The sequence below is a fragment of the Kitasatospora albolonga genome (genome assembly GCA_002082585.1).
GTDB classification, from domain to species: Bacteria; Actinomycetota; Actinomycetes; order Streptomycetales; family Streptomycetaceae; genus Streptomyces; species Streptomyces stephensoniae.
Map to the genome: position 1 here is coordinate 7175215 of CP020563.1, position 57671 is coordinate 7232885.

General features: G+C 72.8%; 51 protein-coding genes (2 of these 51 only partly in view). 26 read left to right on the forward strand and 25 right to left on the reverse strand.

The window, feature by feature from the left end; translation table 11 throughout:
• The 3 genes in view from B7C62_31540 to B7C62_31550 are tightly spaced (each overlapping or abutting the next) and all read right to left on the reverse strand, a layout consistent with a single transcriptional unit that may run on beyond the window.
• On the reverse strand, positions 1–1438 hold the 5' portion of the coding sequence (locus B7C62_31540; protein ID ARF76311.1) for a hypothetical protein. Its footprint begins 917 nt before the window's first position; 1438 of the gene's 2355 nt are visible here — the first part of the coding sequence; it begins with the start codon at positions 1436–1438; its stop codon lies beyond the left edge, outside the window.
• Positions 1431–3020: a methionine--tRNA ligase gene (locus B7C62_31545; GenBank protein ID ARF76312.1), complete on the reverse strand. Its 1590-nt coding sequence runs from the start codon at positions 3018–3020 to the stop codon at positions 1431–1433. The genes B7C62_31540 and B7C62_31545 overlap by 8 nt, the downstream gene beginning before the upstream one ends.
• A complete protein-coding gene (locus tag B7C62_31550; protein ID ARF76313.1) occupies positions 3017–3388 on the reverse strand; it encodes a hypothetical protein in 372 nt (123 codons plus the stop codon). Before B7C62_31550 ends, B7C62_31545 begins: the two co-directional genes overlap by 4 nt.
• Positions 3389–3738: 350 nt before the next feature.
• On the opposite strand from B7C62_31550, the gene B7C62_31555 reads away from it, so the two are divergent.
• From B7C62_31555 to B7C62_31605, 11 genes are all read left to right on the forward strand, one after another.
• The gene (locus B7C62_31555) at positions 3739–5094 is read left to right on the forward strand and encodes an L-lysine 6-monooxygenase (GenBank protein ARF76314.1); all 1356 of its coding nucleotides are present in this window, start codon (positions 3739–3741) and stop codon (positions 5092–5094) included.
• A complete protein-coding gene (locus B7C62_31560; GenBank protein ID ARF76315.1) occupies positions 5087–6148 on the forward strand; it encodes a hypothetical protein in 1062 nt (353 codons plus the stop codon). Before B7C62_31555 ends, B7C62_31560 begins: the two co-directional genes overlap by 8 nt.
• Positions 6149–6311: 163 nt before the next feature.
• On the forward strand, positions 6312–7229 hold the full coding sequence (locus tag B7C62_31565) for a dihydrodipicolinate synthase family protein (protein ID ARF76316.1): 918 nt from the start codon (positions 6312–6314) through the stop codon (positions 7227–7229).
• Positions 7226–7612 carry a hypothetical protein gene (locus B7C62_31570; protein ID ARF76317.1) on the forward strand — a complete coding sequence of 129 codons (387 nt, stop codon included), beginning with the start codon at positions 7226–7228 and terminating at the stop codon, positions 7610–7612. Before B7C62_31565 ends, B7C62_31570 begins: the two co-directional genes overlap by 4 nt.
• Complete coding sequence (locus B7C62_31575; GenBank protein ARF76318.1) at positions 7474–8649, forward strand: hypothetical protein; 1176 nt, start codon at positions 7474–7476, stop codon at positions 8647–8649. Before B7C62_31570 ends, B7C62_31575 begins: the two co-directional genes overlap by 139 nt.
• Positions 8636–9397 (forward strand): hypothetical protein, encoded by a 762-nt coding sequence (locus tag B7C62_31580; protein ARF76319.1) that lies wholly within the window; start codon positions 8636–8638, stop codon positions 9395–9397. The genes B7C62_31575 and B7C62_31580 overlap by 14 nt, the downstream gene beginning before the upstream one ends.
• Positions 9394–10134 (forward strand): hypothetical protein, encoded by a 741-nt coding sequence (locus B7C62_31585; protein ID ARF76320.1) that lies wholly within the window; start codon positions 9394–9396, stop codon positions 10132–10134. The genes B7C62_31580 and B7C62_31585 overlap by 4 nt, the downstream gene beginning before the upstream one ends.
• 119 nt (positions 10135–10253) lie before the next feature.
• Positions 10254–11051: a short-chain dehydrogenase gene (locus B7C62_31590; protein ID ARF76321.1), complete on the forward strand. Its 798-nt coding sequence runs from the start codon at positions 10254–10256 to the stop codon at positions 11049–11051.
• A complete protein-coding gene (locus B7C62_31595; protein ID ARF76322.1) occupies positions 11048–11950 on the forward strand; it encodes a hypothetical protein in 903 nt (300 codons plus the stop codon). Before B7C62_31590 ends, B7C62_31595 begins: the two co-directional genes overlap by 4 nt.
• A 210-nt stretch (positions 11951–12160) precedes the next feature.
• Complete coding sequence (locus B7C62_31600) at positions 12161–13018, forward strand: amidinotransferase (protein ID ARF76323.1); 858 nt, start codon at positions 12161–12163, stop codon at positions 13016–13018.
• Positions 13019–13112: 94 nt separating this feature from the next.
• Complete coding sequence (locus B7C62_31605) at positions 13113–14600, forward strand: aspartate aminotransferase family protein (GenBank protein ID ARF76324.1); 1488 nt, start codon at positions 13113–13115, stop codon at positions 14598–14600.
• 59 nt (positions 14601–14659) lie between these two features.
• On the opposite strand, the gene B7C62_31610 is transcribed toward B7C62_31605, so the two are convergent.
• Positions 14660–15460 carry a hypothetical protein gene (locus B7C62_31610; GenBank protein ID ARF76325.1) on the reverse strand — a complete coding sequence of 267 codons (801 nt, stop codon included), beginning with the start codon at positions 15458–15460 and terminating at the stop codon, positions 14660–14662.
• A gap of 355 nt (positions 15461–15815) precedes the next feature.
• Between B7C62_31610 and B7C62_31615 the strand changes: the two genes are divergently transcribed.
• Both B7C62_31615 and B7C62_31620 read left to right on the forward strand, forming a co-directional pair.
• Positions 15816–16454 carry a hypothetical protein gene (locus B7C62_31615; protein ID ARF76326.1) on the forward strand — a complete coding sequence of 213 codons (639 nt, stop codon included), beginning with the start codon at positions 15816–15818 and terminating at the stop codon, positions 16452–16454.
• Complete coding sequence (locus B7C62_31620; GenBank protein ARF76327.1) at positions 16451–17506, forward strand: hypothetical protein; 1056 nt, start codon at positions 16451–16453, stop codon at positions 17504–17506. Before B7C62_31615 ends, B7C62_31620 begins: the two co-directional genes overlap by 4 nt.
• A 7-nt stretch (positions 17507–17513) precedes the next feature.
• Here B7C62_31620 and B7C62_31625 read toward each other — a convergent pair whose 3' ends face one another.
• The 13 genes from B7C62_31625 to B7C62_31685 all read right to left on the reverse strand — a co-directional run bounded on the left by B7C62_31625 (position 17514) and on the right by B7C62_31685 (position 33460).
• On the reverse strand, positions 17514–18116 hold the full coding sequence (locus tag B7C62_31625) for a flavin-nucleotide-binding protein (GenBank protein ID ARF76328.1): 603 nt from the start codon (positions 18114–18116) through the stop codon (positions 17514–17516).
• 234 nt (positions 18117–18350) lie between these two features.
• A complete protein-coding gene (locus B7C62_31630; protein ID ARF76329.1) occupies positions 18351–20528 on the reverse strand; it encodes a serine/threonine protein kinase in 2178 nt (725 codons plus the stop codon).
• A gap of 73 nt (positions 20529–20601) precedes the next feature.
• Positions 20602–21450, reverse strand: a complete 849-nt coding sequence (locus B7C62_31635; GenBank protein ARF76330.1) for a hypothetical protein — start codon at positions 21448–21450, stop codon at positions 20602–20604.
• A 268-nt stretch (positions 21451–21718) separates the two neighbouring features.
• Entirely contained in the window at positions 21719–22582 is an 864-nt protein-coding gene (locus B7C62_31640) for a CDP-diacylglycerol--serine O-phosphatidyltransferase (GenBank protein ARF76331.1), read from the reverse strand.
• Entirely contained in the window at positions 22569–23213 is a 645-nt protein-coding gene (locus B7C62_31645) for a phosphatidylserine decarboxylase (protein ID ARF76332.1), read from the reverse strand. The genes B7C62_31640 and B7C62_31645 overlap by 14 nt, the downstream gene beginning before the upstream one ends.
• Positions 23214–23393: 180 nt before the next feature.
• The gene (locus B7C62_31650; GenBank protein ARF76333.1) at positions 23394–24599 is read right to left on the reverse strand and encodes an acyl-CoA dehydrogenase; all 1206 of its coding nucleotides are present in this window, start codon (positions 24597–24599) and stop codon (positions 23394–23396) included.
• A 50-nt stretch (positions 24600–24649) separates the two neighbouring features.
• Positions 24650–25153, reverse strand: coding sequence for a dehydratase (locus tag B7C62_31655; protein ARF76334.1), 504 nt, complete (start codon positions 25151–25153; stop codon positions 24650–24652).
• 2 nt (positions 25154–25155) lie between these two features.
• Positions 25156–26127 (reverse strand): CoA ester lyase, encoded by a 972-nt coding sequence (locus tag B7C62_31660; protein ARF76335.1) that lies wholly within the window; start codon positions 26125–26127, stop codon positions 25156–25158.
• Positions 26124–28136, reverse strand: coding sequence for a protein meaA (locus B7C62_31665; protein ID ARF76336.1), 2013 nt, complete (start codon positions 28134–28136; stop codon positions 26124–26126). Before B7C62_31665 ends, B7C62_31660 begins: the two co-directional genes overlap by 4 nt.
• Positions 28137–28145: 9 nt before the next feature.
• Positions 28146–29483, reverse strand: coding sequence for a crotonyl-CoA carboxylase/reductase (locus B7C62_31670; protein ID ARF76337.1), 1338 nt, complete (start codon positions 29481–29483; stop codon positions 28146–28148).
• A gap of 357 nt (positions 29484–29840) precedes the next feature.
• On the reverse strand, positions 29841–30647 hold the full coding sequence (locus B7C62_31675; protein ID ARF76338.1) for a GNAT family N-acetyltransferase: 807 nt from the start codon (positions 30645–30647) through the stop codon (positions 29841–29843).
• Between the two features lie 124 nt (positions 30648–30771).
• Positions 30772–31587 carry a TetR family transcriptional regulator gene (locus B7C62_31680; GenBank protein ARF76339.1) on the reverse strand — a complete coding sequence of 272 codons (816 nt, stop codon included), beginning with the start codon at positions 31585–31587 and terminating at the stop codon, positions 30772–30774.
• Between the two features lie 91 nt (positions 31588–31678).
• Positions 31679–33460, reverse strand: coding sequence for a 3-hydroxybutyryl-CoA dehydrogenase (locus B7C62_31685; protein ARF76340.1), 1782 nt, complete (start codon positions 33458–33460; stop codon positions 31679–31681).
• Between the two features lie 362 nt (positions 33461–33822).
• Here B7C62_31685 and B7C62_31690 point away from each other — a divergent pair, with 362 nt between their 5' ends.
• A complete protein-coding gene (locus B7C62_31690) occupies positions 33823–34413 on the forward strand; it encodes an adenylosuccinate lyase (GenBank protein ARF76341.1) in 591 nt (196 codons plus the stop codon).
• Positions 34414–34434: 21 nt separating this feature from the next.
• On the opposite strand, the gene B7C62_31695 is transcribed toward B7C62_31690, so the two are convergent.
• Positions 34435–36027: a peptidase gene (locus tag B7C62_31695; protein ID ARF76342.1), complete on the reverse strand. Its 1593-nt coding sequence runs from the start codon at positions 36025–36027 to the stop codon at positions 34435–34437.
• A gap of 177 nt (positions 36028–36204) precedes the next feature.
• Entirely contained in the window at positions 36205–37239 is a 1035-nt protein-coding gene (locus B7C62_31700; GenBank protein ID ARF76343.1) for a radical SAM protein, read from the reverse strand.
• Positions 37240–37387: 148 nt separating this feature from the next.
• Here B7C62_31700 and B7C62_31705 point away from each other — a divergent pair, with 148 nt between their 5' ends.
• Both B7C62_31705 and B7C62_31710 read left to right on the forward strand, forming a co-directional pair.
• Positions 37388–37831: a polyketide cyclase gene (locus B7C62_31705; GenBank protein ID ARF76344.1), complete on the forward strand. Its 444-nt coding sequence runs from the start codon at positions 37388–37390 to the stop codon at positions 37829–37831.
• Positions 37832–38051: 220 nt separating this feature from the next.
• Positions 38052–40451 (forward strand): MFS transporter, encoded by a 2400-nt coding sequence (locus tag B7C62_31710; protein ID ARF76345.1) that lies wholly within the window; start codon positions 38052–38054, stop codon positions 40449–40451.
• A 122-nt stretch (positions 40452–40573) separates the two neighbouring features.
• On the opposite strand, the gene B7C62_31715 is transcribed toward B7C62_31710, so the two are convergent.
• A complete protein-coding gene (locus B7C62_31715; GenBank protein ID ARF76346.1) occupies positions 40574–41521 on the reverse strand; it encodes a LysR family transcriptional regulator in 948 nt (315 codons plus the stop codon).
• A gap of 112 nt (positions 41522–41633) precedes the next feature.
• Here B7C62_31715 and B7C62_31720 point away from each other — a divergent pair, with 112 nt between their 5' ends.
• The 9 genes from B7C62_31720 to B7C62_31760 all read left to right on the forward strand — a co-directional run bounded on the left by B7C62_31720 (position 41634) and on the right by B7C62_31760 (position 51957).
• On the forward strand, positions 41634–42635 hold the full coding sequence (locus tag B7C62_31720; protein ARF76347.1) for an L-glyceraldehyde 3-phosphate reductase: 1002 nt from the start codon (positions 41634–41636) through the stop codon (positions 42633–42635).
• 114 nt (positions 42636–42749) lie between these two features.
• Positions 42750–43583 (forward strand): peptide ABC transporter substrate-binding protein, encoded by an 834-nt coding sequence (locus B7C62_31725; GenBank protein ID ARF76348.1) that lies wholly within the window; start codon positions 42750–42752, stop codon positions 43581–43583.
• Complete coding sequence (locus tag B7C62_31730) at positions 43576–44919, forward strand: hypothetical protein (protein ARF76349.1); 1344 nt, start codon at positions 43576–43578, stop codon at positions 44917–44919. The genes B7C62_31725 and B7C62_31730 overlap by 8 nt, the downstream gene beginning before the upstream one ends.
• A gap of 111 nt (positions 44920–45030) precedes the next feature.
• Positions 45031–47046: an acyl-peptide hydrolase gene (locus B7C62_31735; GenBank protein ID ARF76350.1), complete on the forward strand. Its 2016-nt coding sequence runs from the start codon at positions 45031–45033 to the stop codon at positions 47044–47046.
• Complete coding sequence (locus B7C62_31740) at positions 47043–48002, forward strand: LD-carboxypeptidase (protein ID ARF76351.1); 960 nt, start codon at positions 47043–47045, stop codon at positions 48000–48002. The genes B7C62_31735 and B7C62_31740 overlap by 4 nt, the downstream gene beginning before the upstream one ends.
• 175 nt (positions 48003–48177) lie before the next feature.
• Positions 48178–49935, forward strand: coding sequence for a peptidase S15 (locus tag B7C62_31745; GenBank protein ID ARF76352.1), 1758 nt, complete (start codon positions 48178–48180; stop codon positions 49933–49935).
• A gap of 107 nt (positions 49936–50042) precedes the next feature.
• On the forward strand, positions 50043–50282 hold the full coding sequence (locus B7C62_31750) for a DUF1049 domain-containing protein (protein ARF76353.1): 240 nt from the start codon (positions 50043–50045) through the stop codon (positions 50280–50282).
• Positions 50283–50433: 151 nt separating this feature from the next.
• Positions 50434–51018 (forward strand): GNAT family N-acetyltransferase, encoded by a 585-nt coding sequence (locus B7C62_31755; GenBank protein ARF77458.1) that lies wholly within the window; start codon positions 50434–50436, stop codon positions 51016–51018.
• A 42-nt stretch (positions 51019–51060) separates the two neighbouring features.
• The gene (locus B7C62_31760; protein ARF76354.1) at positions 51061–51957 is read left to right on the forward strand and encodes an arginase; all 897 of its coding nucleotides are present in this window, start codon (positions 51061–51063) and stop codon (positions 51955–51957) included.
• 18 nt (positions 51958–51975) lie between these two features.
• Here the strand turns inward: B7C62_31760 and B7C62_31765 are convergent, their stop codons facing one another.
• The 3 genes from B7C62_31765 to B7C62_31775 all read right to left on the reverse strand — a co-directional run bounded on the left by B7C62_31765 (position 51976) and on the right by B7C62_31775 (position 54823).
• Positions 51976–52329 carry a glyoxalase gene (locus B7C62_31765; GenBank protein ID ARF76355.1) on the reverse strand — a complete coding sequence of 118 codons (354 nt, stop codon included), beginning with the start codon at positions 52327–52329 and terminating at the stop codon, positions 51976–51978.
• A 67-nt stretch (positions 52330–52396) separates the two neighbouring features.
• Positions 52397–53206, reverse strand: a complete 810-nt coding sequence (locus tag B7C62_31770) for an SAM-dependent methyltransferase (GenBank protein ID ARF77459.1) — start codon at positions 53204–53206, stop codon at positions 52397–52399.
• A gap of 111 nt (positions 53207–53317) precedes the next feature.
• On the reverse strand, positions 53318–54823 hold the full coding sequence (locus B7C62_31775; GenBank protein ARF76356.1) for a phosphoesterase: 1506 nt from the start codon (positions 54821–54823) through the stop codon (positions 53318–53320).
• A 224-nt stretch (positions 54824–55047) separates the two neighbouring features.
• On the opposite strand from B7C62_31775, the gene B7C62_31780 reads away from it, so the two are divergent.
• Complete coding sequence (locus B7C62_31780; protein ARF77460.1) at positions 55048–56253, forward strand: aminopeptidase; 1206 nt, start codon at positions 55048–55050, stop codon at positions 56251–56253.
• A 57-nt stretch (positions 56254–56310) separates the two neighbouring features.
• On the opposite strand, the gene B7C62_31785 is transcribed toward B7C62_31780, so the two are convergent.
• Positions 56311–56961, reverse strand: a complete 651-nt coding sequence (locus tag B7C62_31785) for a hypothetical protein (protein ARF76357.1) — start codon at positions 56959–56961, stop codon at positions 56311–56313.
• A protein-coding gene (locus B7C62_31790; protein ARF77461.1) for a hypothetical protein crosses the window boundary here: on the reverse strand, positions 56958–57671 show its 3' portion. The gene runs 63 nt beyond the window's last position; 714 of the gene's 777 nt are visible here — the last part of the coding sequence; its start codon lies beyond the right edge, outside the window; it ends in the stop codon at positions 56958–56960. The genes B7C62_31785 and B7C62_31790 overlap by 4 nt, the downstream gene beginning before the upstream one ends.

A 57671-nucleotide genomic window follows, 5' to 3' on the forward strand; every position in this document is an offset into this window, starting at 1 on the left:
GTGCCTCGGCGTCCGGTTCATAGGCCCGGACCAGGCCGCCGGAGTACCGGGTGGCCGAGGGGCCGCCCGCTTCGGGCTCGGTGGTCGCCACCGCCGCCCCGGCCTCGGCCAGCAGCGCCGCCACGGCCGCCCCGACCGCCCCGCAGCCGACCACCACGGCGTCCAGGTCGCAGGTGCCGGGGTGGGTGGAGAGCGTGCGGCCGTACAGCGGTGGCGCGGTGCCCGGGGCGACGGAGGAGCCCACGGCCGGTGCGGCGTGGCGACCGGCCGGTACGGGGGTGGGTGCGGCCGGGGTGGTGGGGTGACCGCCCGGTACGGGGGTGGGTCCGGCCGGTACGGCGTGGCGACCGGCCGCTGCCGTGGGGTGACCGCCCGTCGTCGGGGCGGGCTCGGCTGGAGCGGGTGCGGCCGGGGTGGCATGGTGACCGGTCCCCGCCGGGGTGAGGACGGCCACCGGGACGGTCTCCCAGCCGCCCCCCGGACCCAGGCCGTCCGGTTCGCCGCCGGGGGTGAAGCGCCGGGCGGTGCGGTCCCGTACGGCGGCCAGCAGCTCCCGGCCCCGTACGTCCGGCCGGTCCGCCAGCGCCGCGCCCAGCGCGCGGAAGGAGTCCTGGACCAGGGCGGCCGGGCCCCCGGCCAGCCGGGCGACCAGCGCCCGACCGGCCGCCGGGCCGAGCAGCTCGGCGAACTCCCCGATGGCGCAGTCGTCCGGGAACAGCAGCGGCCCGGTCCGCCCGGCCGCGACGGCCTGCCGGGCGGTGCGCGCGGCGCCCACATGGGTGCCGCAGACCAGGAGCGCGATGCTCCCGGCCGAGGGGCCCGGCGTCCGGACCACGGCGAGCCCGTCGTCCGGCAGCCCGGTCACGGTGTCGGCGAGGCGCCGCCCGTAATCACTGCCGTCGTCGGTGACGTCCAGCACGGTCCGCCCGGTGGCCAGTACCGCCGCCCGGAGCGCCACCAGCTGGCCGAGGTCGTCCGGGCACCAGCGCAGCGCCCAGCCGTCCGAACCGTCCAGCAGCCCGGGCCTGGTGGACAGCGGGAGGACCGCAGGCAGCCGGGCGTCCCGGTAGCCGGGCAGGGTGTGATACGCCCCCAGGCTGTTGAAGTGGCCGATGACGGCGGCGAGTTCCGGGTCCCGGGCGAGGCGCAGGCCCACCTCGCGGGCGACGGCCGCGTCCCCCCGGTCGTCGTGGAACTCCCAGGCGACCGGGGGAGCAGCGGCCGACGGGGTGACCGGTAAAGCACCCGGCGATGTGCCCGACGAAGCGCCCGGCGACGCACCCGGCGATGCGCCCGACGCACCCGGCGGGGCGAGCGACGAGGCGACCGGTGGCGCGAGCGCTCCCGCCACACCCTCCCGCAGCAACTCGCCCCAGGCCGCGCGCGGTCCGCTGAACGGGCCGACGACGGCGACCCGCGCCCGGCCCTGCTCAGCCACCGAAGACCGGTCCCGGCAGCGGGCCGAGCGGGGCCCCGGCGGGCAGCGGACGCAGCGCGTCGGCGTCCACCGGGCGCCCCTCCGGCAGACCGAGGGCCGCCGACAGCACCGCCGCCGCGTGCGGCATCACGGGGGCGGCCCAGGCCGACAGGGCCGCCGCCGCCGCGAGCTGGGCCGCCAGGGCGGCGCGGTGGGCGTCGCCCTCGTTCGGACGGTCCCGCTCATGGGCGTGGACATGGCCGAAGTCGTCCGCGCACCCGACCACTTCGTCCAGCAGGGCGGTCGCCCGGCGCGGGTCGAAGCCCGCCACACCGAGCGCCTCGCGCAGATCGGTGGCGGTCCGGGTGAGCCGGTCGCGCAGCAGCTCCCAGGCCGGTCCGGCGGGCGGCTGGTCGGGCACCCTACCGTCGCAGTCCTTGCCGATCTGCTCGAACAGCCGCGCCAGCCAGCCGTCCCACCGGTCGGACAGATGCCGCCGCGTCCGTCCCAGGGCCTCCGTGCTGAAGCTCGTCTGGCGGCCGTCGGGCCGGTCGGCCAGCACATGGAAGCGCAGGACGTCGGCGGGGGTGCGCTCCAGCTCCTCGTGCGCCCAGATGGCGTGCCGTCTGCTGGTGGAGAACTTCAGCCCCTCCAGCCGGTAGAACTCGTTGACCACGAACGCCTCGGGCAGCGGCGGCCGGGACGAGTGGGCGAGGAACTGCGCGGGGAACAGCAGCGCGTGGAAGTAGCCGTTGTCGAAGCCGAAGAACTGGACCAGGCCGCCGCCGGGGTGGTCGGCGGGGGCGCCGTACTGCCACAGATACCCCGGCCCCATCTCGAACCAGACGTAGATCCGCTGCTCCTCGAAGCCGGGGACCGTGGTGCGCAGCCCCCAGTCGCCGGGGTGGCTGACGGCGATCTCGGGCAGCCCGGCCGCGAGCATGGTCTCGCACAGGACGCGCAGGTGCGGGGGCATGGCCACCCGCCCCCAGAAGGCGGCGAGGCGGTCGGCGAAGGGGGCGAGCGGGAAGTAGAGCCGCTCGCAGTCGCGGAGCCGGGGCGTCGCCCCGCAGGGGACGCAGACCGGGTCGGAGAGGTCGGCGCAGTCGTTGGGGCGCCCGCAGGGCTCGCAGGCGTTGCCGTTGGAGGACGAGCCGCAGTGCGGGCAGCCGCCCGCCACGTACGCCTCGTACAGCCAGCGCTCGCAGGAGTCGCACCAGGGCAGCGGACGGGTCCGGGCGACGATGTGGCCCTGCTCGTACAGCTCCCGTACGAACCCCTGGACGTACGCGTCGTATCCGGCGTCCTGCCGGGGCAGGCTCAGCGTGTCGAAGTCCACCCCGGCGCGGCGCCAGACGCCGGTGATGGAGGCGCCGTAGCCGTCGGCGACCTCCTCGCCGGTGCGCCCGCCGTCCTTGAGGCCCCGCACCGGGACGTAGCTCTGGTGGTCGTCCAGCCCCGAGGTATAGCGGACGGGGACGCCATCGGCGGCCAGGAAACGGCGCAGCACGTCCCCGGCGATGTAGGGACCGGCCATATGACCCAGGTGCAGATCGCCGTTGGGGGTGGGCGGGGTGGCGGTGATCCAGGTCGCGGCGCTCATGCCCGTACCTCCGTGGTGTCGCCGGGGCGGGGCTCGCGCAGGGGCCAGTAGAAGGAGACCCAGGTGCACGGCCCGTCGAGCGGGTTGCGCACCACGTGTTCCTTGTTGCGGGGCAGGACGATCATCTCTCCGGCCCCGAACTCCGCCGTCTCGCCGTCGAGTTCGATGGTCCCCCCGCCGGAGAGCACGATCATGATCTCGTCCTGGTCATGGAGGTCGGGGTCGGAGGCGGCCCCGGCGGGCAGGAAGCAGGCCATCGCGCCGACCGGGGGCTCGGGCTGGTCGCCGGCCCACGGGATCAGGCGCTGGCAGGCCATGCCGAACTCCGGGACCGCGCTTGCCTCTTCGATGCGGAATTTCGTAATCATGATTCCTCGTTCGCGAGGGGCGGCGGAAAATGCCGTACGGGGCCGGGAACCGGGTTCCGCCGACGTATTCTCGCCGGAATGTGACGGCGGTCTCCCGGAAGGCCGGCCGGACCGTTTTTCGGTCGGTCCGCCGAATCGTAGGCAAGTTCCCCCGTCATTTCCCAGGGGTCTCGGAAGGTTGTCCACCGGGGGTGACACAAGGGCGTCGGACGTCTCCCCGGGGCGACATCCGGATGTCCTCCGTCGTAGGTAGTCGCGGCGCCGCGGCGCTGCCTATGTTTGCCGCACCGTTCCACAGCGAGTAGGCCGCAGTGGTTACGTTCCCGCACGTCATGGAGGGTGCACCGACTATGTCCCAGACTCAGGACGTTCCGTCGCCGCTGTACGACGTGGTCGGCATCGGCTTCGGGCCGGCCAACCTGGCGCTGGCCGCGGCACTCATGGAGCAGGGCGAGCGCCACGGCCCCGGGAGCACGCCCCGCGCGCTGTTCCTGGAACGCAAGGAGAGTTTCGGCTGGCACCGCGGAATGCTGCTGGACGACGCCACCATGCAGGTTTCCTTCCTCAAGGATCTGGTGACCCTGAGGAATCCCACGAGCCGTCTGAGCTTCGTCTCGTATTTGCATGCCCGGGAACGCCTGGTGGATTTCATCAACCACAAGGTGCTCTATCCGAGCCGTGCCGAGTTCCATGACTACCTGGAATGGTGCGCGGCCCAGGTCGAGGACCTGGTGCGCTACGGGACCGAGGTCACCGAGGTCCGTCCGGTCACCGTGGACGGGGTGACCGAGCTCCTCGAGATCGTCGGACACGCCCCGGGGACCGGCGGGGAGACGGTGCTGTGCCGCACCCGGAACCTGGTCGTCGCGACCGGGCTCCGGCCGCAGCTGCCGGAGGGCGTCACCCTCTCCGACCGTGTGTGGCACAGCAGTTCACTGCTCCCGAGCCTGGAGGCCCTGCCCGGCCCTGCACCGGAGCGGTTCGTCGTGGTCGGAGCAGGGCAGAGCGCCGCCGAGGCCACCGACCATCTGCACCGCACCTATCCGCGGGCCGAGGTCTGCTCGGTCTTCAACCGCTACGGCTACAGCCCCGCCGACGACAGCCCCTACGCCAACCGGATCTTCGACCCGGCGGCCGTCGACCACTACTACGGTGCCGCGCAGGACGTCCGGAAACGGCTGATGGACTACCACCGCAACACCAACTACGCCGTCGTGGACATCGACCTCATCGACGAGCTGTACCGCCGCGCCTACCAGGAGAAGGTGCACGGCACGGTACGGCTGCGCATGATGGCCGCCTCCCGCGTCACCCGTCTCGACGGGGCGCAGGGCGCCGACGGCCGGGTCACCGTGGAGGTGCTGAACCAGCTCGACGGCACCCGGGAGGAACTCCGCGCCGACGGCGTGGTGTTCGCCACCGGCTACACCGCTCCCGACGCCGGTCCGCTGCTCGGCAAGGCCGAACCGTACTGCGCCCGGGACGCCGAGGGCCGCCTGCGGATCACCCGGGACTACCGGGTGGTGACCGACGATTCGCTGACCGCCGGTATCTACCTCCAGGGCGGCACCGAGCACACCCACGGCATCACCTCCTCCCTGCTGTCGATGGCCGCGGTGCGCGCCGGAGAGATCCTCGACTCGCTGCTGGCCCGCCACCGCACGGGCGGCGTCCCGGCCGTCAGCGGCGGGGACCGCCATGCCTGAGACCGTCATCGTCGGCGGCGGGGTCGTCGGCGCCGCGGCCTTCCACGCACTGGCCGCCCGGGGCGAACGGGTGACGCTCCTGGAGCGGCACCGCCCCGGCCTCGGCGCCACCGCCTGGAGCGGCGGCATCGTCCGGGTCTTCCACCGCGAGCCCGAACTCGGCGACCGGGCCCTGGAAGGCTGGGAGTACTACCGCGAGTTCGCCCGCCGCACCGGGGAGCCCGCCCCCTTCACCCCCAGCGGCTTCCTCTCCCTGGTCGGCCCGGAACAGGCCGACGACGCCCGCAAGGAGACCGCCCGCATCGCGGACCGCACCCCCGCCCGCTGGCTGGACCCCGGGGAGCTGGCCGAGCGGTTCGGCGCGATCCTCGCGGACACCACCGGCGGCGGGGTCTGGGAGCCGCAGGCCGGGTACCTCGACCCCTCGGACGTCGTACGCGGCTGGGTCCGGGCCGGACAGCGGGCGGGCGGAACCCTCCTCGCGGGCACCCCGGTGCACGGACTCTCCCGTACGGCGGGCCGCGTCACCGGCGTCCACACCGCCCGCGGCGAACTGGCCGCCGACACCGTGGTGCTGGCCACCGGACCGGCCACCCCCGCCCTGCTGACAGGCTGGGGCATCGAGCACCGGCTCTGGCTCCAGACCATCCAGGTCGACCTGCGCCGCCCCGCCGCGCCGGTCCCCGGCCACCCCGCCTTCACCGACCACCTGTACGAGACCAACGGCCGCCCCGACCCCGACTCCGGGGGCATCTTCACCGGCCACCCGACGGGCCAGCGGCCAGGCGGCGAGCACACGGGAGAGCTCGACCCGGAGTGCACGCGCCGCGCCGGGGAGGCCGCCGCACGGCGCCTCGCCTGGGTCGCGGACAGCAGACCCGAAGGCGGCCTGCGGGCCGCCGAATGCCACGCGCCCGGCGAACTGGGCGCGGTCGGACCGCTGCCCGGCGGACCGGACGGCCTGCTGCTCGCCACCGGCTTCAACGGCGGCGGCTTCAAGATGGCGCCCTGGGCGGCCGGTGAGATCGTCCGCCGGATCACCGGCTCCCGCTGAACCGGAGCCCGCGCCACGCCACTTGGGAAACCGGCCGCACGTTCCCGCGAAGCCGCTCGGGACCGACCGCATGCTCCCGCCCAGTCACCCGGGACACCGGCCGCGCGGTCCCGCCGCTCCCGTCACCACCACCGCACACGAACCCAGCACAGATGGGATCTCCATGAGCAAGCAGATCCGGGGAGTCCTCCCGGTCATCCTGATGCCCTACGCGGACACCGGGGAACTCGACGAGGAGGACTTCCTCTCCCAGGCCGACCACATCTTCGACTCGGGCTGCGACGGCCTGGTCGTCGGCCAGATGTCCGAACTCCTGCGGCTGACCCACGCCGAACGGCTGCGCGTGGCCGAGCTGTGCGCCAAATCCGTCCAGGGGCGCGGGATCTCGGTGATGAGCACCGGGGCCGAGACCGCCGAGGCGGCCGTCGAGTACTCCCGGCACGCCGAAGCGGCGGGGGTGGACGCCCTGCTGGTCATGCACCCGGCGACCCTGCCCCTGGACGACGACGGGATGGTCGAGTACTACAGCCGGATCGTCGAGTCCGTCACCATCCCCATCATCGTCCACCACGCCAAGAGCCTGGCCAAGATCCCGCTCTCCATCGACGCCCAGGCCCGGCTGCTGCGCCAGTACGGCGAGGACCGGGTGATGTTCAAGCCCGAGGCCCAGCCCACCCCGCCCCGCGTCAGCCAGCTGCGGGACGCCACCGACGGCCGCGCCCGGATCTTCGAGGGCGACGGCGGCATGATGCTGCTCGACTGCCACCGCAGGGGCCTGGCGGGCACCATCCCCGCCACCGAGACCGCCGAGATCGTCGGCACGCTCTGGCGGCTGCTGGAGTCCGGCGACCGGGAGAACGCGGAGCGGATCGGCTACCCGCTCTCGTACCTCATGTGCCACATGATGAACAGCACCGACTACTACCTCTCGATCGCCAAGCGCTTCCTGAAGGAGCGCGGGATCGTCAAGAACACCCTCGTCCGCGGCCCGAGCAGGCATGTGCTGGACGAGGAGTCCTGGTCGGAGGTCGACCGCCTCTACACCCACCTCCTCACCCTCTCCAAGGAGCTCTCCCGATGAAGAACCACGCCTTCACCATCCGTCTCAAGGACGAAGCCGCCGCCGAGAAGTACATCGCCCTGCACCGCGAGGTCTGGCCGGAGATCGTCGGCCCCGGCGGTGCGCTCGACACCATCGGCGTACGCAAGCTCCAGATCTTCTACATCGACCCGCTCACCCTCTTCATGTACGTCGAGGCCGAGGACCACTTCGAGCCCGTCCGGGACTTCCTGCGCGCCAACGACCTGCACCCCAAGGTCCAGGAGTGGGACGACATCATGCACACCGACGGCGGCCTGCTGCAGCGCCACCCGGGCAACGACGGCAAGCTCAACTGGGCCCCGATGCGCCGCATCCACCACGTCGACTTCACCGGCACGCTGCCCGACCTGGAGGACAAGTGACGACCGGGGCGGCACCGGCCGCGGAGCGCGTCGTACTCGACTGCACCCTGCGCGACGGCGGTTACTACACCAACTGGGAGTTCGACACCGCACTGGTCCGCGACTACCTGGCCCTCTGTCCCCGACTGGGCGTCAATGTCGTCGAGTTGGGCTACGTACGGTTCCACGAGGGCAACTGGGGCCCGTACGGCGACCTGCCGGGCGCGCTCACCCAGGAGCTGGCCGGCGCGCTCCCCGACGGCCACGGCCTGCGCTTCGCCGTGATGGTCGACGCCGCCGACTTCGCGGGGCTGCCGCCCGGCAAGGTCGGCCAGCTGCTCGCCGACAAGCTGGTGGACTCCGCGATCCCCGTGGACCTGGTCCGGGTCGCGGTCCGCTACAACCGGGTGGCGGGCTGCGTTGAGGCCGTCCAGTCGCTGCGCGAGGCGGGCTTCGGCGTCTGCCTCAACCTGATGCAGATCGACCTGGCGAGCGAGGAGGAGACGGACGCCTGCGTCGGAGCGGCCCAGCGCATGGGCCCGCTGGAGGCGCTCTACCTCGCCGACTCGCTCGGCTCGCTGCGCCCCGCGCGCACCGCCCGGCTGGTCCGCCGCCTCGCCACCGGGGTGGGCGCCCCGGTGGGCATCCACGCCCACGAGAACCAGGGCTTCGCGCTGCACAACACCCTGGTGGCGCAGGCCGAGGGCGCGACCTGGCTGGACGGCACCGTGCACGGCATGGGGCGCGGCGCGGGCAACACCCGCACCGAGGAGCTGCTGGCCGCGCTCGGCGCGGAGGCGGACACGCTCCAGCCCCTCCAGGAGCTGATCGTGCGTCACTTCCTCCCGCTGATGGAGCGCTACCGCTGGGGCGCGGGCGGACTGTACGGGCTGGCCGGGCTGCACCATGTGCACCCCACCTACGTACAGCGCCTGGAGGAGAGCCTCGGCCAGGACCAGGAGGCCAAGATCCGCGCCATGGACTTCCTGGCCAAGGTCCCCTCCGCGTCGTTCACCGCCGCACTCCTGGAGAGCGCGGAGGACCATGCCCGGGGCTGAGCGGCTGCTCGAACTCCTCATCCGCCACCGAGTCGTCGTCTTCGACCTGGACGGGGTGCTGGTCGACTCGAACGAACTCAAGGCCGAGTGCATGGGAGAGGCCCTCTCCCCGCTGGGAACGGCGCGGGTGACGCCCTTCCTGGAGGAGTTCCGCGCCACGTTCGGCCGGTCCAGGCGCGAGCACTTCGCGGCGTTCCACCGCGACTACCTGGGCCGGCCGGACGAGGGCGAGGAGTTCGAGACCTTCTACGAGCGGTACGCGGGGGCGTACGCGGCACTGCTGCGCGACCGCTACCCGAACGCACCCCTGTGCGCCCACGCCGACCTGCTGGTCAAGGAACTGGTCACCCGGGGCCTTCCGCTGTACGTGGCCACCGGCACGCTCACCGGCGAGGCACGCCGCGTACTGGAGGGCCACGGACTGCTGGACTCCTTCCGGGGCGTCCTCGGCGGCGAGCGGCCCAAGTGGCAGCGGCTGGGGGAGATCCTGGCGGACGTCGGCCTGCCGCCGTCGGCGGCGGTGCTCGTCGGCGACTCGCGGCAGGATCTGCTGGCCGCGCACCGGGCCGGCACCTCCTTCCAACTGGTCACCCGGTACGGCTTCTTCGGGCATGATCGAGTACTGACCGGGGCGGAGGCACAGGGCTCGCGCTGGGCGGTCGACCTCCTCCCCGACGGCCCCGTCTCCGCTCCGGTCACCGACCTGTCGGCACGCTCCATCGACCAGAAGGCACCGGACGGACCATGAACGACATCGCTGACCTGCCGCCCGTGGTGATCTCCGGGGCGACCCGGGGCATGGGGCGGGCCCTGGCCCTGCGCTTCGCGGCGCTGGGCCACCCGGTGGCAGGCTGCGGCCGCGACCCCGGGGCCGTAAGGCGGCTCGCCGCCGAGCTCGGCCCCGGGCACCTGGTCCAGGCGGTGGACGTGGGCCGCCCGGACGAGGTGCTCCGGTGGGCGGAAGCGGCGCGGACCGGGCTGGGCACCCCCGGCCTGGTCGTCGCCAACGCCGGGGTGGTGCACGCCCAGCGGCCCGTCTGGGAGGTCCCGCCCGCCGAGTTCGAGGAGACCCTGCGCACCAACGTGGGCGGGGTGTACGCGATGTGCCGGGCGCTGCTGCCCCAACTGGCGGAGCGCGGCGGCACGTTCGTCGCGGTGTCGTCGGGCTGGGGCCGGTCGCCCCGGCACCACCTCGCCGCGTACACCGCGTCGAAGTTCGCCGTCGAGGGGCTCGTCCGGGCGGTGGCCGACGAGGTGCCCGCCGGGGTGAAGGTGCTGGCGGTGGCGCCCGGCAGCGCGGTGGACACCGACGGACTGGCCACCTGCCTGCCCGAGGAGCACACCGGCTACCCGGCGCCCGAGCGGTGGGCGGTCCCGGCGGTGGACTTCCTGCTCCACGGCCTGGCCGACATCCCCGGCGGCACGACCGGCCTCAGCTTTCCCGAACCCGAGCCCGAACCTGAGCTCGAACGAACCTGGGCGTGAACGCGAACCCGAGCGTGAACGCGAACCCGGGCCCGACCCCCGGGTGCGAGCCTGACCCCGCCCCGGGCCCCCGATCCACCGCAGTCCAGCAGACCGAACAGTGAGGACCGACCATCCCCATGTCCCAGCCCGCACAGCCCACCCGCAGCACCGCCCCGCTCGACGGACGCCGGGTGGTGATCACCGGCGCCTCCCGCGACTTCGGGCGGACCCTGGCCATCCGCTTCGCCCAGCAGGGCGCCGAGGTGTACCTGTCGGCCCGTACGCGGAAGGCGGCCGAGGCGGTCGCGCAGGAGATCCGGGACCTCGGCCTCGGCCCGGCGCACTCCTTCGCCTGCGACCTCACCGACCCCGCCGCCGTCCGCGCCTTCGCCGAGGGCGTCGGTGAGCTGACCCCGGCCGTCGACATCCTCGTCCACAACGGCGCCCGCTGGCTGGAGGGCACCGACCTGCTCTCCGTCGAGGACGACGACGTGGTCGACACCATCGCCTCGGGCGCCACCGGCACGGCCCTGGTGACCAAGAGCTTCCTGCCGCTGCTGCTCGCCTCCGAGCAGCCCGACATCGTCGGCATGGTCTCGGTGTGCGGAGTGCCCGGCAACCACCGCTCCGAGGCGCACGCCGCCTTCTACGCGGCCAAGAGCGCGCAGGCCGGTTTCCTGGACGTCCTCTCCGCCCGGTTGCGGCCGCAGGGCGTGCGCGTCATCGGCCTCTACCCGCCGGACTTCGACAACCACGACCCGCTCTCCGCCGACTGGGAGAGCGCCGAGCGCACCGCCTCCTCGCAGCTGACCGCCCAGTCGCTCAGCGAGTGCGTGCTGTTCGCGGTGGGCCAGCCGAGGGACTGCTTCATCCGCTCGTTCCACTTCGAGCAGGTGCGGGAGCCCGGGCCCGCCCCGGAAGAGGGCACCGGATGACCGTCACGGACCCGGCGGACGGCCGGGACTGGTCCGGCAAGGCGGCGCAGGCCGAGGCGGTGGCCGCCGCCGACCCGTCCCTCGCGCTCGGCGTGCGCGTGTACGACGACCCGGAGGAACTGGCCGTACGGCTGGGGGAGTCGAGGCTCACCACGGTGCTGCGCCCGGAGTTCACCGAGGACATGGGCTCGGCGGTCTTCCATCGGCCGGACACCGTGCTCGCCCCGGCCGTCACCGAGGAGCTGTGGGCGGCCGGCCGGGTGGTGGCCCACACCTTCCGCCCCGGAGTGCCGCACTTCGCCAACGGGACCGTACGGGACGGGCTGTTCGTCCTCACCGACTGCTGGCGCTGCTTCACCCTGCCCGAGCGCGAGCACTGGGCGCTGACCAGCGTCATCAACCCGGCGCCCGACTCGGCGACCACCGGTCTGCTCGCCCGGCGGCTGCGCCAACTGCCGGGGGCGATCGGCCTCCCCGACGGCCCGCTCCACCTGGAGGTCGTGGTGGACGCCGACGAGGTCGCGGTCGTCAAGTTCCTTCCCCGGGTGGCCGCTTACCCCTTGCCCGAACTGTGCGCCCTGCTCGGTGTCGAGGGCCAGGCGTCGGACCGCCCCTACGACTCCTACCGGGACATCGGCTTCGCCGGGGACTACTCCTTCCGCGTCCCGCACCCCGGGCGGCTGACCGGGATCGAGGACCTGCCCGGGCTGCGGGAACGGCCGTCCTTCGCGGCGGACGAGCTGATCCCGGAGCCGGGCGAGTGGCTGGAGCCGGGCGCCAACGAGAGCGCCCAGATGACCTTCCTGCTGCGCCACTCCGACGAGTTCACCATCCACGCGGATGTCGAGCACTACCAGCACCGGCACCGCCAGGGAGTCTTCCGGCTCGCCACCTCCTGAACCGCGCTCCCCGAACCGCTTTTCCTGACCGGCACTTCCCGAACCGCGCTCCCTGAACGGCGCTTCCTGAACGGCGCCTTCTGACCGGCGCCTCCTGATCCGCTCCGCCGGGCCGGCCCATCCCGTCGGCCCGGCGGCCACCCGACGTGCGGAGCCCCGGCCACGAGCCCCGCTCCCAGCCCGCCCACCCCGCCCAGACAAGGAGCCGACATGCCTTCCGGCGAACCCCAGCAGACGTCCTCCCCCGACCGGCCCGCTCGGACCGCCCGCCCCCGCGAGCTGCTGATGTGCCGCCCCGCCCACTACGACGTCACCTACTCGATCAACCCCTGGATGCACCCCGAGAAACCGGTCGACACGGCCCTCGCCCTCGCCCAGTGGGAACAGCTGCGCTCCCTGTACGAGGACGCGGGCCACACCGTGCACACCATCGAGCCCGAACAGGGCCTGCCGGACATGGTGTTCGCCGCCAACGGGGCCACCGTGGTGGACGGCAAGGTCCTGGCCGCCCGGTTCCGGCACGTCGAGCGCACCGCCGAAGGACCCGCCTACCTCCAGTGGTTCCTGAACAACGGCTGGGCCGACACCCTGTGGCCCGAGCACATCAACGAGGGCGAGGGCGACTACCTGCTGGCCGGCCGCCGTCTGCTGGCGGGCACCGGCTTCCGCACCGACGCGCGCTCGCACGCCGAGGCCCAGGAGTTCTTCGGCGTCCCGGTCACCGGCCTCACCCTGGTCGACCCCCGCTTCTACCACCTGGACACCGCGCTGTCGGTGCTCTCCGACGACGAGATCATGTACTACCCGGACGCGTTCAGCCCCGGCAGCCGGGCCGTGCTGCGCGAGCTCTACCCGGATGCGCTCCTCGCCTCCCACGCGGACGCCGACGTCTTCGGGCTCAACGCGTTCAGCGACGGGCTCCACGTCTTCCTGCCGCAGGCCGCGACCGGACTCGCGGCCCAGCTCGCCGAGCGCGGCTTCGAACCGGTCGGCACCGACCTGTCCGAACTCCTCAAGGCGGGCGGCAGCACCAAGTGCTGCACGCTGGAGCTGCGCCGCCCCGCCTGACCGGACGAGCGCCCGCCGCGACCCCTCCGGTCCCTCTTCGCGGCGGCCGTGCCCGTGCCCGGCCGCCGCCCCCGCCAGAGAAGGAAGCAGAACCATGAGCCCCACACCCACCGGAGAAGCCGCGCCGCCCACCGCCGAGGGGCTGCCGGCCGCCCTGCCCGACGACAGCGCCGCCGTCCTCGAACTGGCCGGAAAGGCCGCCGCGGAGTACGTCGCCGCGCTCACCGACGAGCCGGCGGCCCCCCGGCGGCAGCACGAGGACGACTGGCAGGACGCCCTGGCCCGGTTCACCGGCCCGCTGCCCGACCAGGGCATGGGCGCGGCGGCGGCCGTACGCGAACTGGCCGAGCACGCCCTGCCGCAGGCCGTCCGCTCCTCGGGCCCCCGCTACTTCCACTTCGTCACCGGCGGCACCACCCCCGCCGCACTCGGCGCGGACTGGCTGGCCGCCACCATCGACCAGAACGCCGCCGCCTGGGTCTGCTCCCCGCTCGCCACCCAGCTGGAGACGGTCGCGCTGGGCTGGCTGAAGGAGCTGTTCGGGCTCCCGGCACCGTGGGGCGCGGTCACCACCACCGGCGGCACCATGGCCAACTTCACCGGTCTGGCCGCCGCCCGCCGCTGGTGGGCCCGGCGGCACGGTGTGGACGTGGACGTCCAGGGGCTGGCCGGGCTGCCCGTGATGCCGGTGTTCGGCAGCGGGTTCGCGCACGCGAGCATCGCCAAGTCGCTCGGGATGCTGGGGCTCGGCCGCTCCGCCCTGCGCCGGTTCCCCGCCGACGGCACCGGCCGCCTCGACCTGGACGCGCTGCGTACCGCGCTGAGGGAACTGGACGGCGCACCGGCCGTCCTGGTGGCCACGGCCGGTGAACCGGACGCGGGACGGTTCGACCCCGTGGCCGAACTCGCCGACCTGGCGGCAGAGTTCGACGTATGGCTCCATGTGGACGGGGCGTTCGGGCTGTTCGCGGCGCTGGACGGACGCACCGCCCATCTGGTCGAGGGCGTCGAGCGCGCCCACTCGGTCGCCGCCGACGGGCACAAGTGGCTCAACGTCCCCTTCGACACCGGCTTCAGCTTCGTCCGCGACCCGGCGCTGCTCGGTTCGGTCTTCACCAACCAGGCGGCCTACCTGGTGGACGTGGACGACCCGCACATCAACTACGCCAACCTCGGCCCGGACAACTCCCGGCGGGCCCGCAGCCTCGCGGTCTGGGCCACCCTCGCCGCCTACGGGCGCGACGGCTACCGGCAGTTGGTGTCGCGGCACCTCGCGGTGGCGACGGGCTTCGCCGAGCAGGTGCGGCAGGACCCGGATCTGGAACTGCTCGCCCCGGTGGTGCTGAACGCGGTCTGCTTCCGGGTCCGCCCGAGGGGTGTGCCGGAAGGCGAACTGGACGCCCTCAACCGGAGGCTGGCCGAACAGCTGCTGCTGGACGGCCGGGTCCACCTGGGCGCCACCACCTTCGACGGCCGCGCGGCCCTGCGTCCCGTCTTCGCCAACTGGCGTACGTCACCGCAGGACGCCGGGCTGATCCTGGAGGTGCTGCGGGAACTACTGGACCGGGAGACCGCCGCCTAGAGACGCACTGCCGATGGTGCCGGGCCCGTATCCGCCCGGCACCGCACCGCACGCCCCGTTCACGGGGAAGGGGGCGGAACCTGGCCCGCCGCGGAGAGCCCGACCGCGGCGGGCATCCGGGTACGGGAGGTCTTCGCGCGCGGCATCCGGGAGAGGGAGGCGCGCTCGGAGCGGGCGGGGACGGGCTCCGTCCCGCGCCGGTACCGTACGGCGAGGAGAGCGAGCTGCACCCGGTCGCGGGCCCCGAGTTTGGTCATGATCCTGCTCACGTAGGTCTTGGCGGTGAGCGGGCTCAGAGTGAGGCGTTCGGCGATCTCGTGGTTGGTGCGCCCCTCGCCGACCAGCGCCAGGACCTCGTGCTCACGCTCGCTGAGCCGCCCGGCGGCCTCCCCCTCGACGGGCGGCTGCGGTGGCCCCGCCTCCGACCGCAGGCGGGTGATGCGGCGGTACTCCTCCGTCAGCCTGCGGGTGTGCCTCGGCCCGAGCCAGGACCCGCCCGCCGCGACCGCCCGTACGGCACAGAGCAGATCGTGCGGGTCGGTGTCGGCGGAGAGGAAGCCGCGGGCTCCGGCGGCCAGCGCCCCGAAGAGGTGGGCGTCATGGTCGTTGAGGGTGATCAGTACGGGGCCGCAGCCGAGTTCGGAGACGATCCGGCTCACAACTGCCGTGTCCAGGACGTCGGTTCCGGGTTGCCGCGCGTCCATGACCACGACGTCGAGCCGTAGCCCGGGGGCCTTGGCGAGCAGGCTCTCGGCCGTGGCGAAGGTGTCGAGGACACACACGTCCGGTGCGGATTCCAGGATCATGCGCAGTCCGGAGCGGGCCGGTGCGTGCGCGTCGGCCACGGCGACGCGGATCATCACGAAGTGCTCCTGTGGGGACGAGGCGAGCGGTGCTTGCGGGTTGACCGGGCGGTGCTTGCTGTACGGCGAGCGATCGGACGGTGCGACACCGGGGTTACCGGCTTTCCGCCCTATCGCGAAGTCCCGAGGACAAGAGGCCGACATCTTCCGCCCACGCTTTGCGGCGCTGTCGCGGTGTCATACCGGTTTCCCCCATTAGTGCGTCTTATCCTCCGGCTGCGGTACTGCTTCCTGCCATTTGAGGAGGTGATCCTTTCGATTAATAGTGATACTTTTCTCGCCATGCGGCGTACGACCGAAGGAGGATTCGAGCCTCCTACTTGAAGCCGCCGGTACGCTCGGGGGGCGCCTGATGGTCCGTGTCCTTGTGATAGACGACGAGGCACTGGTGCGGGAGGCCCTGCGGCTGCTGGTGTCCTCCTTCCCGGGCTTCGAGGTCTCGGTCAGCCATCCCGTCGGGGCCGTGGACCAAGCCCGCAGGTCACAGGCCGACGTCGTCCTGCTGGACCTGCTGATGCCGGGCCACGACTGGCTGGAGCTGCTCGCGGGTCTGCGTGCGCTGGAGCCGGCCCCGGCGGTCGCCGTGCTCACCGCCTCCGAGATCCCGGGGGCGGTCGGGGCCGCCCTGCGCGCAGGCGCTTGCGGCTTTCTCCTCAAGGACATGCACCCGGAATTCCTGGAGCATTCCCTGCGTGCTCTCGCGGCCGGTGGTGTGATATGTGTTCCGCCCGCGAGTGCCGAGGCTGTCGCCGCGGAACTTATGCCCGTCGGCGTGATCGAGGAGCCCGCCCTTTCCCTCGATAATGTCACGGAGCGTGAGCGGGAGGTCCTCATGCTTCTCGCGCTGGGTCTCCAGAACGCCGAAATCGCCCGCCAGCTCAATATCGGCGTTACCACCGTGAAGACTCATGTGGGTGTACTCAAAAGCAAACTGGGAGTTCCCAACAGGGTGGTGCTCGCCTCCGTCGCACAAAAGGCGGGATTGGCATGAGCATTTCCAAAAAGCATTTCCTGGCCGAGGCCGCCGTCGTCTCCCTGGCCCTGGTGGAGATCGGCGCCACCCGTACGCTCGGCCCGGCCTGGGTGCTGCCCTGGGCGGTGGTCGCCGCGCTCGCCCTGCCGTTCCGCAACCGCTTCCCCCAGGCGGTCCTGGCGGCCTCGATGCCCGCCCTCGCCAGCAGCTACCTATGGTTACCGGCCATCTTCCCGCTGTATGCCCTCGCCCGCGGCGGAGCCTCGCGCGCCCGGGTGTGGATCTGGGCCGGTTCGGTCGGCCTGGTGATGGCCTTTCCCTGGCCGCACTCGCTGCCCACCGCATGGTCCTGGGAACAGGCCATCCTGCACGCGCTGGCCGCCGCTCTGCTGGTGATCGCCCCGGTCGGCCTCGGTTCGGTGACCGCTGCGCATCGCGAACTGACGGACAAGGCGTGCGAATTGGTACGCAGTCGTGAACGGGAACGTACGCTTTCGGCAATCGGAGCGGTGATAGCTGAGCGTGAGCGCATCGCTCGCGACATGCACGACAGCCTGGCCTACCACCTGAGCCTGATCGTCCTCAAACTCCCGGCCGACGACCCCGTCCGGCAGCACGCCGTCGAGGCGCTGGGCGAGGTCCGCCGTACGGTCGGCGCCCTGGAGACACCGGGGCTCGCCGAACTCCCCGCCCTGGTGGAGGCCGTGGGCCCGCACGCGAGCCTGAGCTACCTCGGTACCACCTCCCGGGCCCGCTGCCCCCTGCCCGTCCAGCAGGCCGCCTACCGCGTCGCCCAGGAGGCGCTGGCCAACGCCTGCCGCCACGCGCCGCTGGCCGCTGTCCGCGTCGTCGTCGACCAGGGCCCGGACGTGCTCGCCCTCACCGTCCACAGCGCGGGCCCGCCGACCGACCCGCTCCCGGGCATCGCCCCCGGCGGCCACGGACTGGCCGGGCTCCGCCGCCGGGTCTCCGATCTGCACGGCACGCTCCACGCGGGCCCGGCCCCCGGCGGCGGCTTCCGGGTCCGGGCCGTGCTGCCCTACTCGTACGCGGAACCGTTCCTGGGCTGAACCGCCCTCAGAACCGCAGCAGATGGGCGGGCGGCGCGATGGAGTCCGGGAGGGCCGGGTCGGGCACCGGGGCGCCGCGTACGGTGGTCAGCGGCAGCACCCCGGCCCACAGGCCGAGCGCGGCGTCCAGGCTGTCGGCGTCGTCCGGCGGCCCGGTCCGCACCTTCACCGACGCCTCGTCCAGCCCCAGCGCCAGCAGCGAAGTGGCCGCCAGCTCCTTGCGGTTGGGGCGCCGCGCGTACTCCCACTGGCCCGGCGCCGCCTGCTCGGTCACCACCCGCAGCCCCGCCAGCTTCTCGTCCTCGTCGGTCACCGGCCGGGGCGTCCCGTAGACCATGGCGCTGCGGTAGTTGACGCTGTGCTCGAACAGCGAACGGGCCACCACCACGCCGTCCACATGCGTGACCGTGACGCAGACCTCGGCGTGCGGCGCCCGGACCAGGCTGGGGGTGGCGACCGAGCCGTGGAAGTACAGGGTGTCGGCGGTCGCGCCGTACACCGTGGGCACGACCCTCGGCGTACCGTCCACGACGACGCCCAGATGGCAGACGAACCCGGCCGCCAGGACCGCGTCCAGGTCGGCCCGCGCGGTGCGCGCCTTCTCCTTCATACGACGCAGACGCGTCCGGTCGGTACCGGCGAGCTCATCGCCGGGGACGGGGGACTGCGGGGTGCTCACCGTGTGACCTCTGGGTGCTCTGGGAACATGGGGCGGGACGCTGCGGACACCTCGCCCGGCCTCCGGAGGAAGCTCCGGCAGCCCGCCCGATCATATCGCCGCCGGGTGAACACCTGGCTGCCGCACCGCACTTGGGAGCCGGGGCCGGGAGATGCGGGACCCGGCTCAGACCGTGCGGCCGTCCATCCCGGCGTACCGGAAACGCCCCCGCTCCACCCGGTAGACGAAGACCCCGTCCCCGGCGTACATCCCGTTGGCGGGTTCGAACGCGTAGCTCTTGGAGACGCCCTTGTACCGCGTCGACCGCAGCACGGGCAGCATGTCCTGCCGCGTCACCGTCTTCCGCCCCGTCCCCTCCGCACACGCCGCGATCAGCCCGACCGCGTCGTACGCCTCGGCGGCCAGCAGCGGCGGCGCGCTGTCGAAGCGCCCCCGGTAGGCGGCGGCGAAGGCACGTACCGAGGGTACGGAGACAGGGTCGGCGGCCGTCGACACGACCAGCCACCCCGCCGCGTCCTCACCCGCCTCCGCCAGGAACCGGGGGTCGTGCACGGCCTGGGTTCCGATCCTCGGCCCCCGGAACCCCGCCCCCGCCAGCGCCCGCGCGAACCGGCCCGCGTCCCGCCACCCGCCCCCGTACACCACCGCCCCCGGCTTCCTCGCCACGATCCGCTCCGCCTCGGCGTCCAGATCCCCGGCGCCCTCCCGCACCGTCTCCGCCAGGACCGTGCGGCCGTTGCCCCGCAGCCCCGTGCTCAGGAAGCGCGTCGTCTGGTGGCCGTACTCGGTCCCGTCGTCCACCAGTGCCACGGTGCTGATCTCCCGCGCCCCCAGGAACTGCGCCACCGGCAGCATCTGCATGTCGTTGCGCGGCCGGGCGCAGAGGAAGATCCGGTTCAGGTTCCTGGTGTCCCCGTCCACCACACTGAGCAGCGGCAGCGCCACCTCGTCGTAGGCGACCAGCGCCTCGCGCGCCGCGTCCGCGCCGGTCGCCCCGATGGCCGCCACCAGCAGCGGGTCCTCGGCGAACCGCCGCACCGCCGCCTGCGCCCGCGCCGCGTCACCGCCGTCGTCGGCCGTGACCAGCCGCAGCGTGAACGGCGCGTCCGCGCGGGCGTTGTGCTCCTCGACCGCCAGGAGCGCCGCCCGCTCCTGGCCCCGGCCGACCGCCGCCGACGGCCCGCTGAGGTCGGCCTGGAGCCCGATCCGGAGCTCGGGCCGCGCGGTCGGCGCCCTCCCGTCCTCCTCGCCCCGGCCGCCCGGGTCCTTCCCGTCCTTCAGCCCGGCCAGCCAGGCGGTGGTCCCGCCCGCCGCCGCGAGGACCGCGCCGCCGGTGACGTACGCGAGGAACCGTCGGCGCCGGGGGGAGCGCGGCACGGTGGTGGTGTCCCGGCTCCCGGCACCGATCGCGGGCGTGGCCCCGGTCTCTCCCGCGGACCCGGCGTCCAGGCTGGTCGCCTCGATATCGGGCAGGGCGAGCATCCGGGCCGAGCGCTCGGCGATCAGATGGGTCACCGGACCGGGCAGCCAGCTGCCCCCCGCCGCGTCCTCGGCGAAGGCCCGCCGGATCTCCCCGGCGGTCGGCCGCCCCTCCGGCCCCTTCGACAGGCACGCCTCCACGACCGGCCGCAGCCCCGGCGGCAGCGCGCCCAGATCCGCCGCATCGTGCACCGTACGGAAGAGCATCGCCTCCACCGGCCCGCTGCCGAACGGCCGCCCGCCGGTCGCCGCGTACACCAGGACGCAGCCCAGCGAGAAGATGTCGCTCGGCGGGCCGATCCGCCGCCCCTGCGCCTGCTCGGGCGAGAGGAAGCCAGGGGAGCCGACGATCGCGTCCGTCGCCGTGAGGACCGTGTCGTCCAGGGCCCGCGCGATCCCGAAGTCGATCAGCCGGGGCCCGTCCAGACCCAGCAGAACGTTGCCGGGCTTCACGTCCCGGTGGACGAGCCCCGCCCCGTGGACGGCCTCCAGCGCCTCCGCCAGCATCGCCCCGAGCGCCCGCACACTGCGCTCCGGCAGCGGCGCCCCGCCCCCCACCGCCTCGCTCAGCGGCGGCCCCGGCACGAACTCGGTGGCCAGCCACGGCGCCGCCGCCTCGGTGTCGGCGTCCACGACCGGCACCGCCCACCGGTTGCGCACCTGCCGGGCGATCGCCACCTCACGCCGGAACCGGGTGCGGAACCCGGCGTCGTCCGCGTACTCGGCCCGGATCAGCTTGATGGCCACCAGCGCGCCACCGGCCGACCGGCCCAGCAGCACCACGCCCATGCCCCCGGCACCGAGCCGGCCGAGGATGCGGTACCCGGCGATCCGCGCCGGGTCCGTGGAACGGAGCGGTTCCATCAGTTGTTACGTCTCCGAATCGTGTCGCGCGTACCTGAAGGCATCTGGTCGTCCAACAGGACCCGGCCGTACGTCACTTCAGCTCCAGCTCGACGTTGTAGAGCACCTTGGCACCGCCCTCGGCGGCGATCCGCATCAGGTCGACGGTCTGGTAGCCCTTGGCGCCCTTGACCGAGACGGCCGTCGTCACGGGCCCGATCCGGGACTTGCTCCAGACGTAGTCCTGGAGGCCGCCCGAACCGGGTCCGGAGTACTTCCCCGCCTCGAAGAGCGAGGCGTCCGCGTTGCGTACGTCCTTCGGGTCGTACTGGAGGGACATCAGCCCGCTCAGCCGCTGCCCGCCGCCCAGCTCCTGCGCCGGGCAGCGGAAGCTCTCCTGGACGGTGTCCTTGATCTCCCGGTCCGCGCCCGCCTCGGTCCTGTGCACCGTCACGGTCACCGCCCCCTGGACCCGCCCCTTGCCGCCCTGCGCCGGGATGTCGAGCCGCCGGGTGAACCGGTCCAGCACCCCGTCGGGCAGCGCGGTCCGGCTCCAGACGCAGGAATCGGCCAGAACCGGCCAGGACCCGGCGCTCTCGTACGGCGTGGCCTTCACCATCCCCGCCGACCAGTCGGACTCCCCGAGAGCCGCGTTGCGCGTCAGCCTGCGGGCCTCGGCCGCGGTCTTCGGGACGCGGGCCGGGTCGGGGGTGAAGTCGTACGCGCTGGGCAGCGCACCCGGCTCCGTGGACTTCCCCGGCTTCTTCGGACCGGGCGTCCCGGACGGCTCCGCCGACTCCCCGGCCTGCCGTACCGAGGCGGACGGCTTCGGGTCCGGGTCCTCCCCGGCCTTCGTCCCCGAGCCGCCGCAGCCGGCCAGCACCATCCCCGCAGCCGCGACCGCCACCACGCGCGCCCCACCGTGCCTGTACCTCGTCATCATGGGCCCCCATTCCCCGCGCTCCGCGCCCCGCCCGAGTGGTCGGGGCGTCGGGTGCGAGGCGATTCTAGGAGGGCGGCGCGCCGTGTTGACGGCGAACGCGTACTCATCCTCCTGCCGGAACTTCTCAGCCACCGGGGAGGGGTTCGTCTCTGGTGGGCGGGCGCGGTCCGTGGTAAGGACGGTGGCTGGTCCGTAACGCACGAGGGCCCGGATGCCGGGGAGCATCCGGGCCCTCGCCCTGTTCTGCGTAGCTCTGCGTGCGCACCCGCTACGGGAGCTGTGCCGCCCGCGCCTCGCGCCGGTTGTCACGGAACGTGTTGACCCGTCGCGCCGTGGCGAAGAGCGGGATCACCGCGCCCAGGACCACCTGGAGCGCACAGCCGGTCTGGAGCAGCAGCTGACCGCCCGGCGCGTCGAACGCCCACGCGGCGAGCAGCCCCATCGCGCCGACGATCCAGCTGAGCATCGCCACCGCGAGGATGCCCCGCGGCTTGGGGTACTCGACCCGGCTCACCATCAGCCACGCCACCCCGATGATCGCGAGCAGCGTCGGGACGAAGGGCAGCTCCAGGAGCACGATCGAGACGACCGTCAGCGCTCCGAAGGGGCTCGGCATGCCCTGGAACATGCCGTCCTTCAAGGTCACACAGGAGAATCTGGCCAGTCTGAGCACCACGGCCAGCAGCACCACGATCGCCGCCAGGGCCGAGACCCGCTGGTGGGCGTCGTCCGCGACCATCCCGTACACGAGGACGAAGTAGGCCGGGGCGAGCCCGAAGCTGATGAGGTCGGAGAGGTTGTCCAGCTCCGCACCCATCGGCGAGGACCGCAGCTTGCGCGCCACGAGCCCGTCGAAGAGGTCGAAGATCGCCGCCATCAGCATGAGGATCACGGCGGTGGCCGCCGAGTGGCGGGCCATGCCCGTCTCCTCGCTGCCCGTGAGGTGCGGGATGAGAATCCCGGTGGTGGTGAAGTACACCGCCATGAAACCGCACGTGGCGTTACCGAGGGTGAGCGTGTCCGCTATCGACAGCCGCATGGACAGCGGCATGTCCTCCGCGCTGTCCGTGTCGCTCTCCTCTTCGGCCTCCGGTACCCAGCCGACCTTGGTATCCGGATCAACTACGGTCAATTCGAGTCACCCCCGCGGTGGTGGTCTGGCCGACCTCGACCGCGACATCGATACCTTCCGGAAGGTAGATGTCGACCCGCGAGCCGAAGCGGATCAGGCCGATGCGCTCGCCCTGCTCCACCTTCGTGCCCTGCGGGATGTACGGCACGATCCGACGGGCGACCGCTCCCGCGATCTGCACCATCTCGATGTCGCCGAGCTCGGTGTCGAAGTGCCAGACAACGCGCTCGTTGTTCTCGCTCTCCTTGTTGAACGCCGGGACGAACCCGCCCGGGACGTGCTCGACCGACGTCACGGTGCCCGCCAGCGGCGCGCGGTTGACGTGGACGTTGAGCGGGCTCATGAAGATGGCGACCCGGGTGCGCCCGTCCTTCCACGGCATGATGCTCTGCACCACACCGTCGGCCGGGGAGATGACCCGGCCGTCAGTGATCTCGCGCTCGGGGTCGCGGAAGAACCAGAGCATGCCCGCCGCGAGCGCGGTGGTGGGCACGGCCACGGCCGCCCAGCGCCCGGACTTGCGGGCACGGGCGAGGCTGAGGGCTGCGGTGGCGACGGTCGGCAGGAGCCACGGCGATGCTCCGCGTGCGATGCGGACCCCGCCGCGGGCGGAGATAGGGCTGTCGGGCATGGATGACCTTCGTAGCGGATGATGCCGCGCTGGCAACGGGGGACGGCGGCTTTCCGTCGATGCTATCGGGTGCCGGGCGCAACTGGGCAAGCCAGCAGCCGAGTCGAACAGCTGAAAGGCACCCGACGAGCGTGACTCGGTGTGATCTTCTTCGCCACCAAACCACCTCGAAAGGGACGATCAGCCCTGGAATCGGTACTCCTCCAGGAGGCGCCGGCCAATGATCATTTTCTGGATCTCGGCGGTACCTTCGCCGATCAGCAGCATCGGGGCCTCGCGGTAGAGGCGCTCGATCTCGTACTCCTTGGAGAAGCCGTAACCGCCGTGGATACGGAAGGCGTCCTCGACGACTTCCTTGCAGTACTCGGAGGCGAGGTACTTCGCCATCCCTGCCTCCAGGTCGTTCCGTTCCCCGGAGTCCTTTTTGCGTGCCGCATTCACCATCATCGCATGAGCGGCCTCGACCTTGGTGGCCATTTCGGCCAATTTGAACTGGATCGCCTGGTGCTGCGCGATCGGTTTGCCGAAGGTGTGGCGCTGCTGGGCGTACGAAACGCCCAACTCGAATGCACGCTGTGCGACTCCGCAACCACGCGCGGCGACATTCACCCGGCCGACTTCGACACCGTCCATCATTTGGTAAAACCCTCGGCCGGTCGTGCCGCCCAGGACCCGATTGGCTGGAATGCGCAGGTCGTCCATGATGAGCTCGGTCGTGTCGACGCCCTTGTAACCCATCTTGTCGATCTTCCCGGGGATGGTCAGGCCGGGCCGGACCTCTCCGAAGCCGGGCTCCTTCTCGACGAGGAACGTCGTCATCGACTTGTGGGGCGCGGTTCCCTCAGGGTGGCCTTCGTCACTTCGGGCCAGCACGGCCACCAGCGTCGACGTCCCGCCGTTGGTCAGCCACATCTTCTGGCCGTTGAGAACGTACTCGTCGCCCTCCCTGACGCCCTTGGAGGAGATCGCTGAGACATCGGAGCCGAGCGCCGGCTCCGACATCGAGAACGCGCCCCGCACCTCGCCCAGCGCCATGCGCGGCAGGAATGTGTCCTTCTGCTCCTGGGTGCCGTGCTGCTTGAGCATGTAGGCCACGATGAAATGCGTGTTGATGATCCCCGACACGCTCATCCAGCCGCGGGCGATCTCCTCCACGCACAGCGCGTAGGTGAGCAGCGACTCACCCAGACCCCCGTACTCCTCGGGGATCATCAGCCCGAACAGACCGAGCTCCTTGAGTCCCTCGACGATTTCGGTCGGGTACTCGTCCCGGTGCTCCAGCTGGGTCGCGACCGGAATGATCTCCTTGTCGACGAAATCCCGGACCGTGGCGAGGATTTCCCGCTGGATGTCGTTCAGACCGGCGGTCTGGGCGAGTCGCGTCATGGCTGCTTCTCCTGTGGCTTCACGCGGACGGGCCTGACGGCCCTCAACGGCTAGTTGGACGGCGTCGGGCGGCCCGGCTGCTCGCCGCCCCGCTCCTTGATGTACGTCTCGGTGGGGACCATCACCTTGCGCCGGAAGACACAGACGACCGTGCCGTCCTGCTTGTAGCCCTTGGTCTCCACGTAGACGATCCCGCGGTCGTTCTTCGACTTCGACGGGGTCTTGTCCAGCACCGTCGTCTCGCCGTAGATCGTGTCGCCGTGGAAGGTCGGCGCGATGTGCCTGAGCGACTCGACCTCCAGGTTGGCGATGGCCTTGCCGGAGACGTCCGGCACCGACATGCCGAGCAGCAGCGAGTAGATGTAGTTGCCGACGACGACGTTCTTCCCGAAGTCGGTCGTCCTCTCCGCGTAGTTGCTGTCCATGTGCAGCGGGTGGTGGTTCATGGTCAGCAGGCAGAAGAGGTGGTCGTCGTACTCCGTGACCGTCTTTCCGGGCCAGTGCTTGTAGACCGCGCCGACCTCGAACTCCTCGAAGGTGCGTCCGAACTGCATGATCAGACCTCCGGGGCTTCGAACTTGGAGGTGCGCTGCATTCCGGCGGCCCGGCCCTTGCCCGCGATGACGAGTGCCATCTTGCGGCTGGCCTCGTCGATCATCTCGTCGCCGAGCATCGCCGAGCCCTTCTTGCCGCCCTCCTCGGAGGTGCACCAGTCGTAGGCGTCGAGGATCAGCTCGGCGTGGTCGTAGTCCTCCTGCGAGGGCGAGAACACCTCGTTGGCCGCGTCGACCTGGCCGGGGTGGAGCACCCACTTGCCGTCGAAGCCGAGGGCGGCGGCGCGGCCGGCCACCTCGCGGTAGGCGTCCACGTCGCGGATCTGGAGGAACGGGCCGTCGATCGCCTGGAGGTCGTGCGTGCGGGCCGCCATCAGGATGCGCATCAGGATGTAGTGGTACGCGTCCGCAGGGTAGCCGGGCGGCTGCTGGCCCACGACCAGGGTCTTCATGTTGATCGAGGCCATGAAGTCGGCCGGGCCGAAGATCAGCGTCTCCAGCCGGGGCGAGGCGGCGCCGATCTCGTCGATGTTCACCAGGCCCTTGGCGTTCTCGATCTGCGCCTCGATGCCGATCTTCCCGACCTCGAAGCCCATCGTCTTCTCGATCTGGGTCAGCAGCAGGTCCAGCGCCACGACCTGCTGGGCGTCCTGGACCTTCGGCAGCATGATGCAGTCCAGGTTGGGGCCCGCGCCCTCGACGACCGTGATGACGTCCCGGTACGTCCAGTGCGTCGTCCAGTCGTTGACCCGCACGACCCGGGTCTTGCCGCTCCAGTCACCGTTGTTCAGCGCGTCCACGATGTGGTGGCGGGCGCCCTCCTTGGCCAGCGGCGCGCAGGCGTCCTCCAGGTCCAGGAAGACCTGGTCGGCCGGGAGGCCCTGGGCCTTCTCCAGGAAGCGCGGGTTGGAGCCCGGTACGGCCAGACACGAGCGGCGGGGCCGCAGCCGGTTCACGGGGGTGGGCGTGGTCATGCGGAGACCTCCAGAGGGTCGAGCTTGTTCGCTTTCCGGATCTCGTCGACGATACGGCCGATGATCTCCGTGATGCCGAAGTCCTTCGGGGTGAAGACGGCGGCCACACCGGCTTCGATGAGCGCGGCGGCGTCCGCCGGAGGGATGATGCCGCCCGCGATCACGGGGATGTCCGGCGCCCCGGCCTCGCGCAGCCGGTGCAGCACGTCGGGCACCAGCTCCGCGTGCGAGCCGGAGAGGATGGAGAGCCCCACGCAGTGCACGTCCTCGGCGAGCGCCGCGTCGGTGATCTGCTCGGGGGTCAGCCGGATGCCCTGGTAGACCACCTCGAAACCGGCGTCACGGGCCCGTACGGCGATCTGCTCGGCCCCGTTGGAGTGCCCGTCCAGACCCGGCTTGCCGACCAGCAGGCGCAGCCGTCCCACGCCCAGGTCGGCGGCGGTACGGGTGACCTTCTCGCGGACCAGCGAGAGCGTGCTGCCCGGCTCGGCGGCCACCGCGACCGGGGCCGAGGAGACCCCGGTGGGCGCGCGGAACTCGCCGAAGACGTCCCGCAGCGCCCAGGACCACTCGCCGGTGGTGACGCCCGCGCGGGCGCACTCGACGGTGGCTTCCATCATGTTCTCGGTGCCCGCGGCGGCCTTCTTCAGCGCGGCCAGCGCCTCCGTCGCACGGGCCTCGTCGCGGTTGTCCCGCCACTCGTGGAGGGCGGCGACGACCCGGGCCTCGTTCGCCGGGTCGACGGTCATGATCGCGCCGTCCAGGTCGGAGGTGAGCGGGTTGGGCTCGGTCGTCTCGTAGATGTTGACGCCGACGATCTTCTCCTGGCCGCCCTCGATCCGGGCCCGCCGCGCCGCGTGCGAGGAGACCAGCTCCGACTTCAGGTAGCCGGACTCGACGGCCGCCATCGCGCCGCCCATCTGCTGGATGCGGTCGATCTCCGCGAGCGACTCCTCGACCAGGGCGTCCACCTTGGCCTCGATGACGTGCGAACCGGCGAAGATGTCCTCGTACTCCAGCAGATCGCTCTCGTGGGCCAGCACCTGCTGGATACGGAGCGACCACTGCTGGTCCCAGGGGCGCGGCAGCCCCAGCGCCTCGTTCCAGGCCGGGAGCTGCACCGCGCGGGCGCGGGCGTCCTTGGAGAGGGTGACGGCCAGCATCTCCAGGACGATGCGCTGGACGTTGTTCTCCGGCTGCGCCTCGGTCAGGCCGAGGGAGTTGACCTGGACGCCGTAGCGGAAGCGGCGCTGCTTGGCGTCGGTGATGCCGTACCGCTCGCGGGTGACGCGGTCCCAGATACGGCCGAAGGCGCGCATCTTGCACATCTCCTCGATGAAGCGGACGCCCGCGTTCACGAAGAACGAGATCCGGGCGACCACATCACCGAACTTCTCCTCCGGGACCTGGCCCGAGTCGCGGACCGCGTCGAGCACCGCGATGGCGGTCGACATGGCGTACGCGATCTCCTGGACCGGGGTCGCCCCCGCCTCCTGGAGGTGGTAGCTGCAGATGTTGATCGGGTTCCACTTGGGGATGCGGTTGACCGTGTACGTGATCATGTCGGTGGTCAGCCGCAGCGAGGGCACCGGCGGGAAGACGTGCGTCCCGCGCGAGAGGTACTCCTTCACGATGTCGTTCTGCGTGGTCCCCTGGAGCTTGCCGGGGTCGGCCCCCTGCTCCTCCGCGACCACCTGGTAGAGCGCCAGCAGCCACATGGCGGTCGCGTTGATCGTCATCGAGGTGTTCATCTGCTCCAGGGGGATGTCCTGGAACAGCCGGCGCATGTCACCGAGGTGCGAGACGGGCACACCGACACGGCCCACCTCGCCGCGGGCGAGAATGTGGTCCGGGTCGTATCCGGTCTGCGTCGGCAGATCGAAGGCGACCGAGAGACCCGTCTGGCCCTTGGCGAGGTTGCGGCGGTACAGCTCGTTGGACGCCTCGGCGGTCGAGTGACCGGCGTACGTCCGCATGAGCCAGGGCCGGTCCTTCTGACGTTCGGTCATGGGAGAACCTCAGACGTTGCGGAAGCGGTTGATGGCGTCGATGTGCTGCTCGCGCATTTCCTGGTCGCGCACGCCCAGGCCCTCGCGCGGGGCCAGTGCCAGGACGCCGACCTTGCCCTGGTGGACGTTGCGGTGGACGTCGTGGGCGGCCTGGCCGGTCTCCTCCAGCGTGTACGTCCTGGAGAGCGTCGGGTGGATCTTGCCCTTGGCGATCAGGCGGTTGGCCTCCCACGCCTCGCGGTAGTTGGCGAAGTGGGAGCCGATGATGCGCTTGAGGGACATCCACAGGTAGCGGTTGTCGTACTCGTGCATGTAGCCCGAGGTGGAGGCGCAGGTGGTGATCGTGCCGCCCTTGCGGGTGACGTAGACCGAGGCGCCGAAGGTCTCGCGGCCCGGGTGCTCGAAGACGATGTCGATGTCCTCGCCGCCGGTGAACTCGCGGATGCGCTTGCCGAAGCGCTTCCACTCCCTGGGGTCCTGGGTGCGCTCGTCCTTCCAGAACCGGTAGCCCTCGGCGTTGCGGTCGATGACCGCCTCGGCGCCCATCGCCCGGCAGATGTCGGCCTTCTCCGGGGAGGAGACGACACAGATCGGGTTGGCGCCGCCTGCCAGCGCGAACTGCGTGGCGTAGGAGCCGAGTCCGCCGCTGGCGCCCCAGATCAGCACGTTGTCGCCCTGCTTCATGCCCGCGCCGTTGCGCGAGACGAGCTGGCGGTACGCGGTCGAGTTGACCAGGCCCGGCGCCGCGGCCTCCTCCCAGCTGAGGTGCTTGGGCTTCGGCATCAGCTGGTTGGACTTGACGAGCGCGATCTCCGCCAGGCCGCCGAAGTTGGTCTCGAAGCCCCAGATGCGCTGCTCGGGGTCGAGCATCGTGTCGTTGTGGCCGTCGGAGGACTCCAGCTCGACGGAGAGGCAGTGCGCGACGACCTCGTCGCCCGGGTTCCAGGCGTTCACGCCGGGGCCGGTGCGCAGGACGACGCCCGCCAGGTCCGAGCCGATGACGTGGTACGGCAGGTCGTGGCGCTTGGTGAGCTCGCTGAGCCGTCCGTACCGCTCCAGGAAGCCGAAGGTGGAGACCGGCTCGAAGATCGAGGTCCAGACGGAGTTGTAGTTCACCGAACTGGCCATCACGGCGACGAGGGCCTCGCCGGGGCCGAGCTCGGGGACCGGGACCTCGTCCAGGTGGAGCGACTTGCGGGGGTCCTTGTCGCGGGACTCGAGCCCCGCGAACATCTCCGCCTCGTCCTTGTGCACGGTGATCGCGCGGTAGGACTCGGGGAGGGACAGGGCCGCGAAGTCCGCGGCCGTGCTGTCCTGCGACTGGATGGCGTCCAGGATTTCCTTCACGGTGTTGCCTCCGGTGATGCGGCGTCGAGGGAACGCTTGAGGGGCCCTGCTGGCAGGGGAGCGGTGCGGTGTGGAGGTGTATTGCCGTCGGTTCGGCGAGTGGGGCTTCGGCTGTGCTCGGGTGGGAGCGAAGGGTGCCTGTGACGCAGGCGTCCGGGCGCGCAGCACGGTGGTTGCGGGGACAGCCGGCGTACGTGAGATCCCAGCACGCCGGCCGCCCGGACACCTTCAACGTATGGCACTCCGTGACACCTGACAAGGCACCCAGTGCCAACAATTTCTCTCACTTGTCATCTCGTAGGCACGCATGAGCAACACGATGGGCGTTACGAGACGTTCTGTCCTGCTGGCAGGCGGTTACCGGCCGGGTCGGTACACATACGGCGTCGTCGTCCCCAGCTCCAGGAAGCCCAGCCGCCGCAGGATCGGGGCCGACAGGGCGGTCGCGTCGACCTGGAGATACCGGTAGCCCCGCTCCACGGCGATCCGCGCCCGGTACGCCACCAGCGCCCGGTAGACGCCCCTCCCGCGCCACGCGGCCACCGTCCCGCCGCCCCAGAGCCCCGCGAACCCCGTGCCCGGGTACAGCTCCATCCGCCCGGAGCAGACCGGCTCCCCGTCGGCGTCCACCGCCAGCACCGCGACGAAGTCCTCGGGCGCCTCCTCCAGCCGCCGCACCACCTGGTGGAGCAGACGGCTCCCGTCGGTGCCGAAGGCCCGCTCATGGGCCCGGGCCATCAGCTCAGCCCCCGCCGCGTCGGTCACCGGCCGCAGGCTCACCCCCTCGGGCAGCCCGACCGCCCCGGCCGACGGCCCCGCCGGGGCCACCAGCAGGGCCTCCGGCTCCTCCGGTACGAACCCGGCGGCCCGCAGCCGTTCCCCCAGGTCGGCGGGGCGGTCGTGGGCGTACAGCTTCCACTCGAACTCCGGCAGCCCGAGGGACGTGCAGTGCGCGATCTGCGCGGCGACGGCGGCATCGGCCCCCCGGGCGTCCAGCCCCGGGTCCGACCACACCACCCCGTTCCAGTCGTCCGGGCCGCCGACCTGGCGTACGACGGGCCCGGCGCGTTCGACCCGTACGCCGGGGCCGTCGGGGCGGGCGTGCTCCCGTATCCCGCGGTCGAAGAGGCGGCGGATCTCGTCGGCGTTCTCAGGTGATCGCATCCGCGCACCCCAGCACAGCGGCGATCGGTGAGCCAGCGGATTTCGGCCGCCGCCGGGCCGCGCCGCCGCGACGGCTCCGGCGCAAGCGGTACGGGCCGGACCGCCCACGCCGAGGAGTCCGGGCTCAGCGCTCCTTGAGGGCCTGCTGGATCGTCCGCATGACCTCGTCCAGCGGGGCGTCCGTACGGGCCACCGCGACCAGCACCTCGCCCTCGGTCGCCACCGTCGCCGCCGGGGCCCGGAGGGGCTCGGTCTGGGCGGTCCGGCCCGCCCCGATGCCGGTGCCGAAGGTGTCCCGCACGATGGCGAAGGCCCGGTCGAGCTGGGCCTCCACATCGCCCTGGCCGCCCGCCCGCAGCCAGCGGCGCAGTACGTGGTTGTGCGCGGTGACCACGGCGGACGCGGCCACCTCCGCCAGCAGCGGGTCGTTGTTGCCCACGTGGTGGTCGCGCTCGTCGAAGTGGCCCAGCAGATAGCGGGTGAACAGCCGCTCGTAGCGGGCCACCGACGCGATCTCGGCCTCCCGGAGGGTGGGCACCTCACGGGTCAGTTTGTAACGGGCCACGGAGACGGCGGGCTTGGCCGCGTACATCTTCATGACCTCCTTGATGCCGCGGCACACGGTGTCGAGCGGATGCTCGTGCGCGGGGGCGGCGTTGAGGACGGCCTCGGCCCTGACGAGGGTGTCGTCGTGGTCCGGGAAGATGGCCTCTTCCTTGGAGCGGAAGTGGCGGAAGAAGGTCCGGCGGGCGACGCCCGCGGCGCCCGCGATCTCGTCGACGGTCGTCGCCTCGTAGCCTTTCGTGGCGAAGAGTTCCATCGCGGCTGCGGCCAGTTCGCGGCGCATCTTGAGCCGTTGGGCGGCGGCGCGCGATCCCGCGGCGGTCTCCGGGGCGTCGGGCGCGGCGGTGGCACGGGGTGACTTGGCGGGCTGGGACATGGCATGAACGTAACGCATCGGTGCAGGAGAGCGCGCCTTCGGGGGCGGGCCGCCGGAGGGTCCCAGCAGCCCGCCCCACCCGGCTCCCGGGTCAGCGACGGGCATATTCGCGGAAGCCGCGGCCCGTCTTGCGGCCGAGGCAGCCCGCGGCCACCAGGTGCTCCAGCAGCGGCGCCGGGGCGAGCCCCGGGTCACGGAACTCGCGGTGCAGCACCTTCTCGATCGCGAGGGAGACATCGAGCCCGACGACGTCCAGCAGTTCGAACGGGCCCATCGGGTACCCGCCGCCCAGCTTCATCGCCGCGTCGATGTCGTCCAGCGAGGCGTAGTGCTCCTCGACCATCTTGATCGCGTTGTTGAGGTACGGGAACAGCAGCGCGTTCACGATGAACCCGGCCCGGTCCCCGCAGTCCACCGGGTGCTTGCGGATCTTCGCGCAGACCGCGCGGACCGTGGCGTGGACGTCGTCGGCGGTCAGGACCGTACGGACGACCTCGACCAGCTTCATCGCGGGCGCCGGGTTGAAGAAGTGCATCCCGATGACGTCCTCGGGCCGCGCGGTCGCCCGGGCGACGGCGATGACCGGCAGCGACGAGGTGGTGGTGGCGAGGACCGCGCCCGGCCGGCAGACCTTGTCCAGGGTCGCGAAGAGCTGCTGCTTGATCTCCAGGTCCTCGGCGACGGCCTCCACGGCGAGGTCGACCTCCGCGAAGGCGTCCAGCGAACCGGCCGCCGTGATCCGCCCCAGCGTCTCGTCGCGGGCCTCGGCCGTCAGCCGCCCCTTGCTGACCGAGCGCTCCAGCGACTTGGCGATCCGGCCCTTGGCGACGTCGGCCTTCTCCTGGCTGCGGGCCGCGAGGACGACGGTGTACCCGGCCTTGGCGAAGACCTCCGCGATCCCGGACGCCATCGTTCCGGAGCCCGCGACCCCGACGGAGCCGACCGGACGCCCCTCACCGGCCGCCGCCTCCGGGGACGGGGTCAGCGCGTCGGGCACCACGGTCTGGCTGCCCGGAGCCTCGTACGTGTAGAAGCCGCGCCCCGCCTTGCGCCCGGTCAGCCCCGCCTCGCTCAGCTGGCCGAGGACGGGGGCGGGGGCGTGGAGGCGGTCGTGGGAGGCGGCGTACATGGCCTCCAGGACCGTCCGGGCGGTGTCGATGCCGATCAGGTCCAGCAGGGCGAGCGGGCCCATGGGCAGCCCGCAGCCCAGCTTCATCGCCGCGTCGATGTCCTCGCGGGACGCGTAGTTCGCCTCGTACATCGCGGCGGCCTGGTTGAGGTAGCCGAAGAGCAGCCCGTCCGCGACGAACCCGGGCCGGTCCCCGACCGCGACCGGCTCCTTGCCGAGCTCCCGGGCCAGCTGGGTGACGGCCTCGACGGCGGGCGGCGCGGTCAGCACCGAGGAGACCACCTCGACCAGCTTCATCGCGGGCGCCGGGTTGAAGAAGTGCAGACCGAGCACGCGCTCGGGGCGCTGCGACTCGGCGGCCAGCCGGGTCACCGACAGGGCGTTCGTGCCGGTGGCGAGGATCGCGGCGGGGGAGACGATCGCGTCCAGCTCCCGGAACACCTGCTGCTTGATCTCGTACGTCTCCGGCACGACCTCGATGACCAGCTCGGCCCCGGCGGCGGCCCGGAGCGTGTCGGAGGTACGGAACCGGGCGAGCGCGGCGGCCCGCTCCTGCTCGGTGATCCGCCCGCGCGCGACGGCCCGCGCGGTGGACGCTTCGAGGGAGGTGACGGCCTGCCGGGCGGCCGCCTCGCTGATGTCGATACCGATGACCTCGCGGCCCGCGAGGGCCAGCACCTCGGCGATACCGGTGCCCATGGTGCCGAGGCCGACGACGGCAATGGTGGAGAGCGGGGTGTCCATCACGGGACTCCAGGGTGAGTGACGACTGTGGGAGCACGGCGCGCGCGGCGATGAGGGAGCGGCGCGAGGCATGCGGGGCGCGTGGCCGCGTTGGCGTACGGCGCGATGCGTGTCGTGGAGCGTGGGGCCGGGAGCGCGGGGAGCACGCCCGGCCGTGAGGGGTGACGGACTCTGTCCCGGAGTCGCGTCGCACGGAACTGCCGAACCGACAAGCACTCCGGGTGGCTGCGTCACCAGGCCACCGGAGTCGCGGGGAGTGTGTTCCCGCTCAGATGAGATTAACCGGCGAGTAACGAGCGCGCCACCCCTGGCCCTTTGTGCGCTGGACCACATCAACTCCGCCCCCGGCGCCCGCACGGAGCGTGTTCATGGATACGCTGAGCGTCATGGACGAGGAACTCCGTTCGCTCATGGACCGGTTACGCGACGAGGCGGCCGGGTCGGCCGCGTACGACCTGCTCGTGACGACCGACGACAACGAGGCGCTGGCCCGGGTCCTGGTGGAGCCCGGACGTCCGCTCTGGGCCCGGGAGATCGCCGCCTTCCGGCTCGGCTGCGCGGGTGACCGGCGGGCCTTCGAGGCGCTGGTGCTCCTGCTCAACCACCGCGACCCCGAACGCTGCGTCTCCGCCTGCCACGCCCTGGCCGAGCTGAACGACCCCCGCACGCCCCGGGCCGCCGCCGCGCTCGCGACCAACACCCTGCGCACCGCGTACGCCGTGCACCCGGTGCGCCTGCTCACCATCCTGCGGGCCCCGGAGGCGGTGCCCGCCCTGGTCGCCACCCTCCACCGTCTGCTGGCCCCCGGGGAGCCGCACTGGCAGGTGGCGCTGGCCTGCGTGGAGGGCCTCGGCCAGCTCGGCGACCGGCGGGCCCGCCCGGTCCTCACGGCGGCCCTCCCGCACCCGCGCCTGGGGACGGCGGCGGCGCGGGCGCTGGGACGGCTGCGGTAGGGGCGGGCCCCCGGGAGGCTCTCAGTGCCGCGGCCCCAGCAGCCCGTGCAGACGGCTGCCCGCGCTGTTGTCCACCGACTGGGCCGCCGCCTTCGCCGCCGGCAGCGGCTTCGGGTCCGGGAGGGCCGCGCAGACCGCGTCCGCCTCGCCCTCGCCCCGGCCGCGCGGGACGGTCCCGTCGGTCAGATAGGCCGTCAGGTGCTGGTCCAGGCAGGCGTTGCCGCTCAGCGTGATGCCGTGGTTGCCGCCGCCCTCCTCCACCACCAGGCTGGAGCCCCTGAGCTTGCGGTGCATGCTCACCGCGCCCGCGTACGGGGTCGCCGCGTCCCCGGTGGCCTGGAGGATCAGCGCCGCCGGGAGGCGGTCGTTGACCACCCGGACCGGGTGGAGCGGCTCCACCGGCCAGTCCGCGCACGGCGCGTTGTACCAGGTGTTGTTCCAGGTCATGAAGGGCGCCTTGTCGTGGATGCGCCGGGTGTCGTTGCGCCAGGTGGACCAGTGCCGGGGCCACCCGGCGTCCCGGCACTGGACGGCGAGGTAAACGGAGTAGCTGTTGTCGCCGCCCGTGCCGGTGGCGCCGAAGTTCTCGTACGCCGTCACCAGCGCCTCGGTGTCCTTCTCGTTCACGTACGCGGCGAACGCCTCGGCGAGGTAGGGCCAGTAGCCGTTGTAGTACCCGCCGGGCAGGAACGTGTCCTCCAGCTCGCTCGCCCCGACCCTGCCGCCCGCGGGCTCGGCCGCGACGGCCGCCCGCATCCGGTACCAGGCGGCCTCCACCCCGGCCGGGTCCGTGCCGAGCCCGTACGTCGCGTCGTGCTTCGCCACCCAGGCCGCGAACGCCTTGTGGCGGTCGTCGAAGGCGTAGTCCTGGTTCAGGTTGCCCTGGTACCAGACGTCGTCCGGGTCGACGACCGAGTCCAGCACCAGGCGCCGCACCCGCTCCGGGTGCAGCTTCGCGTAGACCGCGCCCAGATACGTACCGTACGAGTAACCGAAGTAGTTGAGCTGCTCCGCGCCCAGCGCCCGGCGGATCACGTCGAGGTCCTTGGCGGCGCTGACGGTGTCCATGTACGGCAGCACATCGCCGTGCTTCTCCCCGCAGGCGCGGGCGAAGGCCGCCGCCCGGTCGCGGTTGACCCGCTCCTCCCGGTAGGAGGCGGGCACTGAGTCGGGGCGTACGGGATCGGAGTGGCCGGGCAGGCAGTTCAGCGCCGGGGTGCTCTTCCCCACCCCGCGCGGGGCGAACCCGATCACGTCGTACTGGGCGGCCACCTTTTCCGGCAGCGCCGACGCCACGAACCCGGCCATCGACAGCCCGCTGCCGCCCGGCCCGCCCGGGTTGACCAGCAGCGGGCCCTGGAAGGTCTTCGCGGTGTGCGGGACCCGGGACAGGGCGAGGGTGATCTGCCGGCCGGCGGGGTCGTCGTGGTCCAGCGGGGCGCTGACCTTCGCGCACTGGAGCGTCGGATGGTTCTCCGTCGGACAGTCGGTCCACGTGAGCTCCGGGGCGGGCGGCGCGCCCGTCCCGGAGGCGGCGGCCGGGGCCGGAGCGGCGGCCAGCAGACCGGCGACCGTGGCACCGGCGGCGATCAGAATTCCTGCACGTTTCGTCATGGGGCCTCCCGAGGTGGAGGGGACGCGGCGGCGGATGACCGGTCCCCGCCGCATGCTCTCCGAGAACCACGGGCCGGGGGCCGATTCCGCGCGGAGTTGACCCGTACGGTCATGCCATCGGCCCTGCGGGAGGCGTTACGGGCCCTGCTCAGGGCGTCACGACGAGCGGCACAGGTGTCACAGAAGCGTCAGCTGCGTCGGTCCCGGCTCCGGCTCGTCCGGCGTCCGCGCGGGCGCGATCCGGCGCGCTCCGCCCCGGTGCGCCGGGCCGATCCCGAACTCGTCCGCCAGCTCGTGGACCTGACGCGTGATCCGGCGCTGGTACCAGGTGGGGGCGTACGCCCCGTCCCCGTACATCCGCTCGTACCGCTCCACCAGGTGCGGGTGGTGCTGCCCGAGCCACTGGAAGTACCACTCGCGCGCGCCGGGGCGCAGATGCAGCACCAGCGGGGTCACGGAGACCGCCCCGGCCGCCGCGATGGCCGAGACCGTGGCGCGCAGCTGCTCGGGGCGGTCGCCCAGGAAGGGGACGACCGGCGCCATCAGGACCGAACAGCCGATCCCGCTCTCCGTGAGGGCGCGCACCGCGTCGAGACGGCGGCCGGGGGAGGGGGTGCCGGGTTCGACCGTGCGCCACAGCCCGCGGTCGGTGAAGCCGACGGAGACCGAGACACCGACCTCGGTGACCTCGGCGGCCTGCCGCAGCAGCTCCAGGTCCCGCAGGATCAGGGTGCCCTTCGTCAGGATCGAGAAGGGGTTCGCCCGGTCGCGCAGGGCGGTGATGATGCCCGGCATGAGCCGGTAGCGCCCCTCCGCCCGCTGGTAGCAGTCGACATTCGTCCCCATCGCGACGTGCTCGCCCCGCCAGTGCCGGGAGGCCAGCTCCCGCTGGAGCAGTTCGGCGGCGTTGGTCTTGACGACGATCTGCGAGTCGAAGCCGATGCCGGTGTCCAGGTCCAGATAGCTGTGGGTCTTGCGGGCGAAGCAGTACACACAGGCGTGCGAGCAGCCCCGGTAGGGGTTCACCGTCCATTCGAACGGCATCCGCGAGGCCCCGGGCACCCGGTTCAGGATCGAACGGGCCCGGATCTCGTGGAACGTGATGCCCCGGAATTCCGGGGTGTCGAAGGTGCGCGTGGTCACCGCGTCCGCGGCGAAGAGCGCGCTGTTGCCGGTCATGGAGCTGTTTTCGACCAGATTGTCCCAGCGCATGGACGCCTCCTCGGTAGCACTGACCAAAGAATAGAACATGTGTTCCCATGATCGTGCGAACCGGCTTGCCGGGCCCGATTTTGAACGGCGCACCCGAGGTGGTTGGCTCAGCTCACCCCCCGAACTACGGACTGCTGGAGGAACAGCCATGGCGCAGGTCGAGGCCACCACGGAGCGGATCATCGCGGCGGACGCGGAGACGGTGTTCGACGCGCTGGCCGACTACAAGGACGTCCGCGGCAAGGTGCTTCCCCCGCACTTCAGCGAGTACGAGGTCCGGGAGGGCGGCGACGGCGAGGGCACCCTCGTCCACTGGAAGCTCCAGGCCACCAGCAAGCGGGTCCGCGACTGCCTGCTGGAGGTCACCGAGCCGACCGACGGGCAGCTCGTCGAGAAGGACCGCAACTCCTCCATGGTCACCACCTGGACCGTCACCCCGGCCGGTGAGGGGAAGTCCAGGGCCGTCGTCACGACCGTCTGGGACGGCGCGGGCGGCATCGGCGGCTTCTTCGAGCGCACCTTCGCCCCCAAGGGCCTCGGCCGGATCTACGACGAGCTGCTCCAGAACCTCGCCACCGAGGTCGAGAAGTAGGACACGCGGGTGGGGCCGGGCCGTTCGACGGCCCGGCCCCACCCGTCGGCCGCCCTCACCGGAACGAGTGGTTTTCCGGGGCGGCCGGTGGTGCGCCGTAGTGGCTCCGACCGGCGCATAAGCCCTCCGTACGCGCCCTGCGCGCCCCTCAGCACCGTTTGCCCCGGATCGTCATGCGGTGCGAGAAATGGGCGGCGCAGAGGCGACGAGGGGAGCGTACGTGGTGGGCGGTATCACGCTGGTGAAGGACGGGCCGGAGGGCACGGCCGCTTTTCCGGGCGGGCCACCGCCGCCGGACCCCGGCCCGGCCCCGGCTGCCGGCGCGATCAGCCCCCGCCGGGTCCGCATGGTCTTCCTCGGGCTGATGCTCACCCTGCTCCTCGCGGCGCTCGACCAGATGATCGTCGCCACCGCCCTGCCGAAGATCGTCGGTGAGCTGCACGGCCTGGAGAAGATGTCCTGGGCGGTCACCGCCTACCTCCTCGCCTCCACCATCGTCCTGCCGCTCTACGGAAAGCTCGGCGACCTCTTCGGCCGCAAGGGTGTCTTCCAGTTCGCGATCGTCGTCTTCGTCATCGGCTCCGCGCTGGCGGGCTGGTCGCGGACCATGGACGAGCTGATCGCCTTCCGCGCCCTCCAGGGCATCGGCGGCGGCGGACTCATGATCGGCGTCCAGGCGATCATCGCGGACATCGTGCCGCCCCGGGAGCGCGGCCGCTACATGGGCCTCATCGGCGCGGTCTTCGGCCTCGCCTCCGTGGCCGGACCGCTGCTCGGCGGCTTCTTCACCGACCACGCCTCCTGGCGCTGGTGCTTCTTCATCAACGTGCCGTTCGGGCTGGTCACGTTCGCCGTGATCGCGGTCGTGCTGAAGCTCCCGAAGCCCGCCGTACGGCCCCGACTCGACGTGCTGGGCGCGGTGTTGCTGGCCGCCGCCTCCACCTGCCTGGTCCTGGTGACCAGTTGGGGCGGGACGGAGTACGCCTGGGGCTCGCGCACGATCCTCGGTCTGGCGGCGGGGGCCGTCGTCACGACGCTGCTCTTCGTCGCCGTCGAGCACCGCGCCGCCGAACCCATCATCCCGCTGCGGCTGTTCCGCGACTCGATCTTCAACGTCACCGGTCTGATCGGCGCCGTCATCGGCATCGCGCTCTTCGGCGCCGCCAGCTATCTGCCGACCTACCTCCAGATGGTCGACGGGGCCAGCGCCACCGAGTCCGGGCTCCTGATGCTCCCGATGATGCTCGGCATCGTGGGCGGCTCGATCGTCTCCGGCCAGCTCATCACCCGTACCGGCCGCTACCGGATCTACCCCATCGTCGGCGGCGCCGTCTCCGTCGTCGGCATGTGGCTGCTCTCGGGGCTGGAGGCGGGCACCTCCCGCCTGGAGTACAGCCTCTGGCAGGCCGTCCTCGGCACCGGCATCGGCCTGGTCATGTCGGTCCTCGTGCTCGCCGTGCAGAACTCCGTGCGCCCCGCCGACCTCGGCACCGCCACCAGTGCCAACAACTACTTCCGGCAGATCGGCGGCAGCGTCGGCGCCGCGGTCTTCGGCACGCTCTTCGCCGGGCGGCTCTCCGACTCCCTCGGGGTCCGCCTGCCCACGGGCGTGGAGCTGCCCCCGCCCGAGTCGATCACCCCGCAGCTCGTCCACGCGATGGAACCGGCGCTCCGCGACGCCTACATCCAGGCGTACGTCGACGCGATGCCGCGCATCTTCCTCCACCTCGTGCCGGTGCTCGTCCTCGGCCTGGTCCTCGCCTTCTTCCTCAAGGAGAAACCGCTGGTGTCCCACCACAGCCCCGAAGCCGCCACCGGGCCCGCGCAGATCCCCGCCGCCCGCACCGAACCGGCCCGGCTCTCCGGTGTGCCCGTCCGCGGCAGCGTCCAGCACCCGGACGGCACGCGGGTGGACGGGGCCGCCCTCACCCTCGTCGACGTCCAGGGGCAGCAGGTCGGGCGCGGGTCCGGCGGCGAGGACGGGCGGTACGCGCTGACCGCCCCGGCCGCCGGAAGCTATGTCCTCATCGCGGCGGCGGGCGGCCACCAGCCGCAGGCCGTCAGCGTCACCGTGGGCGACCGTCCCGTGGAACTCGACGTGGTCCTCGGCGGTGCCGGACGGCTCGCCGGGTCCGTCCTGTCGGCGGACGGGGCGCCAATCCCGGACGCGGCCGTCACCCTCACCGACGTACGCGGCGAGGTCGTCGCCTCCACCCGCAGCGGGCGCGAGGGCGGTTACGTCATCACCGAGCTCGTCGCGGGCGAGTACACCCTCGCCGCCGCTGCCCCCGGCTTCCGCCCCGCCGCCCTCCCGGTCAGCGTCCAGGCGGCCCGCGAGACCCGGCAGGACATCGAACTCGCGGGCGGGGCCGTGCTGCGCGGCATCGTCCGGGCCACCGGCGGCCGGCCCGTGGAGGACGCCCGGGTCACCCTGCTGGACGCGGCGGGCAATGTGGTGGACACCCTGACCACCGGGCCCGACGGGTCGTTCCGCTTCGTGGACCTGTCCTCCGGCGAGTACACGGTGATCGCCGCCGGATACCCGCCGGTCGCGACCGTGCTCCAGGTGCCGGGCGGCAGCCGCGCGGAACGGGACCTCCAGCTGGGCCACGAGGACTGAGGCGTACGGGGGCGGGGGCGCCGACCCCGTACAGCAGAGGCCCGCGAGGAAGCGGCGGCGCGCGGGCAGAGCAGAGGCCCAGGAGGACCCCGAGGCCCACGAGGCCCGGGAGGCCCCGAGGCTCAGGGCGCCCCCGCGTCCTCCCGCGCCCCCCTGCCCTCCCGCACCCCCGCCTCCCGTACCGCGTCCTCCCGCACCAGCCGCATCAGCGCCCGCGCCCCCGGGCTCAGGCTCCCCGCCGCCGGAAGCACCACCACGCTCTCGTACACCGCCCGCTCCCCGCCCACGGGCTCCACCTCCACCGCGACCAGCCGGGCCGCCTCCGGCTTGCGGGAGAAGTGGTGCGGCACCACCGCGATCCCCAGCCCCTCCTGCACCAGCTCCAGCAGGCTGTGCACGTCGTTGACCTCCAGGCCCACCGTCCGCCGGACCCCCGCCGCCGCGAACGCCGCGTCCGCCGCCCGCCGGGGCCCCCAGTCCGGGTGGAAGTCGATGAACGACTCACCCGGCAGCTCCTCCCACGCCACCTTGCCCCGCCCGGCGAACCGGTGGCCCGCCGCGCACAGCACCACCATCTCCTCGCGCGCCAGCCCCATCAGCTCCCCGCGCCACTCCGCCGCGCCGACCGTGGCGGCGAACGCGAGATCGAGGCGCCCCCCGGCCACCCCGTCCAGCAGACTGCTCGTCCCCTCCTGGCGCAGCCGCAGCTCCATCTGCGGGTGGTCCCGGTGGAACGCGGCCAGCAGCCGGGCCGGGCTCACCCCCGCCACGCACTGCTCGACCCCCACCGTCAGCGTCCCGCGCAGCAGCCCCCGTACGGCATCGACCGCGTCCCGCGCCGCCCGCGCCCCCGCGAGCGTGCGCTCCGCCTCCACCAGCAGCGCCCGGCCCGCCTCGGTGAGCCGGACCGTCCGTGTGGTGCGGCTGAACAGCGGGGTCCGCAGCTCCTGCTCCAGTGCCCGTACGGAGGCGGAGAGCCCGGACTGCGAGACGGCGAGGCGCTCGGCGGCGCGGGTGAAGTGCCGCTCCTCGGCGACGGCGACGAAGTGCTCCAGTTGACGCAGTTCCATGATTGAGGACTGTAGGCGATGAATCCGAGCGGAATCTCCTGTTGGACTGCTGGATCGATCTGCGGAAGCCTGGACTCCGTCCCCCCCGGCCCTCTCCCCGCGGAGCCCTCGTATGTACCTGCCGTCCGCCGACCGCTACTCCGCCATGCCCTACCGGCGCACCGGCCGCAGCGGTCTCCTGCTGCCCGCGCTCTCCCTCGGCCTCTGGCACAACTTCGGAGGCGACCGCACCCCCGACGAGCAGGGCCGCATCCTGCGCCGCGCCTTCGACCTGGGCATCACCCACTTCGACCTGGCCAACAACTACGGCCCGCCGCCCGGCTCGGCCGAACTCACCCTGGGCCGCGCGCTCGCCGGTGACTTCGCGAAGCTGCGCGACGAGATCGTCATCTCCACCAAGGCCGGATACCACATGTGGGACGGGCCGTACGGGGAGTGGGGCTCGCGGAAGTATCTGCGCGCCTCCCTGGACCAGAGCCTGAAGCGCCTGGGCGTGGAGTACGTCGACATCTTCTACTCCCACCGGCCCGACCCCGACACCCCGCTCGAAGAGACCATGGGTGCGCTCGACACCGCCGTACGCCAGGGCAAGGCCCTCTACGTCGGCCTCTCCAACTACGGTGCCGACGAGACCCGCGAGGCCGCCGCGATCCTCCGAGACCTCGGCACGCCCCTGCTCATCCACCAGCCCCGCTACTCGATGCTCGACCGCCGCCCCGAGGACGGGCTGCTCACCGCGCTCGACGAGCTGGGCGTCGGCTCCATTGCGTACTCCCCGCTGGAGCAGGGCATCCTCACCGACCGCTACCTCCACGGCATCCCGGCAGGCTCCCGGGCGGCGGGCGACAGCCCGTTCCTGACGGCCGACGCGGTCACGCCCGCGCTGGTGGAGCGGCTGCGCGCCCTGGACGCCCTGGCGAAGGAGCGCGGCCAGTCCCTCGCCCAGCTGGCCCTGGCGTGGGTGCTGCGCGGCGGCCGTCTCACCTCGGCCGTCGTCGGCGCGAGCAGCGTCGGCCAGCTGGAGAACAGCGTGGAGGCCGTCCGGAACCTGGAGTTCGGCGGCGAGGAGCTGGCCCGGATCGAGGAGCTGCTGGCCGGGCCCGGGAGCGCCTGACCCCGGAGAAGCAGCCGGGAGAGGAGGCCACTGGAGGGACCTTCGCCGGGCCGGGGCGGTGACAGGGGCACCCTCCCTGGCCCGGCCCGCCGCCGGGGCGTACGGTGTGGCGGCATGAAGATCCTCATCAGCGCCGACATGGAGGGCGCCACCGGAGTGACCTGGCCGGCCGACGTGCTGCCGGGCACCCCGCAGTGGGAGCGCTGCCGGCCGATGTTCACCTCCGACGTGAACGCCGCCGCCCTCGGGTTCCTCGACGGCGGCGCGGACGAGGTCCTCATCAACGAGGCCCACTGGTCGATGCGGAACCTGCTGCTGGAGCGGATGGACGAACGCGTCCAGATGCTCACCGGCAAGCACAAGTCGCTCTCCATGGTGGAGGGCATCCAGCACGGGGACGTGGACGGCGTCGCCTTCGTCGGCTACCACACCGGAGCCGGTACGGAGGGCGTCCTCGCCCACACCTATCTCGCCAACTCCATCACCGGCGTCTGGCTCAACGGCGCCCGCGCGAGCGAGGGACTGCTCAACGCGCATGTGGCCGCCGAGTACGGCGTGCCCGTCGTCCTGGTCACCGGCGACGACCTGACCTGCGTGGACGCCGAGGGATACGCCCCGGACGCCCGCAAGGTCGCCGTGAAGGACTACGTGTCGCGGTACGCGGCGGTGTGCCGCACCCCTGCCCGTACGGCGGCGGACATCCGGAGCGCCGCCCGGGACGCCACCGCGCTCGCCGTCCGCCGGGCCCCCGTCACCGGCGGGACGTACACCGTGGAGCTGGAGTTCGACGCCGAGCATCTGGCCGCCGCCGCGACCGTGGTGCCCGGGGTGGCGCCGAGCGGTGAGAGGCGCGTCGCCTACACCAGCGGGACGATGTACGAAGGTATCCGCACGTTCAAGGCGGTGACGACGATCGTGTCGGCCGCAGTGGAGGAACAGTATGGCTGAGGCCACCGACCCGCTCGGCCCCGTGGACCGGCAGGCGCTCGACGAGGTGGTGACCTTCACCTCCGAGCTGATCCGGATCGACACCACCAACCGGGGCGGCGGCGACTGCCGGGAGCGCCCGGCCGCCGAGTACGCCGCCGAGCGGCTGGCCGGTGCCGGTCTGGAACCGGTGCTGCTGGAGCGCACCCCCGGCCGGACCAACGTCGTCGCCCGCATCCCCGGCACCGACCCGGCCGCCGACGCGCTGCTCGTCCACGGCCATCTGGACGTGGTGCCCGCCGAGCCCGCCGACTGGTCCGTCCCCCCGTTCTCCGGCGAGGTCCGCGACGGGGTGGTGTGGGGACGCGGGGCCGTCGACATGAAGAACATGGACGCGATGATCCTCGCGGTCGTACGGGGGTGGGCCCGCGAAGGGTTCCGGCCGCCGCGCGACATCGTCATCGCCTTCACCGCCGACGAGGAGGACAGCGCCGTCGACGGCTCCGGCTTCCTCGCCGACCGGCACGCGGAGCTCTTCGAGGGGTGTACGGAGGGGATCAGCGAGTCCGGCGCGTTCACGTTCCACGCCGGGCACGGGCTCTCCCTCTACCCGATCGCGGCGGGCGAGCGCGGCACCGGCTGGCTGAAGCTGACCGCCGAGGGCCGGGCGGGGCACGGCTCCAAGGTCAACCGGGAGAACGCGGTGACCGCCGTGGCCGCCGCTGTCGCCCGGATCGGTGAGCACGAGTGGCCCCTCCGCCTCACCCCGACCGTCCGCGCCGCCATCACCGAGATCGCCGCCCTGCACGGCATCACCGTCGACCTGGACGACCCCGGGTTCGACGTCCCCCAGCTCCTCGCCAAGCTCGGCCCGGCCGCCACGCTCGTCCAGAACACCGTCCGCAACAGCAGCAACCCGACCATGCTCGGGGCCGGTTACAAGGTCAACGTCATCCCTGGCCACGCCACCGCCTTCATCGACGGACGGTTCGTCCCCGGCGGCGAGGACGAGTTCCACGAGACCCTGGACCGGCTCACCGGCCCCCTCGTCTCCTGGGAGTTCTACCACCGCGAGCAGGCCCTCCTGGCCCCGGTCGACTCACCGACGTACGCCAAACTCCGCGCCGCCGTCGAGAAGTTCGACCCGGGCGCGCACACCGTGCCGTACTGCATGTCCGGGGGCACCGACGCCAAGCAGTTCGCCAAGCTCGGCATCACCGGCTACGGCTTCTCGCCGCTCAAGCTGCCCCCGGGGATCGACTACCAGGCGCTCTTCCACGGCGTCGACGAGCGTGTCCCCGTCGACGCCCTCCACTTCGGCGTCCGCGTCCTCGACCACTACCTGCGCACCGCCTGACCGGAAACCGCCTGACCGGCACCGGCCGACCCGTACTGTCTCGACCCGTACCGTCCGTACAGCACCGCCTGACCAGCACCGCTCGACCGGCTCCCAGGGGGGACCTCCACCGTGACCACCGCGCCCGAAGCCCCGTACGGTTCCTGGCCCTCACCCATCGACGCCGCGCTCGCCGCCTCGCACGACGGCCGCCCCGACCACCTCTCCACCGTCGGCGACGAGGTGTGGTGGACCGAGCCGCGCCCGGCCGAGGGCGGTCGCCGCACGCTGATGCGCCGCCGCGCGGACGGCACCACCGAGTCCGTGCTGCCGGCGCCGTGGAACCCGCGCAGCCGGGTGATCGAGTACGGCGGACAGCCCTGGGCGGGGACGGTGCGCGCGGAGGGCGGGCCGCTCGTCGTGTTCGTCCACTTCGCCGACCAGCGGCTGTACGCGTACGCCCCCGACGGCCCGGACGCGCCCCGGCCCCTCACCCCGGTCTCGGAGATCGGCGGCGGACTGCGGTGGGTGGACCCGCAGGTGCGGCCGGACCAGGGTGCGGACGGTGAAGTGTGGTGCGTGCTGGAGGAGTTCACCGGCCCCGGGCCGACCGACGTACGCCGGGTGGTCGCCGCCGTACCGCTGGACGGCTCGGCCGCCGAGGACCGCGCGGCCGTACGCGAACTCTCCGGCGACCAGGACCGGTTCGTCACCGGACCCCGGGTCTCCCACGACGGGCGGCGGGCCGCCTGGATCACCTGGAACCACCCCGGGATGCCGTGGGACGGCACAGTCGTGCTGCTCGCGGACATCACGGAGACCGGTGAATTCACCGGCGTACGGCCCCTGGTGGGCGATGAGCGCGAGTCGGTCTGCCAGATCGAGTGGGACCGCGACGGCACCCTCCTGTTCGTCTCCGACCTCTCCGACTGGTGGGAGCTCCAGCGCATCCGCCCCGACGCCGTGGCCGGTGGTGTGGTGCCCAGCAGCCGCCTTCTGCCGCCCCGGGGCGAGGAGTTCGGCGGGCCGCTGTGGAAGATCGGGCCGCGCTGGTTCCACCCGCTGGAGAACGGGCTCATCGCCGTCCTGCACGGCAAGGGCTCCCAGCGCCTCGGCATACTCGACCCGGAGACCGGCGAACTCGCGGATGTGCCGGGGCACTGGACCAGCTGGGCCGACACCCTCGCCGTGCACGGCAGCCGGGTCGTCGGCGTCGCGGCGAGCCCGCGCACCGGCTACGAGGTCGTCGAGCTGGACACCGCGACCGGCCGCACCCGGGTCATCGGCTCCGCCCACCGGGACGCGGTCGACCCGGCCTACCTCCCCGCCCCGCAGGACCGGATGTTCACCGGCTCCGACGGCCGGGAGATCCACGCCCACATCCACCCGCCGCACCACCCCGAACGCACCGGGCCCGAGGGCGAACTGCCCCCGTACATCGTGGCGGCGCACGGCGGCCCCACCGGCCACGCCCCGCTCGTCCTCGACCTGGAGATCGCCTACTTCACCTCGCGCGGCATCGGGGTTGCCGTCGTCAACTACGGCGGCTCCACCGGCTACGGCCGCCGCTACCGCGAACGGCTCCGCGAACAGTGGGGAGTCGTCGACGTGGCGGACTGCGCGGCCGTCGCCGACGCCCTGGTCGCCGAAGGAGCGGCCGACCCCCGGCGGCTGGCGATCCGGGGCGGCAGCGCGGGCGGCTGGACCGCCGCCGCCTCGCTCACCGGCACCGACCGCTACGCCTGCGGGACGATCCTCTTCCCCGTCCTGGACCTGGAGGGCTGGTCGGCGGGCGGCACCCATGACTTCGAGTCGCAGTACCTGGAGTCCCTGATCGGACCGGCCGCCGAGGTGCCCGAGCGCTACCGCGAACGCGCGCCGATCAACCGCGCCGACCGGCTGACCGCCCCGTTCCTGCTGCTCCAGGGGCTGGACGACCTGATCTGCCCGCCCGCCCAGTGCGACCGGTTCCTCGCCGCAGTCGAGGGGCGGGGGGTACCGCACGCCTACATCGCCTTCGAGGGGGAGGGGCACGGCTTCCGGCGGGCGGAGACCCTGATCCGGGCACTGGAGGCCGAACTCTCCCTCTACGTGCAGACGTTCGGTATCGACCGGGGCGATGTGCCGCCGCTGGAGCTGAGGACATGACGGAGGGGCCTCACGGGGCGACCCCCCTGGCCCGGCCGCCCCGGCTCCGCCCCGGGATGCGGGCCGCCGTCGTCGCCCCCAGCGGGCCCGTCCCCGCCGACCGGCTGGAGGAGGGGCTCGGGGTGCTGCGCGGCTGGGGCCTGGAGCCCGTCGTGATGCCCCATGTCCGTGACGTGCACCCGGAGTTGGACTACCTCGCCGGGTCGGACGCCGACCGGGCGGCCGACCTCCGGGCCGCCTGGTGCGATCCGTCCGTGGACGCCGTGTTCTGCGCCCGGGGCGGGTACGGGGCCCACCGGATGGTGGACCTGCTCGACTGGGCGGCGATCCGGGCGGCCGGGCCCAAGGTGTTCGTCGGCTACAGCGACATCACCGCGCTCCACGAGGCGTTCGCGCTGCGGGCCGGATTCGCCACGCTGCACGGCCCGATGGTGGCCACGGAGGGGTTCCTGAAGGATGCGCCGGCCCGTGAGCACCTGCGCGCCACGCTCTTCGAGCCGGAGACGGTCCTGACCCTGGAGTCGCCCACGGCCGCCGCCCTGGTCCCCGGGCGGGCCCGGGGCATCCTGTACGGCGGCTGCGTCAGCCTGCTCGCCGCCGCCATCGGCACCCCGCACGCCCGGACCGGCGCCCGGGGCGGACTCCTGGCCGTCGAGGACACCGGGGAGGAGCCCTACCGGCTCGACGGCATCCTCACCCGGCTGCTGCGCTCCGGCGCCCTGGCGGGGCTGTCCGGGGTGGTCTGCGGCTCCTGGCAGGAGTGCGGACCGTACGAGAAGGTCCGCGCGGTACTGGCCGACCGGTTCGGCCCGCTGGGGATACCCGTGGTCGAGGAGCTGGGCTTCGGCCACGGACCGGCCTCGCCGACCGTCCCGCTGGGGGTGCCTGCGGTGCTGAACGCCCCTGCGGACGGCGGCCGTTGCACACTGACCGTCGAGGTCCCCGCGCTCCTCTAGACATCAGCACGTCGAATCCGGCCCCGGACATCGCGATGTGAGGGGTCGTCAACAATTGCCGTCCTGAGCGTTGACACGGCTATGACACGTGTCACAGCATGAGCGCGGCCCGATACTTACCAGTCGGTATGGTGTCCTCGGTGTGGAGGTCTTCGTGTCAGGTGCTGTTCCCAGCGTGCGCAACCCGCTCGTCGCGGTCGCGGCGGCCGCTCTCGCCGCCCCCCTCGTGCTCTCCGGCCCGGCGCACGCCGAGCCCGCCCCGTACACCGTCACCCCGCTGAAGTTCACCGTCCAGGCGGGCGGGCGCTCCTGCGTGGTCGACGCCGACCTCTACCGCCCGGCGGGCGTCGACGCGGACCGCCCCGCCCCCGCCGTCCTCGCCACCAACGGCTTCGGCGGCAGCAAGTCCGACGGGTCGACCGACGCCATCGGCAGGGCCGTCGCCTCCCGGGGCTATGTCGGCCTCGTCTACTCCGGGCTCGGCTTCGGCAAGTCCGGCTGCCTGATCACCCTGAACGACCCCGCCATCGACGGGAAGGCCGCGAGCGGGCTCCTCGACTTCCTCGGCGGCACCCGCGCGGCGGACGACGGCACCCGCGCCGACTACGTCGTCCAGGACGGCGAGGGAGACCCGCGCGTCGGCATGATCGGCGGCTCCTACGGCGGCGCCGTCCAGCTCGCCACCGCCTCCACCGACCCCCGCCTGGACGCCCTCGTCCCGCTCATCACCTGGAACGACCTCGCCTACGCGCTCGCCCCCAACAACACCGGGGCGCGCACCGGGGTCTCCTCCGACACCCCCGGCGTCTTCAAGTGGCAGTGGACCAACGGGTTCTACCTGATCGGCGAGGGCCAGCCGCTGCTGAACCCGAGCCTGGACCCGTCCCGCTTCAACCGGCTGGACTGCCTGCACTTCGCCTCCCGGGCCTGCGAGACCATCCGGCTCCTCAACTCCGGCCGCTACCCGGCCGACCGGGCGCAGGGGATGCTCGACTACGCCCGCAGCGTCTCGCCCGTCTCCTACCTCGACCGGGTCCAGGCCCCCACGCTCGTCATCCAGGGCCAGGCCGACAGCCTCTTCAACCTCAACGAGGCGACCGCCACCTACCGGACCCTCAAGGCGCAGGGCACCCCGGCCAAGATGATCTGGCAGTCCTGGGGCCACAGCGGCGGCCTGTTCCCCGGCGAACTCGACCTGGGCGAAGGCAATCTGGAGACCAGCTATGTGGGCCGTCGGGTGCTCGCCTGGTTCGACCGCTACCTCCAGAAGAAGACGGACACCGACACCGGCCCCGAGTTCGCCTACTACCGCTCCTGGCAGGACGGTTACGGCACCGCCGCCGAACTCCCCGCCCTCTCGCAGCAGATGTACCTCTCCGGTGACGGCAAGCTCGTCGACAACCGCTCCAAGGTGGTCCGCGGCAGCCGCCACTACACCAACTGGCCGGTGCCGACGAGCCATTCGGAGAGCTCGATCGCCCCGCTGATCGGACTGCCCGACCCGGAACCGTACGACACCAAGGGCACGTACCTGGGCTGGCGGAGCGCCCCGCTCACCGCCCCCGTCGATGTGGTCGGCGCCCCCAGAGCCACCCTGAAGGTGCGCTCCCCGAAGGCGGAACGCGTCCAGAACAGCGGGGACGCCTCCGACAAGCTCGTCCTCTTCGCCAAGGTGTACGACGTGGCCCCGGACGGAACCAGGACCCTGGTGAACCGGCTCGTCTCGCCGGTCCGGGTCCCCGATGTCACCCGGCCCTTCACGGTGGAGCTGCCCGGCATCGTCCACCGGTACGAGAAGGGGCACCGCCTCGAGTTCGTGATCGCCGCCAGCGACACCGCGTACTTCGGCAACCGGGGCATCAAGCCCGTCACCGTCACCCACGCCCCCGAGGACACCGGAGTCCTGGAGCTCCCGGTGGTCCCGGCGGGCTGACCGCCGCCCTTCCCGCGTTCACCCGAACGGGCGAACATCGCCGCCCTCCGGACCCGGCACCGCGTCATGCTGGGGACCACCCCGGGGGGCGGCGGAAGGACCGGACCATGAGCCCCAAGGACGTGACGAGCGACGGCAGGCGCGGCACCGGGCTGTGGACCCCGGGCCGTATCGCCGTCGCCGTGCTGGTCGTACTGGTCATCGTGTTCATCTTCGTGAACACCCAGAAGGTCACCATCCGGGTGCTGATCCCCGAAGTGACCATGCCGCTCTGGCTCGCCCTGCTCGCCATGTTCCTGATCGGGCTGGTCTGCGGCGGCTATCTGTTCCGCCGCAAGGGCAAGTGACACGGGCGGTCGGCGGGGCCGCCCCGCCGACCGCCCGCACCCGTCGTACGCTGGGACGATGCCTGATCCGTACGCTGGGAAGACGCCCGATCCGAACGGTCACCGGAGCCCGTCCGCCGCCCCGTACCTCGCCGAGGGCCCCAGGGCGGCGCTGCGCCGCTTCACGGAGGGCGACGCGGCGGAGTTCACCGCCCGCGCCCGGGAGAGCCGCGCGCACCACCGCCCGTGGCTCTTCCCGCCGGAGCGGCCCGACACCTACGCCGCGTACACCGAGACCCTCGCCCGGGACCCGGCCCGGGAGGGCTTCCTCGTCTGCGAGCGGGCCGAGCGGGCCGACGGCGGCACGGGCGGGGACCTCGGCGAGGGCGGCACGGACGGGGCGCCGGACGGGGCCATCGCCGGGTTCATCAACATCAACAACATCGTCCTCGGCGGCTTCCGCTCCGGCGCCCTCGGTTACGGGGCCTTCGCCCACGCGGCCGGGCGCGGACTGATGGGCGAAGCGCTCGGCCTCGTCATGGGCCTCGCCTTCGGACCGCTCGGACTGCACCGCCTGGAGGCCAACATCCAGCCCGGCAACGCGGCCTCCATCGCCCTGGTCCGGCGGGCAGGCTTCCGTCTGGAGGGGTTCTCGCCCGACTTCCTCCACATCGGCGGCGCCTGGCGCGACCACGAACGCTGGGCGATCACCGCACCGGCCCCCGAAGCCCCGCAAGCCGTTGCGCGGCCCGCCTAAAGCACTTGAGCCCCCCCGGCGCGGTGGCGCACGATGGGGCGCATGCGCCCCATCGTGGTTCTCGACGCCCCTTCCAACCTGGGCCTGCGCCCGCCCGCCCCCGGCACCGTCCCCGGCTGCTACAAGCTGGCGGGCGCCCTGCGCGAGCAGCGGATCGTGCAGCGTCTGGGCGCGCTGGAGGGCGGGGTGGTGGTGCCGCCCCGCTACGACCGCGGGGACTGGCAGCCGGGCGACGGCGTCTTCAACGCGGCCGCCATCGCCCGCTACACCCGCACCCTCGCGGACCGGATCGAAGGGCACGTACGGGCCGGGGAGTTCGCCCTCGTCCTCGGCGGCGACTGCTCCATCCAGCTCGGCGCGACCCTCGCCCTGCGCCGCCTCGGCCGGTACGGGCTGGCCGCCGTGGACGGGTCCGCGGACTTCCGCCACCTCGGCAACAGCGATCACGTCGGTGCGGCGGGCGGTGAGGAGCTGGCCATCTCCACCGGGCGCGGCCAGGCCGACCTGAGCGACCTCGAAGGGCTCCGGCCCTACCTCAAGGACGAGGACATCCGCCTCTTCGGGATGCGCGACGAGGACGAGGACCGGACGGAGCTGGCCGCCTTGAAGATCCCCAACACGACCGTCGGCCAGATCCGGGAGTGGGGCGCCGCCGAGCTGGCCCGGGCCGCCGTGGAGAGCCTGGAGACGCCCGCCCTGGACGGCTACTGGGTCCACCTGGACGCCGACGTCCTCGACCCGAGCATCATGCCCGCCGTCGACAGCCCGGACGACGGCGGCCTCTTCCCCGACGAACTCGCCCCGCTGCTGCGTACGTTGGTCTCCTCGCCGCGCTGCGTCGGGCTCAACGTCACCATCTACGACCCGGACCTGGACCCGGACGGCACGGCGGGCGCGCTCCTCGCGGACCTCGTCGTCGGAGCGCTCGCACCGGCCTGACGCGGCAGGCCCCTTGCGTCAGACGGTGACCCTGCGGTCCACGTACTCGAAGACCGATCCGTCCGGGTGCAGCGCGATCAGGTTGCGCCCCGCCGGGGTCGGCACCGGCCCCGCCACGATCCGCGCCCCCGCCCGGGTGAGCGCCGCGTTGGCCTCGTCGACGTCCTTCACGGCGATGGTCGCGCTCACCTTGCGCAGCACCTCCAGCTCCGACTCGGGCCCGCTCATCAGCAGGAAGCAGCCGATCGCGGCGACCGACACCCCGCCGCGCTCGAAGCGCTGGGCCGGAGTGCCCGTCAGCCCCTGGTAGAAGGCGACAGCGGCCTCCAGGTCGTCGACGCAGATACGCAGCGTGGTTCCGAGGATCTCCATGCGTACGAGGGTAGTTGGCGTCCGCCATGCGCGTGATCGATTCGGGCCCGCCGTGCGGAGCCTGAGGTCACCCCCGGCAGAGCACCTCGCCGTGCGGGACCAGGAACCAGCCGTCCTCCTCCGCGCCCCAGTGGTGCCAGGTGTCCGCGATGGCCGCCAGCTCCCCGGTGCTCGCATGGCCGCCCCGTACGGCCAGTTCGGCGTAGACCGAGTCCGTCGTACGGTCCGCCCACAGCCCGCTCCACCAGGCGCGGGTCTCCGGGGTGGCGAAGCACCAGGCGGCGGCGGTCGGGGTGATGTCGGTGAAGCCCGCCCGCCGTGCCCAGGAGACCAGCATCCGGCCCGCGTCCGGCTCGCCGCCGTTGGCGCGGGCCACCCGCCGGTACACCTCCTGCCACTCCGTCAGCCCGGGCGTTTCCGGGTACCAGGCCATCGCCGCGTAGTCGCTGTCGCGCGCCGCCACCACCCCGCCGGGGCGGCAGACGCGCCGCATCTCGCGCAGGGCCTGGACCGGGTCGCCCGCATGCTGGAGCACCTGGTGGGCGTGGACGATGTCGAAGGAGTCGTCGGGGAAGTCCAGCGCGTGCACGTCGGCCACCGCGAACTCGACGTTCTCCAGGCCGCGTTCGGCGGCCACGTCGGCTGCCTGCGCCAGGATGCCGGGGCCGGTGTCGACGGCCGTCACCCGGCCCGGCGCGACCAGGGCGGCCAGGTCCGCGGTGATGGTGCCGGGTCCGCAGCCGACGTCCAGCACCGCCATACCGGGCCGGAGTTCACCGATCAGATAGGCCGCCGAGTTGGCGGCGGTCCGCCAGCGGTGCGAGCGCAGCACCGACTCGTGGTGGCCGTGGGTGTAGACGGCGGTCTCTTTCGGCATGGCAGCGTCCGGCATGGCGGCGTCCTCTCGTCCCGGTCCGGAGACCACCGTACGCCGCCATGCCGGATAGTGAGATGGGCGTCTCGCGATGTGGATGGAGTGGGTGGTGGCCTACACCGGCATCGGGCAGTAGACCGTCAGCGCCTCCGGCAGCTTGTCGATCAGCAACTCCGTTCCGGAGTGGGCCACTTCACCGTCGTACGCATACGGGGTCCCCGGCGCGAGACCGGCGATCCGCACCCGGCGCCGCCGCACCGCCGCATGGGCGGGGGAGCGGGTCAGGGGTCCGGCCACCGCCGCCGCCAGCATCCGCAGCCCGGGGCCCCGGCCGCCGTGTACCACCCGGACGTCCAGCAGCCCGTCCGCCAGGTTGTGGCGTCGGCCGGGCGCCGGGCCGACCCGCTGGAAGAGGCCGTTGCCGACGAACAGCAGCCACAACGGGCGCCTGCGCCCCTGGAATTCGGCCTCCAGGGGGCGCTGGCCGCGCAGCACGTGAAGGGCGGCGAGCACCCCCGCGGGCCAGCCGCCGATCCGGGGCGACCAGTGCTCCCGGGTCCGTACGAGCTCCGGATAGGCGCCCAGGCTGAAGGCGTTGAGGAAGTAGCCGTCGGCCCCGTCCGGCCCGTTCGGGCCGGGGCGGAACCGGCCGAGGTCGACCTGTATGGCATCGCCCGCCGTGAGCGCCGCCGCCGCTTCCTGGACCGTCTCGATGCCCAGGTCGTAGGCGAAGTGGTTGAGCGTCCCGCCGGGGAAGACCGCCAGCGGCATCCCGTGCGTCGCCGCGACGGAAGCCGCCAGGTTGACCGTACCGTCGCCGCCGCAGACGCCCAGGGCCCTGCCCCGGCCCGCCGCCTTCTCCATGGCGGTGGACAGATCGGCGGGCGCGCACGCGACCACCTCGGCGAGCGGCAGCGCCTCGCGGACCAGGGACGCGGTCGCGGTGGCCGTCCCGGACGCCTCGTTCACCACCACCACGAGCCCCTTCCCGCCGGGCAGCGCGGGGGCCTCGCCGGGCGGGCGGCCGGGGGCGGGCAGCTGGCCCCGGGTGGGGACCACCCCGCGCAGGGCGAACGCGGCTCCTACGCCGAGCGCCGCCCCGGCCAGCACATCGCTCGGATAGTGGACCCCCGTGTAGACGCGGGAGGCGGCCACCGCCGCCGCGACGGGTGCGACCACCGCGCCCCACCCCTTCGACTCCAGCGCCACCCCGGTGGCGAAGGCCGCGGCGGAGGCCGCGTGGCCGGAGGGGAAGGAGGTGGTCACCGGCTGCCGCTTCAGCTGCCGCATGACCGGCACATGATCGAGTATCGGCCGCTGCCGCCGCACCGCGCCCTTGCCGACGGTGTTGATCGCCGCCGAGGCCACGGCCAGCGACGCGACCCCGCGCAGCGCGGCCCGGCGGGACCGGGCGCTGGAGCCGAGGGCCGCGATACCGACCGCCGTCCCGAACCAGAGCAGCCCGTGGTTGGCGCTCCGGCTCAGCCGGGGCAGCAGGGGATCGGCGCCGGGCCAGTGGCGGCCCGCGACGCTGTGGAAGACGGCGAGATCCCGTCCTTGCAGCCAGCCGCGCCACCGGGCGGTGGCGGAGGCGGCGGTCGGAGTGTTCGATGACGACATGGGCGACATGGCTCAGCGAATACCCGGCCGTCCGCCGCTGAACCAGCAGGCGCGCTGAGAGCCTCACCACGCGGCGCCCATGACCGGCACAACGGCTCAGGCTCGCCCGCGTGCGCAATTGAGCGGGCGGCCCGGCCCGAACCTCCGTATAAAGGGCCTCAGAGCGCCCCGGAGCCGTACGGGAAGTGCGGGACGTACGGGAAGCGGCGGCGGAGGAGGCCGGAATGCACGAGGACCACGGGCCCGTCCGCTACGGGCCGCCCGCCCCCGACCCCGGCCTCCCCGTCCTGCCCGAGCTGGCCGCCGTCCTCGCCGCGGCGGCGGACCGCACCCGCCCCGAACCGCCCGGCGGCGGCCGTGTCCTGCGCGAGGCGGCCTGCGCCCACTGGGAGCGGCGCGGGCTCCACGGCGGGCCGGAGGACATCGTGGCGGCCCCCGGCGCCCAGCCCCTCCTCCTGGCCCTGATCGCTGCGCACGGCGGTGACGTCCTGATGCCGCGCCCCTGCCCGGCCACCTGGATGCCGCAGGCCCGGCTGCTCGGCAGGCCCGCCTACCAGGTGCCGACGCCCGCCGAGTGCGGAGGCGTACCCGACCCGTACGCCCTGCTGGAGACCGTGCGCCGGGTACGCGCCGAGGGCGGTCGGCCGAAACTGCTGGTGCTCTCCGTCGCCGACGACCCCACCGCCACCGTCGCCCCGCCCGAGCTGGTGCGGGAGGCGTGCGAGGCGGCGGTCGGCGAGGGGTTGCACATCATCAGCGACGAGACCTGGCGCGACACCGTGCACCGGCCCCGCGACACCGTCCTGATCGGCCCCGCCGAGATGTGCCCCGACGACGTCACGGTCATCAGCGACCTGTCCGGCGCCCTCACCCCCGCCGCCTGGCCCCTCGCCGTCGCCCGCTTCCCGGAGAACGCGCGGGCCGCCGTGCGCCGGGCCCGGACGCTGGACATCCTGACCGCGCTCGGCGCCCTGGTCGCCGGTCCGCTGGCGCCCCCCGCCGCCCACGCCCTCGGCGAGCCCGAAGCCGTACGGGAGAGAATCCGGCAGGCCGCGGGGCTCCAGGCCCAGGTGGCCGCCGCCGCCCACCGCGCGGTTCTCGCCTCCGGCGCCCTGGCCCGCCCCCCGCAGGCGGGCCGCCACCTCTACGCGGACCTCGGCCCGCTCCGCTCCCGGCTGGCGGAGCTCGGCGTCACGGACTCCATGGAGCTGGAGGAGTACCTCACCGACCGGCTCGGCGCCCCCGCCCCGGGCGGCCACCGCTTCGGCGACGAGCTGGGCGCCCTGCGCGTACGGCTGGCCACCGGGCCCCTGCTGGGCGCCACGCCGGAGGAGCAGCGGGAGTCCCTGACGGCGGCGGAGCCGCTGGAGCTGCCGCACGTCGGGCGGGCGCTGTCCACGTTCGCGGCGGCCTTCGGGGAGCTCCGGTGAGGTGAGCCGAGGCCGGATGGCGTAAAGGTCCGGAGAGCCGGGCCGCAGGCATGTGCCTCAGCCCGTCGCGTCGCCCGTCCCGTGGCCGAACCGCGCCCGCAGCCTCCGCCACACCGCCGGAGCCCCGCTGATCAGCACGGTCAGCGCCACCGCCGCGACCACGCCCTGCCACGGCTCGGGGAAGAGCGAACCGCCCAGGACCCCGATCAGCTGGTATGTCGCCGCCCACGCCAGACACGCCGGCACATCGCCCCGCGCGAACGTCTTCAGCGGCATCTTCCCCAGCAGGCACGCCAGCATCACCGGAATCCGCCCGGCCGGCACCAGCCGGGAGAGCACCAGCACCGTCCCGCCGTGCCCGGCCAGCTTCTCCTGCGCCTGGGCCAGCCGCTCCGGCGCGGCCCGCCGGGTGAGCGCCTCCAGCCACTTCGAGCCGTTCTTCGAGCGCACCCCGCGCTGCCCCAGCCAGTACAGACAGACATCCCCCAGGAACGCCGCCGCCGAGGCCACCAGGAAGACGAAGAGCAGCGAGAACGGTGACGTCTGGTGGAACGCCACCACCGCCGCCGAACTCACCAGCGCCCCTGTCGGAATCACCGGCACCAGCGAACCCAGTGCCACCAGGAGGAACAGCGTCGGATAGCCCACGGCCTGCTGGGTCGACTCGGTGGGCAGCTCCCGCACCACCGACTGGAGCTCCTGGATCACCGCTCGGCCTCCGGCCGCACCCGCTCGCCGTGGGAGAGGAGATGCACCGCCACCTCCGGTGCCCGGAGGCCCGCCTGCCGGACGAACTCATCACCCGGCCCGTGGAACTCGTGAGGCCGCACCCCGTCGAGGCCGATCGGCCAGTACGTGCCGTAGTGCACGGGCACCGCCGAGCGCGGCTCCAGCAGGGTCAGCGCCTCGGCGGCCAGGGACGCGTCCAGATGCCCCTGCCCGAGATACGGGCCCCAGCCGCCCACCGGCAGCAGCGCCACATCGACCGGGCCCACCGCGTCGGCCATCTCGTCGAAGAGCCCGGTGTCCCCGGCGAAGTACGTCCGGGCCTCGCCCTCGACCACGTAACCGAGCGCGGGCACCCGGCGCGGCCCGACCGGCAGCCGCCGTCCGTCGTGCAGCGCCGGAACCGCCCGCACCCGCACCTCGCCCACCCGGACCTCGTCGCCCGCCCGCACCTCGGTGATCCGGAGGTCCAGCTTCCGGTGCAGCGTCCGCAGCCCCGGCACGGCCGCGACCGCCCCGCTCGGCACGATCAGCCGGGTGCCGGAGGACAGCATGGCCAGCGACGGCAGGTGCAGATGGTCGGAGTGCAGATGCGAGACCAGCACCACCTCGGCGAGCGCGGCCTGCGGCGGCGGCACCTCGCCCCGGCGCCGCCGCAGATGCGCGAAGCGCCGTACGAAGAGGGGGTCGGT

Coding starts and splice junctions, on each gene's coding strand:
- B7C62_31545 (ARF76312.1), bottom strand. CDS start 3,020: ATGAGCGCCGCGACCTGGATCACCGCCACCCCGCCCACCCCCAACGGC.
- B7C62_31550 (ARF76313.1), bottom strand. CDS start 3,388: ATGATTACGAAATTCCGCATCGAAGAGGCAAGCGCGGTCCCGGAGTTC.
- B7C62_31555 (ARF76314.1), top strand. CDS start 3,739: ATGTCCCAGACTCAGGACGTTCCGTCGCCGCTGTACGACGTGGTCGGC.
- B7C62_31560 (ARF76315.1), top strand. CDS start 5,087: ATGCCTGAGACCGTCATCGTCGGCGGCGGGGTCGTCGGCGCCGCGGCC.
- B7C62_31565 (ARF76316.1), top strand. CDS start 6,312: ATGAGCAAGCAGATCCGGGGAGTCCTCCCGGTCATCCTGATGCCCTAC.
- B7C62_31570 (ARF76317.1), top strand. CDS start 7,226: ATGAAGAACCACGCCTTCACCATCCGTCTCAAGGACGAAGCCGCCGCC.
- B7C62_31580 (ARF76319.1), top strand. CDS start 8,636: ATGCCCGGGGCTGAGCGGCTGCTCGAACTCCTCATCCGCCACCGAGTC.
- B7C62_31585 (ARF76320.1), top strand. CDS start 9,394: ATGAACGACATCGCTGACCTGCCGCCCGTGGTGATCTCCGGGGCGACC.
- B7C62_31590 (ARF76321.1), top strand. CDS start 10,254: ATGTCCCAGCCCGCACAGCCCACCCGCAGCACCGCCCCGCTCGACGGA.
- B7C62_31595 (ARF76322.1), top strand. CDS start 11,048: ATGACCGTCACGGACCCGGCGGACGGCCGGGACTGGTCCGGCAAGGCG.
- B7C62_31600 (ARF76323.1), top strand. CDS start 12,161: ATGCCTTCCGGCGAACCCCAGCAGACGTCCTCCCCCGACCGGCCCGCT.
- B7C62_31605 (ARF76324.1), top strand. CDS start 13,113: ATGAGCCCCACACCCACCGGAGAAGCCGCGCCGCCCACCGCCGAGGGG.
- B7C62_31610 (ARF76325.1), bottom strand. CDS start 15,460: ATGATCCGCGTCGCCGTGGCCGACGCGCACGCACCGGCCCGCTCCGGA.
- B7C62_31615 (ARF76326.1), top strand. CDS start 15,816: ATGGTCCGTGTCCTTGTGATAGACGACGAGGCACTGGTGCGGGAGGCC.
- B7C62_31620 (ARF76327.1), top strand. CDS start 16,451: ATGAGCATTTCCAAAAAGCATTTCCTGGCCGAGGCCGCCGTCGTCTCC.
- B7C62_31625 (ARF76328.1), bottom strand. CDS start 18,116: ATGAAGGAGAAGGCGCGCACCGCGCGGGCCGACCTGGACGCGGTCCTG.
- B7C62_31630 (ARF76329.1), bottom strand. CDS start 20,528: ATGGAACCGCTCCGTTCCACGGACCCGGCGCGGATCGCCGGGTACCGC.
- B7C62_31635 (ARF76330.1), bottom strand. CDS start 21,450: ATGATGACGAGGTACAGGCACGGTGGGGCGCGCGTGGTGGCGGTCGCG.
- B7C62_31645 (ARF76332.1), bottom strand. CDS start 23,213: ATGCCCGACAGCCCTATCTCCGCCCGCGGCGGGGTCCGCATCGCACGC.
- B7C62_31650 (ARF76333.1), bottom strand. CDS start 24,599: ATGACGCGACTCGCCCAGACCGCCGGTCTGAACGACATCCAGCGGGAA.
- B7C62_31655 (ARF76334.1), bottom strand. CDS start 25,153: ATGCAGTTCGGACGCACCTTCGAGGAGTTCGAGGTCGGCGCGGTCTAC.
- B7C62_31660 (ARF76335.1), bottom strand. CDS start 26,127: ATGACCACGCCCACCCCCGTGAACCGGCTGCGGCCCCGCCGCTCGTGT.
- B7C62_31665 (ARF76336.1), bottom strand. CDS start 28,136: ATGACCGAACGTCAGAAGGACCGGCCCTGGCTCATGCGGACGTACGCC.
- B7C62_31675 (ARF76338.1), bottom strand. CDS start 30,647: ATGCGATCACCTGAGAACGCCGACGAGATCCGCCGCCTCTTCGACCGC.
- B7C62_31680 (ARF76339.1), bottom strand. CDS start 31,587: ATGTCCCAGCCCGCCAAGTCACCCCGTGCCACCGCCGCGCCCGACGCC.
- B7C62_31685 (ARF76340.1), bottom strand. CDS start 33,460: ATGGACACCCCGCTCTCCACCATTGCCGTCGTCGGCCTCGGCACCATG.
- B7C62_31695 (ARF76342.1), bottom strand. CDS start 36,027: ATGACGAAACGTGCAGGAATTCTGATCGCCGCCGGTGCCACGGTCGCC.
- B7C62_31700 (ARF76343.1), bottom strand. CDS start 37,239: ATGCGCTGGGACAATCTGGTCGAAAACAGCTCCATGACCGGCAACAGC.
- B7C62_31705 (ARF76344.1), top strand. CDS start 37,388: ATGGCGCAGGTCGAGGCCACCACGGAGCGGATCATCGCGGCGGACGCG.
- B7C62_31715 (ARF76346.1), bottom strand. CDS start 41,521: ATGGAACTGCGTCAACTGGAGCACTTCGTCGCCGTCGCCGAGGAGCGG.
- B7C62_31720 (ARF76347.1), top strand. CDS start 41,634: ATGTACCTGCCGTCCGCCGACCGCTACTCCGCCATGCCCTACCGGCGC.
- B7C62_31725 (ARF76348.1), top strand. CDS start 42,750: ATGAAGATCCTCATCAGCGCCGACATGGAGGGCGCCACCGGAGTGACC.
- B7C62_31730 (ARF76349.1), top strand. CDS start 43,576: ATGGCTGAGGCCACCGACCCGCTCGGCCCCGTGGACCGGCAGGCGCTC.
- B7C62_31740 (ARF76351.1), top strand. CDS start 47,043: ATGACGGAGGGGCCTCACGGGGCGACCCCCCTGGCCCGGCCGCCCCGG.
- B7C62_31750 (ARF76353.1), top strand. CDS start 50,043: ATGAGCCCCAAGGACGTGACGAGCGACGGCAGGCGCGGCACCGGGCTG.
- B7C62_31760 (ARF76354.1), top strand. CDS start 51,061: ATGCGCCCCATCGTGGTTCTCGACGCCCCTTCCAACCTGGGCCTGCGC.
- B7C62_31765 (ARF76355.1), bottom strand. CDS start 52,329: ATGGAGATCCTCGGAACCACGCTGCGTATCTGCGTCGACGACCTGGAG.
- B7C62_31770 (ARF77459.1), bottom strand. CDS start 53,206: ATGCCGAAAGAGACCGCCGTCTACACCCACGGCCACCACGAGTCGGTG.
- B7C62_31775 (ARF76356.1), bottom strand. CDS start 54,823: ATGTCGTCATCGAACACTCCGACCGCCGCCTCCGCCACCGCCCGGTGG.
- B7C62_31780 (ARF77460.1), top strand. CDS start 55,048: ATGCACGAGGACCACGGGCCCGTCCGCTACGGGCCGCCCGCCCCCGAC.